At 32.0% G+C, this 55,159-nt stretch carries 50 protein-coding genes (1 of these 50 cut by a window edge); 29 read left to right on the top strand and 21 right to left on the bottom strand.

Features of this window, described 5'->3' with window-relative positions:
- Nucleotides 1-391: NADH-ubiquinone oxidoreductase-F iron-sulfur binding region domain-containing protein (locus QZ357_RS02690; protein WP_290771506.1), on the top strand; the 391-nt coding region annotated here is incomplete at its 5' end.
- 19 nt (nucleotides 392-410) lie between these two features.
- Nucleotides 411-2,156 carry an NADH-dependent [FeFe] hydrogenase, group A6 gene (locus QZ357_RS02685; protein ID WP_290771504.1) on the top strand — a complete coding sequence of 582 codons (1,746 nt, stop codon included), beginning with the start codon at nucleotides 411-413 and terminating at the stop codon, nucleotides 2,154-2,156.
- A 21-nt stretch (nucleotides 2,157-2,177) separates the two neighbouring features.
- On the opposite strand, the gene QZ357_RS02680 is transcribed toward QZ357_RS02685, so the two are convergent.
- Complete coding sequence (locus tag QZ357_RS02680; RefSeq protein ID WP_290771502.1) at nucleotides 2,178-2,693, bottom strand: DUF4358 domain-containing protein; 516 nt, start codon at nucleotides 2,691-2,693, stop codon at nucleotides 2,178-2,180.
- Nucleotides 2,694-2,988: 295 nt separating this feature from the next.
- On the opposite strand from QZ357_RS02680, the gene QZ357_RS02675 reads away from it, so the two are divergent.
- The 8 genes from QZ357_RS02675 (at nucleotide 2,989) to QZ357_RS02640 (ending at nucleotide 11,780) form a co-directional block, all read left to right on the top strand.
- Entirely contained in the window at nucleotides 2,989-4,131 is a 1,143-nt protein-coding gene (locus tag QZ357_RS02675) for a hypothetical protein (RefSeq protein ID WP_290771500.1), read from the top strand.
- Between the two features lie 85 nt (nucleotides 4,132-4,216).
- Entirely contained in the window at nucleotides 4,217-4,876 is a 660-nt protein-coding gene (locus QZ357_RS02670) for a hypothetical protein (RefSeq protein ID WP_290771498.1), read from the top strand.
- Nucleotides 4,877-5,095: 219 nt separating this feature from the next.
- Nucleotides 5,096-5,956: a diadenylate cyclase CdaA gene (gene cdaA / locus QZ357_RS02665; protein WP_290771496.1), complete on the top strand. Its 861-nt coding sequence runs from the start codon at nucleotides 5,096-5,098 to the stop codon at nucleotides 5,954-5,956.
- Nucleotides 5,943-7,163: a CdaR family protein gene (locus QZ357_RS02660; RefSeq protein WP_290771494.1), complete on the top strand. Its 1,221-nt coding sequence runs from the start codon at nucleotides 5,943-5,945 to the stop codon at nucleotides 7,161-7,163. The genes cdaA and QZ357_RS02660 overlap by 14 nt, the downstream gene beginning before the upstream one ends.
- Before the next feature lie 4 nt (nucleotides 7,164-7,167).
- Nucleotides 7,168-8,742 carry an NAD(P)/FAD-dependent oxidoreductase gene (locus tag QZ357_RS02655; protein WP_290771492.1) on the top strand — a complete coding sequence of 525 codons (1,575 nt, stop codon included), beginning with the start codon at nucleotides 7,168-7,170 and terminating at the stop codon, nucleotides 8,740-8,742.
- Between the two features lie 17 nt (nucleotides 8,743-8,759).
- On the top strand, nucleotides 8,760-10,109 hold the full coding sequence (glmM, locus tag QZ357_RS02650; protein WP_290771490.1) for a phosphoglucosamine mutase: 1,350 nt from the start codon (nucleotides 8,760-8,762) through the stop codon (nucleotides 10,107-10,109).
- Nucleotides 10,110-10,847: an SDR family oxidoreductase gene (locus QZ357_RS02645; RefSeq protein ID WP_290771488.1), complete on the top strand. Its 738-nt coding sequence runs from the start codon at nucleotides 10,110-10,112 to the stop codon at nucleotides 10,845-10,847.
- A gap of 69 nt (nucleotides 10,848-10,916) precedes the next feature.
- Complete coding sequence (locus QZ357_RS02640; RefSeq protein WP_290771486.1) at nucleotides 10,917-11,780, top strand: DegV family protein; 864 nt, start codon at nucleotides 10,917-10,919, stop codon at nucleotides 11,778-11,780.
- A gap of 76 nt (nucleotides 11,781-11,856) precedes the next feature.
- Here QZ357_RS02640 and yyaC read toward each other — a convergent pair whose 3' ends face one another.
- The 4 genes from yyaC to QZ357_RS02620 form a co-directional block, all read right to left on the bottom strand.
- Nucleotides 11,857-12,411 (bottom strand): spore protease YyaC, encoded by a 555-nt coding sequence (gene yyaC / locus QZ357_RS02635; protein WP_290771483.1) that lies wholly within the window; start codon nucleotides 12,409-12,411, stop codon nucleotides 11,857-11,859.
- Nucleotides 12,412-12,504: 93 nt separating this feature from the next.
- Nucleotides 12,505-13,209, bottom strand: coding sequence for an ATP-binding protein (locus QZ357_RS02630; RefSeq protein ID WP_290771481.1), 705 nt, complete (start codon nucleotides 13,207-13,209; stop codon nucleotides 12,505-12,507).
- Between the two features lie 18 nt (nucleotides 13,210-13,227).
- Nucleotides 13,228-14,070: an N-acetylmuramoyl-L-alanine amidase gene (locus tag QZ357_RS02625; protein WP_290771479.1), complete on the bottom strand. Its 843-nt coding sequence runs from the start codon at nucleotides 14,068-14,070 to the stop codon at nucleotides 13,228-13,230.
- A 56-nt stretch (nucleotides 14,071-14,126) separates the two neighbouring features.
- Nucleotides 14,127-15,488 carry a hypothetical protein gene (locus QZ357_RS02620; protein ID WP_290771477.1) on the bottom strand — a complete coding sequence of 454 codons (1,362 nt, stop codon included), beginning with the start codon at nucleotides 15,486-15,488 and terminating at the stop codon, nucleotides 14,127-14,129.
- A gap of 182 nt (nucleotides 15,489-15,670) precedes the next feature.
- On the opposite strand from QZ357_RS02620, the gene serS reads away from it, so the two are divergent.
- Genes serS through QZ357_RS02605 form a run of 3 tightly spaced genes read left to right on the top strand, consistent with a single transcriptional unit; the run spans nucleotide 15,671 to nucleotide 18,823 of the window.
- Complete coding sequence (gene serS, locus QZ357_RS02615; protein WP_290771475.1) at nucleotides 15,671-16,936, top strand: serine--tRNA ligase; 1,266 nt, start codon at nucleotides 15,671-15,673, stop codon at nucleotides 16,934-16,936.
- A gap of 9 nt (nucleotides 16,937-16,945) precedes the next feature.
- On the top strand, nucleotides 16,946-17,890 hold the full coding sequence (locus QZ357_RS02610; protein WP_290771473.1) for a hypothetical protein: 945 nt from the start codon (nucleotides 16,946-16,948) through the stop codon (nucleotides 17,888-17,890).
- Nucleotides 17,891-17,947: 57 nt separating this feature from the next.
- Complete coding sequence (locus tag QZ357_RS02605) at nucleotides 17,948-18,823, top strand: S66 peptidase family protein (protein WP_290771471.1); 876 nt, start codon at nucleotides 17,948-17,950, stop codon at nucleotides 18,821-18,823.
- An 81-nt stretch (nucleotides 18,824-18,904) separates the two neighbouring features.
- Here QZ357_RS02605 and pgsA read toward each other — a convergent pair whose 3' ends face one another.
- Genes pgsA through QZ357_RS02590 form a run of 3 tightly spaced genes read right to left on the bottom strand, consistent with a single transcriptional unit; the run spans nucleotide 18,905 to nucleotide 23,603 of the window.
- Entirely contained in the window at nucleotides 18,905-19,444 is a 540-nt protein-coding gene (gene pgsA, locus QZ357_RS02600) for a CDP-diacylglycerol--glycerol-3-phosphate 3-phosphatidyltransferase (protein ID WP_290771469.1), read from the bottom strand.
- Nucleotides 19,444-20,778: a 30S ribosomal protein S12 methylthiotransferase RimO gene (gene rimO, locus QZ357_RS02595; RefSeq protein ID WP_290771467.1), complete on the bottom strand. Its 1,335-nt coding sequence runs from the start codon at nucleotides 20,776-20,778 to the stop codon at nucleotides 19,444-19,446. Before rimO ends, pgsA begins: the two co-directional genes overlap by 1 nt.
- A 17-nt stretch (nucleotides 20,779-20,795) precedes the next feature.
- Nucleotides 20,796-23,603, bottom strand: a complete 2,808-nt coding sequence (locus tag QZ357_RS02590; RefSeq protein ID WP_290771465.1) for a DNA translocase FtsK — start codon at nucleotides 23,601-23,603, stop codon at nucleotides 20,796-20,798.
- Nucleotides 23,604-23,821: 218 nt separating this feature from the next.
- On the opposite strand from QZ357_RS02590, the gene QZ357_RS02585 reads away from it, so the two are divergent.
- The 3 genes from QZ357_RS02585 (at nucleotide 23,822) to QZ357_RS02575 (ending at nucleotide 25,351) form a co-directional block, all read left to right on the top strand.
- On the top strand, nucleotides 23,822-24,265 hold the full coding sequence (locus QZ357_RS02585; protein ID WP_290771463.1) for a cell wall hydrolase: 444 nt from the start codon (nucleotides 23,822-23,824) through the stop codon (nucleotides 24,263-24,265).
- Between the two features lie 16 nt (nucleotides 24,266-24,281).
- Complete coding sequence (locus tag QZ357_RS02580) at nucleotides 24,282-24,665, top strand: hypothetical protein (protein WP_290771461.1); 384 nt, start codon at nucleotides 24,282-24,284, stop codon at nucleotides 24,663-24,665.
- A 179-nt stretch (nucleotides 24,666-24,844) separates the two neighbouring features.
- Nucleotides 24,845-25,351 (top strand): CarD family transcriptional regulator, encoded by a 507-nt coding sequence (locus QZ357_RS02575; protein WP_290771459.1) that lies wholly within the window; start codon nucleotides 24,845-24,847, stop codon nucleotides 25,349-25,351.
- A gap of 73 nt (nucleotides 25,352-25,424) precedes the next feature.
- Here QZ357_RS02575 and QZ357_RS02570 read toward each other — a convergent pair whose 3' ends face one another.
- The 3 genes from QZ357_RS02570 to QZ357_RS02560 form a co-directional block, all read right to left on the bottom strand.
- The gene (locus QZ357_RS02570; protein WP_290771458.1) at nucleotides 25,425-25,595 is read right to left on the bottom strand and encodes a 4Fe-4S binding protein; all 171 of its coding nucleotides are present in this window, start codon (nucleotides 25,593-25,595) and stop codon (nucleotides 25,425-25,427) included.
- Between the two features lie 195 nt (nucleotides 25,596-25,790).
- Nucleotides 25,791-26,138 carry a hypothetical protein gene (locus QZ357_RS02565; RefSeq protein WP_290771456.1) on the bottom strand — a complete coding sequence of 116 codons (348 nt, stop codon included), beginning with the start codon at nucleotides 26,136-26,138 and terminating at the stop codon, nucleotides 25,791-25,793.
- A gap of 77 nt (nucleotides 26,139-26,215) precedes the next feature.
- Nucleotides 26,216-26,833 (bottom strand): manganese efflux pump, encoded by a 618-nt coding sequence (locus QZ357_RS02560; protein ID WP_290771454.1) that lies wholly within the window; start codon nucleotides 26,831-26,833, stop codon nucleotides 26,216-26,218.
- A 146-nt stretch (nucleotides 26,834-26,979) separates the two neighbouring features.
- Between QZ357_RS02560 and QZ357_RS02555 the strand changes: the two genes are divergently transcribed.
- Nucleotides 26,980-28,458, top strand: coding sequence for a phosphomannomutase/phosphoglucomutase (locus QZ357_RS02555; RefSeq protein WP_290771452.1), 1,479 nt, complete (start codon nucleotides 26,980-26,982; stop codon nucleotides 28,456-28,458).
- A 91-nt stretch (nucleotides 28,459-28,549) separates the two neighbouring features.
- On the top strand, nucleotides 28,550-31,387 hold the full coding sequence (locus tag QZ357_RS02550; RefSeq protein ID WP_290771449.1) for a UPF0182 family protein: 2,838 nt from the start codon (nucleotides 28,550-28,552) through the stop codon (nucleotides 31,385-31,387).
- A 63-nt stretch (nucleotides 31,388-31,450) separates the two neighbouring features.
- On the opposite strand, the gene QZ357_RS02545 is transcribed toward QZ357_RS02550, so the two are convergent.
- The 3 genes from QZ357_RS02545 to QZ357_RS02535 form a co-directional block, all read right to left on the bottom strand.
- Nucleotides 31,451-33,073: a hypothetical protein gene (locus tag QZ357_RS02545; RefSeq protein WP_290771447.1), complete on the bottom strand. Its 1,623-nt coding sequence runs from the start codon at nucleotides 33,071-33,073 to the stop codon at nucleotides 31,451-31,453.
- 131 nt (nucleotides 33,074-33,204) lie between these two features.
- On the bottom strand, nucleotides 33,205-35,214 hold the full coding sequence (feoB, locus tag QZ357_RS02540; RefSeq protein WP_290771445.1) for a ferrous iron transport protein B: 2,010 nt from the start codon (nucleotides 35,212-35,214) through the stop codon (nucleotides 33,205-33,207).
- Nucleotides 35,207-35,440, bottom strand: a complete 234-nt coding sequence (locus QZ357_RS02535) for a ferrous iron transport protein A (RefSeq protein ID WP_290771443.1) — start codon at nucleotides 35,438-35,440, stop codon at nucleotides 35,207-35,209. Before QZ357_RS02535 ends, feoB begins: the two co-directional genes overlap by 8 nt.
- A 204-nt stretch (nucleotides 35,441-35,644) precedes the next feature.
- On the opposite strand from QZ357_RS02535, the gene QZ357_RS02530 reads away from it, so the two are divergent.
- Nucleotides 35,645-36,874 carry a DNA polymerase IV gene (locus tag QZ357_RS02530; protein WP_290771441.1) on the top strand — a complete coding sequence of 410 codons (1,230 nt, stop codon included), beginning with the start codon at nucleotides 35,645-35,647 and terminating at the stop codon, nucleotides 36,872-36,874.
- A gap of 64 nt (nucleotides 36,875-36,938) precedes the next feature.
- On the opposite strand, the gene QZ357_RS02525 is transcribed toward QZ357_RS02530, so the two are convergent.
- Nucleotides 36,939-37,520 carry a DUF5662 family protein gene (locus tag QZ357_RS02525; RefSeq protein WP_290771439.1) on the bottom strand — a complete coding sequence of 194 codons (582 nt, stop codon included), beginning with the start codon at nucleotides 37,518-37,520 and terminating at the stop codon, nucleotides 36,939-36,941.
- A 250-nt stretch (nucleotides 37,521-37,770) separates the two neighbouring features.
- On the opposite strand from QZ357_RS02525, the gene QZ357_RS02520 reads away from it, so the two are divergent.
- Complete coding sequence (locus tag QZ357_RS02520) at nucleotides 37,771-38,034, top strand: DUF6809 family protein (RefSeq protein WP_290771437.1); 264 nt, start codon at nucleotides 37,771-37,773, stop codon at nucleotides 38,032-38,034.
- A gap of 20 nt (nucleotides 38,035-38,054) precedes the next feature.
- Here the strand turns inward: QZ357_RS02520 and QZ357_RS02515 are convergent, their stop codons facing one another.
- Nucleotides 38,055-38,411 (bottom strand): arsenate reductase family protein, encoded by a 357-nt coding sequence (locus QZ357_RS02515; protein ID WP_290771435.1) that lies wholly within the window; start codon nucleotides 38,409-38,411, stop codon nucleotides 38,055-38,057.
- A gap of 409 nt (nucleotides 38,412-38,820) precedes the next feature.
- Between QZ357_RS02515 and QZ357_RS02510 the strand changes: the two genes are divergently transcribed.
- The 5 genes from QZ357_RS02510 (at nucleotide 38,821) to QZ357_RS02490 (ending at nucleotide 45,570) form a co-directional block, all read left to right on the top strand.
- Nucleotides 38,821-41,274 carry a DUF5979 domain-containing protein gene (locus QZ357_RS02510; protein ID WP_290771433.1) on the top strand — a complete coding sequence of 818 codons (2,454 nt, stop codon included), beginning with the start codon at nucleotides 38,821-38,823 and terminating at the stop codon, nucleotides 41,272-41,274.
- 104 nt (nucleotides 41,275-41,378) lie between these two features.
- Complete coding sequence (locus QZ357_RS02505; protein WP_290771431.1) at nucleotides 41,379-43,163, top strand: TIGR03960 family B12-binding radical SAM protein; 1,785 nt, start codon at nucleotides 41,379-41,381, stop codon at nucleotides 43,161-43,163.
- On the top strand, nucleotides 43,153-43,824 hold the full coding sequence (locus QZ357_RS02500; RefSeq protein WP_290771428.1) for a TIGR03936 family radical SAM-associated protein: 672 nt from the start codon (nucleotides 43,153-43,155) through the stop codon (nucleotides 43,822-43,824). The genes QZ357_RS02505 and QZ357_RS02500 overlap by 11 nt, the downstream gene beginning before the upstream one ends.
- A gap of 69 nt (nucleotides 43,825-43,893) precedes the next feature.
- Nucleotides 43,894-44,457, top strand: coding sequence for an elongation factor P (gene efp / locus QZ357_RS02495; RefSeq protein ID WP_290771426.1), 564 nt, complete (start codon nucleotides 43,894-43,896; stop codon nucleotides 44,455-44,457).
- 147 nt (nucleotides 44,458-44,604) lie between these two features.
- On the top strand, nucleotides 44,605-45,570 hold the full coding sequence (locus QZ357_RS02490; protein WP_290771424.1) for an NAD(P)H-dependent glycerol-3-phosphate dehydrogenase: 966 nt from the start codon (nucleotides 44,605-44,607) through the stop codon (nucleotides 45,568-45,570).
- 34 nt (nucleotides 45,571-45,604) lie between these two features.
- Here the strand turns inward: QZ357_RS02490 and QZ357_RS02485 are convergent, their stop codons facing one another.
- The 5 genes from QZ357_RS02485 to hisS all read right to left on the bottom strand — a co-directional run bounded on the left by QZ357_RS02485 (nucleotide 45,605) and on the right by hisS (nucleotide 51,672).
- Nucleotides 45,605-47,521: an aconitate hydratase gene (locus QZ357_RS02485; RefSeq protein WP_290771422.1), complete on the bottom strand. Its 1,917-nt coding sequence runs from the start codon at nucleotides 47,519-47,521 to the stop codon at nucleotides 45,605-45,607.
- 123 nt (nucleotides 47,522-47,644) lie between these two features.
- The gene (locus QZ357_RS02480; RefSeq protein ID WP_290771420.1) at nucleotides 47,645-48,184 is read right to left on the bottom strand and encodes a DapH/DapD/GlmU-related protein; all 540 of its coding nucleotides are present in this window, start codon (nucleotides 48,182-48,184) and stop codon (nucleotides 47,645-47,647) included.
- A 206-nt stretch (nucleotides 48,185-48,390) separates the two neighbouring features.
- On the bottom strand, nucleotides 48,391-48,609 hold the full coding sequence (locus tag QZ357_RS02475) for a DUF896 domain-containing protein (RefSeq protein WP_290771418.1): 219 nt from the start codon (nucleotides 48,607-48,609) through the stop codon (nucleotides 48,391-48,393).
- The gene (gene aspS / locus QZ357_RS02470) at nucleotides 48,609-50,396 is read right to left on the bottom strand and encodes an aspartate--tRNA ligase (RefSeq protein ID WP_290771416.1); all 1,788 of its coding nucleotides are present in this window, start codon (nucleotides 50,394-50,396) and stop codon (nucleotides 48,609-48,611) included. The genes QZ357_RS02475 and aspS overlap by 1 nt, the downstream gene beginning before the upstream one ends.
- Nucleotide 50,397: 1 nt before the next feature.
- Complete coding sequence (hisS, locus tag QZ357_RS02465) at nucleotides 50,398-51,672, bottom strand: histidine--tRNA ligase (protein WP_290771414.1); 1,275 nt, start codon at nucleotides 51,670-51,672, stop codon at nucleotides 50,398-50,400.
- A 577-nt stretch (nucleotides 51,673-52,249) separates the two neighbouring features.
- On the opposite strand from hisS, the gene thiC reads away from it, so the two are divergent.
- From thiC to QZ357_RS02445, 4 genes are all read left to right on the top strand, one after another.
- On the top strand, nucleotides 52,250-53,557 hold the full coding sequence (gene thiC / locus QZ357_RS02460; protein ID WP_290771412.1) for a phosphomethylpyrimidine synthase ThiC: 1,308 nt from the start codon (nucleotides 52,250-52,252) through the stop codon (nucleotides 53,555-53,557).
- Nucleotides 53,558-53,900: 343 nt separating this feature from the next.
- The gene (locus tag QZ357_RS02455) at nucleotides 53,901-54,116 is read left to right on the top strand and encodes a helix-turn-helix transcriptional regulator (protein ID WP_290771410.1); all 216 of its coding nucleotides are present in this window, start codon (nucleotides 53,901-53,903) and stop codon (nucleotides 54,114-54,116) included.
- Between the two features lie 149 nt (nucleotides 54,117-54,265).
- Nucleotides 54,266-54,517: a hypothetical protein gene (locus QZ357_RS02450; RefSeq protein WP_290771408.1), complete on the top strand. Its 252-nt coding sequence runs from the start codon at nucleotides 54,266-54,268 to the stop codon at nucleotides 54,515-54,517.
- 11 nt (nucleotides 54,518-54,528) lie between these two features.
- A protein-coding gene (locus tag QZ357_RS02445; RefSeq protein ID WP_290771406.1) for a glutamate-cysteine ligase family protein crosses the window boundary here: on the top strand, nucleotides 54,529-55,159 show its 5' portion. 623 nt of this gene lie beyond the right edge of the window; only the first 631 of its 1,254 coding nucleotides appear in the window; its start codon is at nucleotides 54,529-54,531; its stop codon lies beyond the right edge, outside the window.

Genomic DNA, 55,159 nt, shown 5'->3' with positions numbered 1-55,159 from the left:
AGGAGCTCCTTATGGTGAATATTTACCAGATTCTGAAGTTTCTAAACCTGTAAACTTTATGGCTTTAATGATGAATGGAATAATAAGGGGTACTGCTCTTGTTGTTGTTATCGATGAAACAACTGATATGGCAAAAGAAATATCAGATTACTTACAATTTTTATTAATTCAATCTTGCGGTAAATGTTTCCCTTGTAAGGTTGGGGTAAAAAGAATGGATGAAATGGTTAAGAAAATCGTTTCTGATATTTCAGAAAAAGATGATTACAGCAAAGTAAAAGCGATTGCAAAAAACATGAGTATCGGAACTCTTTGCCCTATAGGTCAAAAAGGTGCTGCTCCTATTTTAAGTGCACTTGAAAATTTCAGTTCTGATTTTATAAAAGAGTAGTCAAGGAGTAAATGAAAAGATGGTAAATTTAAAGATAAATAATATTGATGTTAGCGTTGAAGAAAAAACAACGGTTCTTGAAGCTGCAAGACAAATCGGAATTAATATTCCTACATTATGTTTCTTAGAACATAACAAAATTGGTGCTTGTAGAATGTGTGTAGTTGAAATTAAAGGTTCTGATGTTTTAAGAAGTGCTTGTAATTTCCCTGTAAAAGAAGGAATGGAAGTATTTACAAACTCTCCTAAAGTAAGAGAATCAAGAAAAAATACAATGGAACTTACACTTTCTGACCATAACAGAGATTGTACGACTTGTATAAGAAGCGGAAACTGTGAGCTTCAAACCCTTGCAAATGATTTGGGAGTAAGCACGGTTCCTTTTAGTGGAGATTTCTCATCAGATGCATACGATGATAAATCTGTTTCAATAGTAAGGGATGAATCTAAATGTATTTTCTGTAAAAGATGTATAAATACTTGTGATAAAATTCAAGGTATCGGTGCTTTGATCGGTAAAGATAACGGATTTGATTCAAAGGCAAGACCTGTTAAAGGTGATTATTTAGCCGATACAAATTGTATTAACTGTGGACAATGTGTTATTAACTGTCCGGTAGGTGCCTTAACAGAAAAAGTAAATGTTGATGAAGTATGGGAAGCTCTTTGTGATGAAAACAAACACGTTGTTGTTCAACCTGCTCCTGCAGTAAGAGCTGCTCTTGGAGAAGAGTTCGGATATGAAATTGGCACAGATGTAACAGGTAAAATGGTTGCTGCTTTAAGAAGACTTGGATTTGATAAAGTTTTTGATACAGATTTTGGTGCTGATATGACTATTATGGAAGAAGCACATGAACTTGTGGATAGAGTTTCTAACGGCGGTACTCTTCCTATGATTACAAGCTGTTGTCCTGCTTGGGTTAAACTTTGTGAACAAGAATATCCAGAACTTATTCCAAACCTTTCTTCATGTAAATCACCTCAAGCTATGGCAGGTGCTTTAATAAAAACTCATTATGCTGAAACTAATAATATTAATCCTGATGATATTTATGTTGTAAGCGTTATGCCTTGTGTTGCAAAGAAATTTGAAGTAGGAAGAGAGCAATTAATGGAAGGTGACAACTACGACAGCGACGTTTGTATCACAACAAGAGAGCTTGCAAGAATGATTAAAGAAGCTGGTATTGACTTTAAAAATCTTGAAGATGAAGAATTTGATCCTATTTACGGAGAAAGTTCTGGAGCCGGAGTAATTTTTGGAGCTACTGGCGGTGTTATGGAAGCTGCTGCAAGAACTGCTGTTGAAGCTATAACGGGAGAAGTTTGTGATGATGTGGATTATGAAGAAGTAAGAGGACTTGAAGGACTTAAGGAAGCATCTATCAAAGCAGGTGATAAAGAAATAAAGGTTGCCGTTGTTCACGGTGGTGCAAACATAAGAAAGCTTATGGATAAAGTTAAAAAAGGTGAAGCTGATTATGATTTTATCGAGTGTATGGCTTGTCTTGGTGGTTGTGTAAACGGTGGTGGACAACCAATCGTAAACAGTCAGCTTATTAATGCAGGGTTATCTCTTGCAAAAGAAAGAGCAAAAGTATTATATAATCAAGATAAGAACGTTAGACCTACAAGAAAATCTCACGATAATCCAGCGGTTAAAAAAGTTTATGAAGAATTTTTGGGTAAACCAAATTCTCATAAAGCTCATGAGGTTTTACATACTACATATGTAGACAGGAGCAATGATATATTAAAATAGAAAGAGTCCTTTTGGACTCTTTTATTTTTTTATTTCTTTTTCTTCAAATAAAGATGTAATTGTATCTATAACTTTATTGTTGTCATATGAAATAACATAAACCATGTACGTATTATTTTCATAGAAACTTCGGTTTACTACCAAGTTATATTCTTTTTGATTTTGTTTTTTCCATATTTTTTCATATTCTAGCATATAGTTATCTAACTGTTTTTTTACGAGTTCTTTTTTATCGGCTTTAACCTTTGCCATGATAAGTAAATTACTTTTAGAATAAAGTGCGGATTGTTTTATTATCAGTTCATCAAAATCGTTTTTATCCAATTTATATATTTTTGATATTTCTTTATCGCTGGCAGAGGTCATATTGTAGAATATAGGGATGTTTTTGTCATTTTTTTCATAAGTAAGCCTTTCTACCTCCTTTAGGGCTTTTGTAAGATTTAATGTCGATTCATATGCTTTTTTTTCATTGCATCCGAATAGGATAAGAACTGATAAAAAAGTCAAAATTATTATTGTGAATTTTTTGTTCATTATAACTCCTTATTTATTGTTGTTTTATAATTTAAAATTTTAATTATATATAATTTATATTCGGACAAATTACATATAGTAGTAATATTATACAGTATTTTGATAAATTTTAAATTCATTTTATTTTCTGCATTTTGAGCATTTTTTCCTCTGCAGACATATTTTTGACATTTTATTTATGAGGATTGCTTTAATATATAGTACCTGAAGGAAAAGCTAAATTATTGGATGTAATATTTTCATAATTTTATATTTGAAAGAATATAAATAAATTATAAATAAGTGGGAGGGGAATATGATAGAAATATTAAATGAAGAATTCTTGAATTTGGAAGATAATAAGGCAAGTTTGAATTTTGATTTGAGAGAACAAAGCGATAGTTTGAATATGAATTTAAAACTGAATAATATGCCTGCAGGTGAGTATGCCGTAATTTTTATAACGAATAACCGAGAATATACATCTGCTATTTTCCAGGTTGAAAGTATAAATAGAGTTGAGAAAAGAATACAAATAGAAAAAAACAAAGTGAAAGAATTTGATAGAATAGAAATCGTTGATATATATTCAGGAGATATTTTATTTGGATATGACTATGAAGATGCAGTTGAAGAAGAAATGGAAGTTCCTACTCTTGTAAAAGATAAAAACATTTTAAAAGAAGATATTGAGATAATAAAAGAAGAAGAATTTGAAGATAATAATATAGAAAATGATATTCCGTTAATAAAAAATAATGAAGCAGAGGAAATGGCTTTTGATGTCGATGAATTATTTGATGAGGAAACTAATAAAAAAGAAGATGAAGATAAGTTAAAGAAAAAAGATGACTTGAAAGTGCTGGAAAATCTTTTTGATATTTTTTCTCCTAAAAACAAAAACAGTACAGAAAATGACTTTGATGATTTTGAATCTGCATTGGATGAGGAGCTTAAAAATTATAACGATAATAATTTATCTGATAAATCGGAGTATGAGTTTATAGAGAAAAAAGAAGAAAAAACAGTAGAAAAACCTAAAAAGATTATTAATGCCAATGATGTTTTAATCGAAGATATCATGGAAGAATTTTCTGTTGAAAATTTTTTAAGTTTAGACGGTGAGCATAAATTCTATTATGTGGATGAAAATGATTCCAGGTTGGATGATATTAATATAATATATAATGGTTTTGTTATGCCGCTCATTTATCCATTTATGGGATATAAAAATTTAGAATTGGAAAATGCTGTTTTACCGAATTGGATATTCGGTAAACTTGTCAGCGAAAATGAGCTTAAATATTACGTATACGGAATTTTAGGCAGTAATAAAGATGATACTCAGCCTTTTCTCGGTTCTACCGGATTTATTTATTATGAGCCAAGCGCATATGACGGTTATGGATATTGGCTTATGTATATAAGCGTCAAAACTGGAAAAATATGTCTTTTATAAATAGCAAATAATACTTTTTAATCAAGTTATTACCAGCATATTAAAATCCTTCTTTTTAAATAATAATATAGAAAGGAGGAATTATATGAATAAAAAATTTATGACTATAATGCTTTCATCGATTCTTATGTTTACAGTTTTTACAGGTTGCGGAAATAATACAGACAATACTGTAAAAAGTCAAATGGATAATGCCTCAAATGATGTTAAAAACGGTGTTGAAAACATAGGAGACGATGTTAAAAACGGTGCCGAAGATTTGGGTAATGACGTAAAAAACGGGGCAAATGATTTGGCAAATGACATCGACGGTAATGCTAAAGGAAGCAAGGATAATGTACTAAACAAAGATTATTCTTTGATACCTTATCAATTTGATTACAGCGGAAATTACAGACAATATACAAATAATAATTCCGGATATTACAGCTCATCTGAATCATACAAGAATAAGCAGGAAGGAACTGCCGTTTATGACTCAGTAAAGAAAATTTCCGGTATAGAAGATGTTAAAATTGCGATAATCGGAGAGAAAGCTTACTGTGCAGTAAAAACAAAAACAAGTGCAAACAGTTTGTCTTCAGAGAAAAAAGCAAGAATAAACAACTTAATCAAAGCTAAATATCTACAAGTAAAAAATGTGTATTTTTCTGATAAAGTTAAAGGATATACATCTTTGGCAAATTCCATAGAAAACGGACTCAGAAATGTAACAGATGATGTTTTACACTTATTTGGATTATAATTTTAAAGGCACCTTATCAAAGGTGCTTTTTTATTTTATATTAATATTTAATTAAATTTAAACAATTACTGTAAAATAATGTATAATAATATATAGTTGAATATAAATTAATATAAATCTTAATTTATTTATTTAAAATAAATTTGATTGTCAATAATTTATTTGTATTCGGTTTTATTTAGTTATTTATGAATTTGAATTTAAGGTAAGGTAAATTGAATGTCTCAGATAACATCTTTTTTTAATCAAGTTTTTCAATCATTTAATATATTGTCTGCAGTAGATATTCTTATAATGACTTTAATTATATATGGAATAATACGACTTATAAAAGGGACTCAGGCAGAACAGGTTGCCAAAGGAATAATTATTATTCTTGTTATTACTCAGGTAAGTGATTGGATTGGACTTGTTACGGTTAATTTTGTATTTAAAAATATAATTACAGTAGGTTTTCTTGCGCTTCTTATAATGTTTCAACCAGAGCTTAGGAAAATGTTAGAGACTATCGGTAAAACAAATGTACGTCATATAAAAGATATATTTATGGAAAAGGATCTTGATTCTCCGAGTGTTGCTGTAGATCAGATTGTTGAAAGTGTGAGTGATTTGTCAAAGACAAAAACGGGGTTGTTGATAGTTATTGAACGTCAGGTTCCCCTTGATGATGTTGTGGAAACGGGTGTAAAACTTGACAGTTTGCTCAGCAGTGAGCTTATAAATAATATATTTCAATATGCCACCCCATTACATGACGGTGCGGTAATCATTAACAGTGAAACCCTCAGAATAAGAGCTGCTGCGTGTCTTTTACCTCTTTCTCAAAACAAGAATCTTTCTACCAGTATCGGTACCAGACACCGTGCGGGAATAGGTATAAGCGAACATTCCGATTGTGTTTCATTGATGGTTTCCGAAGAAACAGGAGTTATTTCTTATGCTATTAACGGTAAGTTATCCAGATTTGTAGGAGAGAGAGGTATTCGCAGAATTTTGACGGAAATATTGATTGAAGAGCCTTCTCATAAGAGTACAAAGTCAAAAGTATTAAGGAGAAAACATAGCAATGGAAAAAAATAACAGTAAGGTTATGACATTATTAATTTCGTTTTTACTTTCTGTTCTCTTATGGGGATATGCTATAAGTGACAGTGACAATATGACATACAGCAGAATAGAAAACATACCGATTTCTGCATCTAATACAGGTATTTTGGATCAAAATGATTTTATTGTTTCTCTTTCGAAGGATAAAATAGACAGTATGAAAGTTTACGGTAAAGGTTCTTTGGTTAAGAGTCTTAATAATCAAAATATACATGCAAGCGTTGATTTAAAGGATATATCTGCCGAAGGTACTTATACATTAAATATAAATATCAAAGGTATTCCCAGTGACGTTACAATAGTGGATCAAGAGCCTAATGTTATAAAAGTAAAAGTTGAAAAGAAAGGAAGCAAAGATATAAGTGTTCCGGTAATAAAACCTATAGGAAATGTAAAGGGTGGTTACAGTGTATTGTCTTTATCTCCGGAAACTAAAAACGTTCATATAAGCGGACCTTCCAGCAGTGTGGAAAAAGTAAGTGCCATTGTGGGAAATGTTGATGTAGAAAATAAAAACGAAGATTTTACTTCCGATATTTCTTTGTATGCAGTAGATGAAAATAACAAAAAAATAAGTGATGTTGACTTATTTCCTTCTAGTACAAATGTCTCTGTCTTAATAGGCAGAATAAAGGAAGTTAAAGTAAATGTTATCAGCAAAGGTAAGGTTGCCGAGGGATATAAATTAACGGATATATCTGCAAACAAAGAAACTGTAATTATTTCTGGTGTGGAAGAAAAACTGGAAAATATAGATATTGTAAATACTGAGTCGATTGATTTGAGTGACAGAAAATCATCATTTGACAAAAATGTTTCCCTTGATTTGCCTCAAGGAGTTCATGTGGTCGATGCCAAAGACAGTATTGATGTGAGTGTGAAAATAGATAAACTTAACGAGAAGACCATATATATAACATCTTTTACTTTTGATAATCTTGCAGAAGGATTGAAAGCTGAGGTTATTGATGATAAAGTTAGCGTTCTTTTATCCGGAGATAACAGTCTTCTCAATAAAATATCTGAAAAAAATTTGTCGGGTTCTTTAGATTTGTCCGGATTAAATGAAGGAACACATTCTGTTGCTATTAAAATAAGTACACAGGGAATTCCTGAGGGTGTAAATATAAGAAGTGTAAGTCAAAATAATATTACTGTAAAAATAACAAGAGGGAAATAATATTGTGAGAAAATACTTAATAGAAAATATAAAAATAAATATAGATAATTTGATTTCCAGTGGTGAAAGAGAAGTAATTATAAATAAATTACATTTGACAGAACAAAAAGTAAAGGATTTTAAAATACTGAGGAAATCTTTGGATGCAAGAAAGAGAAATACAGAAGGTGTTTTTTATGTGTATTCTGTTATTCTTTCTTATCCGGTAAAGCCAGGTACAAAAGGTTGTAAGGTAAGTATATATAAAGACCGTAATGTTCATCCGATAAACTTAAATAAAAAGAAGAAATTATCTCCTATAATTGTGGGCAGCGGTCCAAGTGGATTGTTTTGTGCATTGTATTTGGCTAAGATGGGATACGCTCCGATAGTTTTTGAGCGTGGCGAAGACATTAGAAACAGGGTAAAGACCGTAAAAAAATTTTTTGATAATGGTATTTTAAATTCAAATTCAAATGTACAATTTGGTCTTGGAGGAGCCGGAACATTTTCAGACGGGAAAATAAATTCCAGAATAAAGAATCCGCTTAAAACAGAAGTTTTGGAAACTTTTGTTAAATGCGGTGCTCCGAGAGATATAATGTATTTAAATAAACCTCATTTAGGTACGGATAAATTAAGGGTTATCGTAGAAGATCTAAAAGCCTTAATTGAATATTACGGGGGCAGATTTTATTTTAATTCAGTTGTTACAGATTTAATAATTAAAGATAATGCCGTAAAGGGTGTAATCGTAAACGATGATAAAGAATATATTTCTGATTGTGTTGTTTTGGCCGTTGGAAACGGAGCAAGAGATACTTTTAATATACTAGGTAAGAACAATGTAAATATGACAAACAAATCATTTGCTTTAGGTTTTAGGGTAGAACATTTACGTGAAGAAATAGACAGATGTTGCTACGGTAAGTTTGCAGGACATAAGGTATTGGGTGCTGCGGATTATAATCTTACATATCATGATGATTTATATAAAAAGGGTGTTTACTCATTTTGTAATTGTCCCGGAGGAGTTGTCGTTGCAGGTGCAAGCGGAGAAGGACAGGTTGTTACCAACGGCATGAGTTTTAGAAGCAGAAATATGACAAACACTAATTCTGCCATAGTGGTTAATGTTAACGAAAGCGATTATGGAAGTGACTTGTTTGCGGGAATCAGATTTCAGGAAGCTCTTGAACATCGTGCATTTGAGATGGGTGGAGGAAACTATAATGCTCCATATATGAGCATAAGAGATTTCCTTGGTATAAAAGGTAAAACAAATGTGACGCCGAGTTATTTACCAGGGGTAAAAGAGTGTGATATGAATGAACTTTTGCCGGAAAATTTGACTTCGTCCATAAAGAGTTCTTTTGAATATTTTAATAAGTTTTTTGATACATTTTATAATGGCGTTATTACCGGTGTTGAAAGCAGGACATCTTCTCCTGTGAGAATATTGAGAAATAAGTTGACTCTGGAAAGTGAAAATATAAAAGGCCTCTATCCTGTAGGTGAAGGTGCAGGCTATGCCGGGGGTATACTTTCAAGTGCTGTTGACGGTATAAAAGCTGCGATAGTAATAAATGATAATAATTAAAAAGGGAGATTAGAAAAATGGGAAGATTATTTGGTACTGACGGAGTAAGGGGAATAGCAAACACACAACTTACTTCTAAATTGGCACATAAAATAGGTTATGCCGCTACTATGAAATTGACTAAAGATAACGGAAGTTCACCTACTTTTGTTGTGGGAATGGATACTAGGATTTCAAAAGATATGATTTACTCAGGGCTTGTAAGCGGAATAATGTCTGCGGGCGGAAATGTTTTGAATGCGGGTATAATACCGACTCCGGCTGTTTCAGTTTTGGTAAAAGAGTTTAATGCCGACAGCGGTATCGTTATTTCTGCATCACATAATCCTTATGAGTATAATGGAATTAAATTTTTCAGTAAAACCGGGCATAAGCTCCCTGATGAAGTTGAAAATGAGATTGAAAGATATATATTTGATAAGGTAAGAGACAGAGATATCGTTGCGGATAAAATAGGAATTGAGACTAAGATAGCCAATCCCGGTGAAATATATATAAAATATTTATTGAGCAAACTCAATATATCATCACTTGAGGGGCTTAATATCGTGTTGGATATGGCAAACGGTGCTACATATAAGGTAGGAGTTGAAATATTTAAGAAATTAGGCGCCAATGTTATGGTTATTGCAAATGATCCAAACGGTATAAATATTAACAATAAATGTGGTTCAACCCATGTTAAAAATTTATCCAGAAAAGTTTTGGAAAAAAATGCTGATTTCGGTATTGCTTTTGATGGAGATGGTGACAGAGTAATAATGGTTGATCACAGCGGTAAGGAATTTGACGGAGATAAGATTATGTATCTTTTAAGTTGTTACTTGCAAGAAAAAGGAGAACTTTGCAACGATACGTTGGTTCTCACTGTAATGAGCAACTTAGGAGTAAAAAAAGCTTTGAAAGCAAAAGGAATAAGTGTAAGTGAAACCTCTGTCGGAGACAGATATGTTGTTGAGAGAATGATTGATGAAGGCTTTAACCTTGGTGGAGAACAATCTGGACATGTGATTATTGCTGATATAAATTCTACGGGAGACGGTATAGCAACGGCGCTTCTTGTTTGTAAAGCCGTAAAAGAAAAAGGTCGAAATATCAATGAACTGACAAAAGATCTTGTAATATATCCTCAGGTTCTTGTGAATGCTACTGTAAATAATGACAAAAAGAATGATTATGATAAAGATGAAGTTATAGTAAAAGCAATTGAAGAAATAAATAAAAAGTATGCAGGGAACGGTAGAGTATTAATTAGAACCAGCGGAACAGAGCCATTGGTAAGGGTTATGATTGAGGGAGAAAATCAGGAAGAAATAAGAAAAGACGCAGATAAACTTGCAAAATTAATAGAAGAAAGATTGATATAGATGGCTGTTAAGAATGTGGTTATTACTGGTGCAAGCGGTGATATAGGGATTAAGTTGGCAGAAACTTTTTATAATGCAGGGCATAATTTAATTCTTTTGTATAATAAAAATAAAGATTCAATTAATAAATTTATCAAAAAGAATAAAGATGACAATCATAAAATAATATCTTTGCAGTGTGATTTTTCTATAGACAGTGATGTTATTGATGCCTGCAAAAAAATAAAAAGTCAATTTAATCATATAGATGTAATTATAAATAATGCCGGGATTGGGCTTGTTAAATTTTTTGATGAGACGAACATTAAAGAATGGGACTATGTCTTTAGTGTTAATGTTAAAAGTGCGTTTATCATTACAAAAGAGCTTATAGGTGATATGATAAACCGAAAAAGCGGTAATATAATTAATATAGCTTCTATGTGGGGGCTTAGCGGTGCGAGTATGGAAGTATGTTATTCTGCATCGAAAGCTGCATTGATAGGCATGAGCAAAGCCCTTGCAAAAGAGGTAGGTCCAAGCAATATAAATGTTAATGTAATTGCACCCGGTGTTATAGAGACTAAGATGAATCTTCATCTATCAGATGAAGATATGATGGCTTTAAAAGAGGAGACGCCCATAAACAGAATCGGAAAACCTGAAGATGTTGCAAATGCGGCATTATTTCTAGCGAGTGAAGATGCTTCGTTTATCACGGGGGAAATAATAAAAGTTGATGGGGGATTTATATCTTAATAAGTTGCATTTTTATTTTATTGTAGTATACTTGTAGTAATATCCAAAATACGGGGGCTTTAAACAGTAATGAAAGTAAATATTTTAACCGATTCTACTGCTGATTTAACAAAAGAATTAATAAATGAACATGATATCAAAGTTTATCCTTTGAATATATATTTTGGTGAAGAAGAATATATTGATGGTGTAACGATTAATCATAGAGAATTTTTTGATAAGCTTGCCGTATGCAAGGAGCTTCCGACGACAAGTCAGATTGCGGTAGGAAAATTAAAAGAATTATTTATAAAATATACAGATAATAATGAAGAAGTTGTTGTGATAACCCTATCTTCAAAGTTAAGTGGTTCTTTTAACTCTGCTGTACTTGTACGAGAAAGTTTGGAAGAAGAAAGAAAAAAACGTGTGCATTTAATAGACTCTATGAGTGTAACTTTAGGATTATGCAATATTGTGCTTGAAGCCTGCAAGTTAAGAGATAAAGGTTTAAATGCATCGGAAATCGAAACTGAAATAAATCGTATTAAAAATAAGAGTACTTTAATTGCTTTAATCGAAGATTATAAATATCTTGTTATGGGCGGTCGATTGTCAAAAGCCACGGCTTTTATGGGAAGTACACTAAATATAATGCCTGTTGTCGAAATTACAGGCGGAGAGGTTGTTCCAATAAAAAAAGTACGTGGAAAAAAGAAAGGATATCAATTTATTATAGATAAAGCCAGGGAGTACGGAATAGATACTTCCAAAGCGTTTTTTATGGGGCATATTGATGATAAAGAGGCCTATGAATCTTTCAGTAAATATATGTTTGATAATTTTGAAGAACTTAAAGATATAGATATTTCTCCTGTTAAGAATATAGGTGCTGTTGTCGGTACGCATGCGGGACCTCATTGTGTGGGTATTGCATTTTTCAAAAAGAATTAATTTTGTAATATTAAAAATTATTGAGATTTTAAGAATAATGATTTTCTTAAAATCTTTTTTTTATTAATTTCAACCTTTATTGCAATATTGCGCCGGTTGCTGTATAAGGAGAATTGCCCATGGCAATAAAAATTGAGTTTGCAACGACTTTTGCCATTTCATATATATTATTTAACCGTAATGTCGTAAGTGCATTTATAGCATCTTTTTCGTTGTTGCTTACTATTAGAGTTAGTGATATATCGCCTGCCATAGGTAATATTTTCCCAAGGGCGCTTCCGGGATATATACCGCCTTTCATTAAAATAATATCTCCTATGTTTCCTTTTTTAGATATCATTGAATCTATTATGAATATGGGTTTATTCGGATATTTGATTTTTATTTCTTCTAACGTTTCTTTTATGTTTAAAGCATGAATAGGTTCTTTTATTGTTCCGTATATTGGGTTTTTTATGTAATTGTAACTTTTAAGTAAGCTTCCTACGAGGGGAGCAAATGCATCTCCTATACATTTATCTGTTCCTATCATCAAAAGTATGCACTCTTTATTTATTTTATTTTTGATTTCTTTCGATAACTCAATTGTTATATTGTCATTCAAATAATTTAATATTGTTTGATCTTCCAATTTGTCTCTCCGTAAAAAAATATATCCTAATTATAAAAATCAGGATATAAACAAATTGTAGATTTTTGTATAAAGCCATTATATTTTATTAGTTTATTTCATATTGTCCAAATTATTCTTTATAGCGGTAAACATTCTTTCATCTGCCTTAGGGAAATTATTTTTTAAATACTTTACAAGTTCTTTCATATCTTCTCTTTTTGTAAAGCCGTCGGCAGGACAACCGCTTTTTATTATGGGAATATTTTCTGTCTTTACTGCATGTATTATATCTTTTTCTTTTGCGTATAATAATGGACGTATTGTGTATACTCCTGTTCTGTCAAGATAGGTTACGGGCTTAAATGTATGTATTCTTCCTTCATATATAAGGCTTAATAAAAAAGATTCTATGAAATCGTCTCTGTGATGTCCTAATGCTATTTTGTTGCTTCCAAGAGACAGTGCTGTTTCGTTTAATACTGCTCTTTTCATTTTTGAACATAAAGAACACGGGTTTTTTTCTTTTCTTTCTTCAAATACTATTTTTGCTATATCCGTTTTGATTATTTTGAGGGGAACGTCAATTTCATCACAAAACTGTTTAAGGACCTGAAAGTTTGAATTACTAAATCCAACGTCAACACATATGGCAGTCAGTGAAAATTTAACCGGTGAAAAATACATGAAGGTTCTTAATGCCTTTAGAAGAAGCATACTGTCTTTCCCTCCTGATACCGCAACGCATATGTTTTCATTTTCCCTTATCATATCAAAATCTTTTACTGCTTTTCTTATACATCCTAGTGTCTTTCTCATAACTTTATATTTTAAATTTTAAAAAAATTTATTTACTCCTTTTACGATTGCTTTTACTAATTCTTTTTGATTTTCTTCTTTTTTTACTTCTTCGATTTCGTTCTTGTTTGAAATAAATCCGCATTCTATCAGTACACTTGGGCAATTTGCCATTTTTAAGACTCTGAAGTTATTGTCTTTAACCGCATTTTTTTTGTCGGCAAGTAAAGGGGCTATATAGTTTAGTCTGCTCATTTCATTATTTAAGATTTCGGCGAATTCCAAACTTTTTTTTGCTTCATGGCATAGCGTTTTATCTTTTACCGTAACATTGCTTCTTCCTCTTGATGTTTTTATTTGTTTACCATCTGTGTAATAAACCGTTGTTATCCCCCCGCTTAGTTTTTCTTTTATAAATGGATATATTTTTCCGCTTTCTTCTACGTAAATGTCTTTGTTATCCAGGTTTGCTTTGTATGAAGAATAATATATGGTATAGCCGTTTTTATCGTTGACGGTTCCCGTTGAGTCATGATGTATGCTGATGAATAAATCCGGATTTGTTTTATTTGTTATTTTTGTTCTTTTAGTTAATGTAAATTCTTTTTCTTCTTTTTCTGGTTCTCTTGTAAATTTTACCTTATAGCCTTCTTTTTTTAAAGCTTCAGCCAATTTTAAAGTTACTTGATCATTAAGTTCATATTCTTTTGTTTTGTTCTTGTCTTTCCCGATGGCACCTTTATCCATCGATAATTTTCCTCCATGTCCCGGATCCAGAAGGATAGTATAGCGTCCTTTGTCTTTAATTCCTATTATAATAAATGTTATTAGTATCAAGAATATTAGGAGTAGTAACTTTTTTTTGTTTTGTGTAGTATTCATATTTATATTTTATCTTTTAATACCCCCATAAAATGTTATATTTTGTGGGGGTATTACTATAATTTTTCTATTAATTCTGCAATTTTATCAAAATCATCTTCGGAGAACATCAAATCTACAGGGCTTTGCTTTTCTTTTTTTGTTTCATTTTTTGCATTAGTTTGTTTTGTCTTTTCTTTCTTTTTATTTTGTTCCGTTGTGATATTTTTTTTCTTGTCACGAAGGTTTTCTGTGATTTCCGGTTTTTCTTTTTTTGTTGTTTCCTTTTGTTGATTTTCTTGTTTCTCTTTTAAAAGAATCTTCATAAATTCTTCTTTTTCTCTTTGCTCCACTGCTTCTTTGCTTTCGTTTAGAAGTGGACTTGAAACAATAGCTTCTGATAATTTTTTATTTGAATTTTGTTTTTTTATTGGAGGTGTTTCTTTTGTTGTTTTGTTTTTCTTGTATGGATTTGTTCTTTTTCTTTTTTGTCCTATTTTTTTGTTTGTTTCTTCAAGCAGTTCCACATCGCTTAAATGTTTTATTTTCCTTGGTTCTTCTTCTGCTTTTGATTCTATTTCTCTTTTGGTCAAATCATACATCTTTAACATAAGGTTGTATTCTTGCATGTCGACTACTTTTGAACGTTCGTTTAACGATGTATGTATTGTTTTGATGTTGTCGAGTACACCGTTTAAAATTTCTTCTTGTTTTATTCTTTGTATTCTAAGCTTTTCTTGTTTTCTTATTTCTGCTTCTAGTTTTAGTTTTTCTGCCTTTTCTTTTTCAAGTGTCTCCAGCTCTTTTTGTATATTCAATTCTTTTAAAGATAATGTATGTTCAAAATTTTTAAGTTCCAGTTCCTTTTGTTTTAAACGGTTCTCTTTTTCTTCCAATCGTTTTAATGCTTGCCTTGCCTGTTCCTCTTTTTCTTCTTCTTGATGTTTTATTTTTTCCAATTCTTTTTTCATTCTGGTTAATTTGATTTCTTCTTTGTAATCAATCGGATCGTCGAATACTTGAGGGAGTGTAGTCTGTACTTCGGGTTCGGATTTTTCTTCTTCATGCTCTTCGCTGCTCAACATAAAAGATCTTGATATGCTTTCAACGATAATATCCACTGTAAGGGCAATGAGTTGAAGATAGGTTGAAACTCCTATTTTTAAAATAAATCTGAGAAGAACGTATATTATTGCATTTGCAAAAATGACACTTGAGATTTCAAATATCATTCCTCTTGTTTCTTCTTTGTAAAGTCCTGCAATAAAATATATGCCTATTTTAATAAGAATAAGCAAAGGTATGACTTTTATGAATGATGGGTCTATTGCTAAATTGTTCGCATTGAATATTTTATTTGACAATATATATGTAAATGCCATAAAAAATACATCAATAAGAACCAAAGATAATATTTTTACTATTTTATTTCTACTCAATATAATCACCCTAATAATTTTTCATTTAATTATAACATAAAGTCCTTAAATACCAAAATGTTAATTATATCTATTAAAGGTATAAAAATGTCCTTTTTCCAGATTATAAAAGGTATACAGTTGAAATTACAAAAAAAAAATATTATAATAAAATATAAATTTGTGATTTGTTAGGAGATATTATGTTAGATATAAAAAGAATAAGAAGTAATACCGAGGAAGTGAATGAGCTTTTAAGCAGAAGAGGGGATTACAGTGTTGATGAGATAGTAAAATTAGATTTGCAAAGACGAGAATACTTATCAAAAGCAGAGGAAGGAAAAGCAAAGCAGAATAAGGTTTCAAAGCAGATTCCGATTATGAAAAAGGAAGGTAAAGATGTCAGCGAACTTTTGAGTGAGATGAAAGAACTTTCCCTTGAAGTAAAAGAATTTAATGCTAAAGTCAGCGAAATAGAAGAAAAGATCAATGAAATTATTCTTTCGATTCCAAATACTCCGAATAAAGATGTAACGATAGGAAAAGACGAAAACGATAATAAGGAGCTGATAAAGGTAGGCAGTGTAAGAGATTTTGATTTTGAGCCGAAAGCCCACTGGGATTTGGGTGTTGATCTTGGGCTTTTAGATTTTGAAAGAGCCGTTAAGATTTCCGGAGCAAGATTTTCTATGTTTACCGGACTTGGGGCAAAGCTTGAAAGAGCTTTGATTTCATTTATGTTGGATACACACACTGTGGATAGCAATTATATTGAGATTTCACCTCCTTTTATGGTTAACAGAACTTCTATGACCGGAACAGGACAGCTTCCTAAGTTTGAAGAGGATGCATTTAATATTAAAAATAATGACTATTTCTTGATTCCTACAGCAGAAGTTCCCGTAACCAATATTCACAGAGGTGAGATATTGAATGAAGATGATTTGCCTAAATATTTTACTGCATATACTCCTTGTTTCAGAGCAGAAGCAGGCAGTGCTGGAAGGGATACAAGAGGGTTAATCAGAAATCATCAGTTTGATAAAGTTGAGCTTGTGAAACTTTCTAAGCCGGAAAATTCATATGAAGAGCTTGAAGATTTAACTATGGAAGCAAGAAAAATTTTGGATTTACTTGAAATTCCATACAGAGTGATAGAATTATGTACCGGAGATTTAGGATTCTCTGCCGCAAAAACCTATGATATAGAAGTGTGGCTTCCAAGCTATAACAGATATGTTGAGATTTCGTCTTGTTCGAATTTTGAAGATTATCAAGCGAGAAGAGCTAATATAAGATACAGAGATAAAAACGGTAAAGTAAACTTTGTGCATACTTTGAACGGTTCTGCCCTGGCTGTGGGAAGAACTTTTGCAGCCGTTCTTGAAAATTATCAAAATGAAGATGGAAGCGTAACAGTTCCTAAAGTTCTCAGAAACTATCTTGGAGGGTTGGAAATAATCAAATAGGTATCGGTTATGAAAAAAAGAAAAAGAATAATTGGAAAACATAAAAGCAATATTGACAGTTTGTTTGATGAAGCATCACAAGATAAAACCGACTTAAGAGAGGATAATATAGATTACTCAAATGATATGTTGTTAGAAGAAGACTCTGAGAGCACAATAAAAGAGAATGGAAATACTATAAAAGATGATAATAATCAAAACTTTGTTGAAGATATAAATGATGAAGAAGGGTTTATATTTGAGGACGAATCTCCTGTTACATTGAAAGAAGCTCTTCAGTTTAAAATAACAAAAAAGACTATTGGAATATTTATAGGTATAATACTTTCGGCGTTTATTCTCGGTTTTGGATTATATAAAATTTTTCCGGGAGGAAAGGTTTTTAACGGTATTGTAAAGTTAGATGATACAATATCAAATAATAAGGTAGAATGTGTTGTTGAGGATATAGTGGTAACGGATAATCTATCAACATCATTAAAGGCAGATGATGGAAAAGTTTTTGTTTGTATATATTATAAATATAAAAATATTTCGAATACCGAGCTTAAATGGGAGGATTTGCCGTATTTAAGTCTTGGAGTATATGATACGGATGAGACTGGTAAGACTCCTGTTAAAACTTTTGATAACAGCAGTATTGACAATGATGCCTTAAGAGAATACTCCTATATAATGGGTCTTGATTTAAGAGGGAATTTAGATCCGTTGGAAGTATCTGAGAGTAGATATGACGTTGATGTATTCGAAATAGACCGTTCATTATTTACAACTGATAAAATATATTTAACTTTTGATATATTTGATAAGGCTATAAAAGTAGAAGAAGGGCTCAGTACTCTTCCAGATTTGAATGAAACCATCAAAGAAAATCAAGATGAAATAAAGAAAGAGCAAGAAGAGATGGGTATTCAAGAAATAGAAGACAATTCGTCTGAAGTAAATAATCAGTAAATTATAAAAGCAGTAAATCCTTTGATTTATTGCTTTTGCTTTATGGAGGGTATAAATATGTTTAAGAAAAATGATAAAGTGGGTATTGTCGCTTTATCGAATCCTTTAAAAGAAGATGATAAGTATGCGCTTAAAAAACTTATTTTATTGCTTGAAAATATGGGGTTAATACCTGTAGTAGCCGAATACATTTTTGAAAATGAAAATAAATACTTTATAGGAAAAGAAAAAGCCGAAAATTTACTTAAGTTATACAGAGATAAAAATATTAAGGGGATTTTTGATGTGTCGGGAGGTAATATCTCCAATGAAGTTTTGAACTATCTCGATTATGATATTATAAGCAAACATTACAAACCTTTCTTTGGTTACAGTGATTTAACCGTTGTAATTAATTCAATTTATACTATGTGCAAAAAATGCGGATATTTATATCAAGTGAGAAATTTGGTTTCTTCATATAAAGAAATACAATATAACAACTTTTTTAATTCTTTTTTTATGGGAGATCGGGATATCTTTGATTTTAAGTATGAATTCATAAAAGGAAATGAGCTTGTAGGTGAGGTGATAGGGGGTAATATAAGATGTTTTCTTAAGCTTGCAGGTACAAAGTTTATGCCGGATTTTAAAAATAAAGTCTTGTTTTTGGAAAGTCGAAGCGGAGGAGTTGACTTAATGATGACATTTTTTAATCAACTTTTACAAATGGGAGTATTTGGCGATATAAAGGGATTAATACTTGGCAGGTTTTCAAGTATGGAAAGGGAAGACTTACGTCCTTCGATTAATGAAATAGTTTTGCAAGTGGCACAGGATTATGATTTCCCTATAATTAAAACATCCGATATAGGACACAATCAAGATTCCAAATGTATCATAATAGGCAAAAAGTATGTATTTAAAAATAATCGTGTTCAAATTTTTTCTTAAAAAATACATATTGTTGTACATTGAGTTAAAATATAAATAGTAAAAAAAAGTACTCATATGAGTACTTTTTATTTTATTTAACTATTCTTTAACGTTAAAAAGATTTTTGTTTAATATAAGATAATTTGCACCGGAAACAATGGTTAACACTAACGCAATATACATTAAAACCAGTGAAATATTGTAAATCATCGGAGTTAATGCGCAAAAATGCATAAGTACCAATGCTACCATTTGCGTTGTGGTTTTCAGTTTCCCTATTTTATCGGCTGCTATAACAATTCCTGCCGAAGCGGCAAGTACTCTGAGTCCAGTTACAATAAATTCTCTTGCAAGAATAACAATTACCACCCAAGATGGAATGAAGTTTATTTCCACAAAACAAATCATAGCAGACATAACTAATAATTTATCTGCAAGAGGATCTACGAATTTTCCAAAGTCCGTTACCATATTACATCTTCTGGCTATTTGTCCGTCAACAAAATCAGAAATAGATGCTATAATAAATATTATACCTGCAATTATATAATTATTGGGTATTTGGGTTAATACCATTATTATTACATATATGGGTATCATAAAAACTCTGAATAAGGTTATTTTATTGGCTAAGTTCATTACTTTGTCCTTCCTATTAAATCATATTCCATTGAATCTTCTATTACTATATCATAAAAATTGCCTATTTCTAAGTATTTATCTGAATAAATATATACTTCTCCGTCTATTTCCGGACAATCCATATAACTTCTTCCTATATATACTTTATCTTCACCTTCCACTTTTTCTTCTACGAGTACTTCCAATGTCTTGTCGATATAGCTTTCCATCAGTTCTTCTGATACGGCTTCCTGAGCCTGCATAAGCTCTGTATATCTTTTTTCTTTTGTGTCTTCATCTATTTGAGGTTTTATTTTGTATGCGGGAGTTCCTTCTTCTCTGGAATATTTGAAAAATCCTACTCTGTCTAATTGGTATAGTTCTATGAATTCCAATAATTCTTTATGTTGCAATTCTGTCTCTGAAGGGAATCCGGTAATAAATGTAGAACGTATTTTTATGTCTTTTATTTTGCTTCTTAATTTTCGGATTAAGTTTAGAATATCTTCTTTGGAAGTCTTTCGCCCCATCTTTTTTAATATATCGTTATTTATGTGTTGAAGAGGCATATCTATATATTTAACGACTTTATCAATTTTTGCGATTTTGTCGATAAGTTCATCGGAAATTGTTTCCGGGTATATATATAATACTCTTATCCATTTTATGCCTTCTATTTTATTGAGTTCTTCAAGAAGTTTTGGGAGTTCTCTTTTTCCGTATAAGTCGATTCCGTATTCGCCTACATCCTGTGCAATAAGTATTATTTCTTTAACCCCTCTGTGAGCAAGCCTTTTTGCTTCGCTCATTATATCTTCCAACTTTCTGCTCCTTTGTTTACCTCTTATGCTAGGTATGACACAATATGTACAATGCTTGTCGCACCCTTCACTGACTTTTATGTAAGCATAATGAGACGGAGTGGTTAACGTTCTGTCTGTTTCAAATATAGGACAATCAATGTTGTCGGTTTTTACTATTGTTTCTTTTGATTGTTTTTCTTCCATATTTTTTATGATTTTATCCATATTATAAAATTCACCGGTTCCTATAAATGCATCCACTTCCGGAATTTCTTTTATAAGTTCGTCAGCATAACGCTGCGCCAAGCATCCCGTTACAATTATTTTTACTTCATCTCTGTCTTTTTTTACAAGGGTCGCTTCTAAAATTGCATTGATACTTTCTTCCATTGCATCATGGATAAATGTACAGGTATTTATAATAATAAAATCACTTATGGTTGCATCGTCTACAATTGTATATCCTTGTTGTTTAAGTATATACATGATATTTTCGCTGTCCACTGTGTTTTTGGGACATCCTAAAGTTAAAATAAATACATTCTTCATGTTTTTCTCCATTTGATTTAATATATTTCATCTTCTATATCAAGAGTTCCTTCGGGGTATACTTCATCGCTTTCAACCACACTGTTGCTGAAGAAATCTTCTCTTTTCTTGAGGACTTTTCTTGGTTTGCTTCCTTCTTGCGCAGAAACAATTCCTTTTTGCTCTAGTTCATCCACAATTCTCCCCGCTCTGGCATATCCTATTCTAAGTCTTCTTTGAAGCATTGAAGTTGAGATTTCTCCAAGTTCAAAAGCTATATTAAGGGCATCGTTGAATTTATCATCAATAAAGTCATCTTTGTCTATATTCTCTTTTGCCGAAGGCATATTTTCTTCAACAGAAACCGTTTCTATTCCTTTTATTGCATCTTCGTCGTAATTAGGATGTTGTGTTTCTTTAATGAATTTAACTACACTCTCAACCTCTTCATCGCTTATGAATGCACATTGAGCTCGCATAGGTGCATTGCTTCCCACAGGAGCATATAACATATCTCCTCTTCCCAGAAGCTTTTCTGCTCCTGCCATATCCAATATTGTTCTTGAGTCTATTTGAGATGATACGGCGAATGATATACGGGAAGGTATATTTGCTTTTATAAGACCTGTGATTACGTCGACAGAAGGTCGTTGTGTTGCCAAAACTAAATGTATTCCGGCAGCTCTTGCAAGCTGAGCAAGTCTGCAAATTGCGGATTCGACCTGAGAAGCGCATGTCATCATTAAATCCGCAAGTTCGTCTATAATGATAACCCATTGTGCCATTTTTTCTCCGCCGGTTTCTTCCATTTTTTTGTTGTATCCTTTTATATCCCTTACTCTGTTTTGCGCAAATAGGTCATATCTTATTTTCATCTGTTTTTCTGCCCATTTCAAAGCTCCCGCTGCGTGGTTTGGATCTGTTTCCACGGGTACTAACAAGTGAGGGATACCTTCGTATATATTTAGTTCTACCATTTTTGGGTCTATCAAAATAAGTCGGACTTCATTTGGATCCGCATGGAACAAAATGGAATTTATTATCGCATTTATACATACACTCTTTCCGGATCCTGTCGCACCTGCAATAAGCAAGTGAGGAAGTTTTGCAATATCCATTATAACCATGTCGCCTGTTACGTTTTTACCAAGAGCAATGGATAATTTTGATTTTGAGTTTTTAAATTTTTTATCTTCGACTATTTCTCTAAAACCTACTACTGAAACTTCTTTGTTTGGAACTTCTATTCCGATGGCGCTTTTCCCTGGGATAGGTGCTTCCATTCTTATTCCGTTTGCGGCAAGGGCCATTGCAAGATTATCTTGTAGCCCAACGACTTTGCTGACTTTTATTCCCGGCTCTAGTTCCATCTCGTATCTTGTGACGGTAGGTCCTATACTTACTTCCGTAACGCGAGCTCCGATTTTAAAATTAGATAGCGTTTCTTCCAATATCTTTGTATTTTCAAGAACTCTTTCTTTTTCTCCCTTATTATTTCGTCCCTTTGCGGCTTTTAATAAATCTGCTTTTGGAAAGATATAAGGTATTGTTTCTTTTTCTTCAACTAATTTTTTATTTTCGCTTATGGTTTTTGTAGCGATATTGTTATTCATTGCTTCTTTGATTTTATTTAGCTGTTCTTTTTGTTCCTTATTTGCTTTGTCAATATCACTTACATCTATTTTTTCAATATGGGGCTCATCCAGATCCCTAATGTAATCCTTTGTAGCGGGCTTTGGTTCTATAAATTTTTTTGTTCGCTCTATTTCTCTGTTGTTTATGTCCTGGCTTTCTCTTGTTTCTTGTATTATTGCATCAATACCCTGTTCTTCTCTTACTCTACTTTTTATTTTTTCTTTGTTTGGTTTTTCATTTGTGTTTTTTAATGGATAAATTTCAGTATTATTACTTACTTCGTTTAATTCGCCCTGTTCGTCTTTATAATAAGTTTTGATTATGGGTTCACTTTTATTGTCTTTGTGGCTATTGATGCTTTCCCCAGTTTGATTTTTTGTTTCTTTATATTCTTTTTCCCATTTGTTTAATACTTTCTCTTTGTCTTTTTGTGTGTTTAAAGAGTTTTTGTCATATGGGTTTTTCGGTAGTTTATTTTTAAATGTCGGGAAAAAGCCTTGTTTTACAGGTTGTTTGTTGGCTTGCTCTCTTATTTGCTCTTCTCTTTTTTGTATTCTTTCTGTTAATTTTTGTTCTCTTATTTCTTGTTTTATTTCTTTTTCTTTAAGTCTTATTGCTTTTCTGCTTTCTTTGTATGTTGCTATATTGTCTTTGAATATCAAAATTAAACATACTATTATTGTCGCGGTTATGAATATATAACCGCCTACCTGAGAAAGGAGAGTTGTGTATATTCCTCCTAGCCATATGCCTATTATACCGCCTTTGGTTACGACATTCAAAACGGAAACAAAAAGTTGATTACTGAATGCTCCGTATTTAAGCAGCTCTCCTCCGACGTTGAATGCAGCCATGATATTAAATATAATAATAATTACGCAAATAAGCGTTATTGTTTCTGTAAATGGTTTTAATCTTGAGATAATATAAAACCCAAAAGCTAAAAAAGAAAGTCCTATAAGGGCAGTTCCGACGCTGCCGAATAGAAACATAGAAATCTTGTGCAAATTATTTCCGAAGACTCCGCTGTCTTTTGACCAAATGGAATACAGCATGAATATTCCGAAAAATAAAATAACGACGCCTATGATTTCATTTTGAATAATTCTTTTTTTGAATAATTCCTGTTCCAGTTGCTTTTTTGTTGTTCTTGTTGTTTGTTTTCTCTTTGATGTATTTTTATTCTTTTTATTTGTTTTTTTGTTAACCAAATTTATACCTCATATATGTAAAGTTCATAATATTTTAATAAAAAGTCTTATATTATATTTTATCATAAAATAATTTTATTTCATAGCTAAAAAGGTGTTGGGATTGAATAAAGCTCATTTATCTTATGTTGTTTTTGATATTTAATAATTACAATATTTTGAATATACTTTAGTTTTTTGAATATAAATTTATTATAAAATATTTTTTGGAGGATGTAATGGCATATTCTGAAAGAGAACTTTTGGCAAGACTTATAGAATGTGAGGCAGGCGGAGAAGGGGATGTTGGTATGGCCGCTGTGGCAAGTGTAGTTATGAACAGAGTATACACACCCTACGGTGAATATGCAAGAGTTTCTGATGGCGGAAGTATAAGAAATATAATATATCAAAAAAATCAGTTTACATGTGCCATGGAAACTGTAGGCGGCAAATATAATCCTCAGAATATATACAACATGAATCCTACCAATATACATTATGCAATTGCTGATTGGGCAATGGGAGGCGGCAGGCTTTACAGCTTAGGTTATGCTTTGTGGTTTTACAATCCGTTTTCCAGAGAATGCAGACAGAATTTTCCGAGTGAAGTCGGCAGCTTTATAACAAAAATCGGAGGGCATTGTTTTTATAATCCTACAGAAAAATATTTAGATACATAAAGAAAAGGGGAGGCATATGGAAAGAGAAGATAATTTAAACAATATATTAAACGGAGGTGGGCTTAATAATAATATAGATACTCAGATGAATAATATTTCAAATGAGAACAGCGGAAACGGAGGCGATATACCTTCGATATATACTGTAGGCACAACCCCGGATGTACTAAACAGAATAAAAGGTGAATACTGTATTTGTGAATTTGTAGTGGGAAGTGATACCCTAGTTACAAAAGAAGGAATTATGTATAATGTCGGGTTAAGTTATTTTACTTTATTCAATCCTTCGAATAATGAGTATATCGTATGTGATATATATGCCGTTAAATTTATAACTGTTCCGAGAGCAAACAGTCCAAACGGATATACGCCACCGAACAATTCAAGGAGAAGAAGATAATAAGCTCATATTTTGAGCTTATTTTTGTTATAAATATTAAAAATTTTATTACATAAAATATATTTAAATGCTATAATTAATAATATAAGCAGTTTAATCAAGGCATAAAGTATTGATTAAACTGTTTTTTTATCCTTAAATTTTAATTTGCCAATATAAATTAAGAAAGAGGCTGCGTTATGTACCAATTAAATGAAGTTATTTTATATGACACTGAGGGGCTTTGTAAGATAACAGAAATTGCGAGCAGAAATTTTGGCGGAGGGGATACGGATTTTTACATATTGACACCTATAAATAAAAAAGGAATGACTATATATGTTCCCGTAAACAACAAAAAGCAGACAGATAGGATGTGCAGGGTTTTATGTCCGGAAGAAATATATGAATTAATAGAAAATGTACCGGAAGAAAAATGGATAGAAGATAAAAACGAGAGAAAAATTCGGTATAAAAAAATTATACATTCCGGAAACAGGAAAGATATAATAAAATTATTTAAAACGTTGTACATTCACAGAGAAGAACAGGCTAGAAAGGGAAGGCATCTTCATCTTGTCGATGAGCAAGTATTTAAAAATGCAGAAAAAATTTTATATGAAGAATTTTCTCATGTGCTTCATATCTCCAAGGAGGATGTAGGTCCATTTATTTTAAAACATATTAAAGTTAAGGAAAAATTATAGTATTTCCCGGGAAATGTTGTGTAAATAAAAAAGAAGGCTTCAAGCCTTCTTTTTATGTACGAATAATTGAATCTTATTCAGGTTGAGCTGCTCCTGTTGGGCAAGCACCTGCACAAGCTCCACAATCAATACATGTAGCTGCATCGATTACGTATTTTCCATCGCCTTCAGAGATTGCTCCTACTGGACATTCACCAGCGCAAGCGCCACAAGCGATACATTCATCAGTAATTACATGTGCCATGTCTTAATACCTCCATATTATTTCTTTGTTTGTATTAATATAACATTTTTAATGTTTTAATGCAATAGGAAACTCTTTAAAAAAACGGTATTAAAATTTTCGGTATGGGAAATCTTTTTATATAAAGGGTTTAAGTTAAAATAAAAATTTTATATATTGTTTTATAATTAAAGGAGAGCAAAAGCTCTCCTTTAATTATCTTTTTACGTTGTCAAAAAAATAGATTAATTTTCCTCTTGGGGTGTTTATTATTCTGCAGTTACATTTTTCTTTGCATTTACATTTACAGTTACAATTGCAGTTAGAGGTCCCTCTTGAATTTATGTTTGCCAAATCTGTGCCTCTTTCCCCTTGGCAAGAACAAGATTTTCTTTCTTGCTGTCTGCATTTGCAGTTGTTTCTCTCGCATCCACAAGATCTTTCTCTTTGTTCTCCTGTCATTGATGTTTCGTGCATACATCCGCAAGAATTATATCTAGGTTCGTTATTTAACCCCATATTTTCATTATTACATCCACAAGATGTTCTGTTTGAGTAATTCATTATATATTCTACCACCTTTTTTACTATATTACTGTTTTCGGTATATAATATGATATTTTTGTATTATTGTTACTTTTTTACATTATTTTGCTAAAAGCCAGAATGATAAGCAATATGCCGCTTAGCCAACTTAAGTTTGCTTTTGCCACATCTCCAAGTCTGTGCCCTGTTTTAAATCCGACAAAAACCAGAGATATACAAATCAAAAAAGTTAATACAAATATAATATAGACATTAGTAAAGGGAAAAGATAATCCCGCACACAATGAATCTAAAGATCCCAAAGATGCAATAAGCATAGCTTCTTTTATATCCAAGTCTTTTGAGTCGTTAATATCGGCTTTTGTTTCATCAAGAAAAACATCAATAAAAATATTGTATCCCTCTATTTTAACATTTATATTTTTGTTTAATACTTGCATTCTTTTAAGATAATTTTTTATTGCTGTTGAAAATATGTTATAGCTTCCTATTATGATCAATATAAAAAAGCTTAACATATTAAATAGATGAATCGGAATTATATCAGACAGTATATTTGATAAAAGTATTGATATGCTTATGGACAGGGCACTTCCCAGAGCTATTATTACTGCTCCCGGGATTTTAACCTTGATTTTATTTGCACCAAAAGTTGAACTTACCAGAAATGTATCCACGCTAAGTGCAACTATTAAAAGTATTATTTTAATCAATTTTATTCCTCCCCATACTTAGTCATATTTATAATATTAAGAATATTGTTTATATGTGCTTGTATAATTAAAATACATATAAAATGTATAAAAATGAGAGGATTTATGGTATATTAACAGTAACATGAATTTATCGGGAGGAAAAAATGGATTTAAGGAAATTACAAAACGGCTCTGATGTCAGAGGAATTGCTTTGGACGGAGTTAAAGGTGAAGAAGTAAATTTAACAAATGAAGCAAGTTACAAAATAGCAAAAGCTTTCTCTGTTTGGTTAAAAAAGAAATTAGGTAAAGAAAATATAAAAATAACAATTGGAAGAGATTCAAGAATTTCCGGACCTGATCTTGCACATAGTGTAATGAGAGGTTTGAGCAGTGAGGAAGGGATTGAAGTTTTATATTTTAATTTATGTACTACTCCTGCTATGTTTATGAGTTGTATAAACAAGGAAATAAACGCTGACGGAGCAATAATGATAACAGCCAGTCATTTGCCTTTTAACAGAAACGGGCTTAAGTTTTTTACTAAAGATGGCGGTGCGGAAAAAGAAGATATAAAAGATATACTTGAGATAGCTAATGAAATGTCTTATGAAAAAAATGAAGCGGTTTATAATGAACTTGATTTTTTAAGTATTTATGCTGCTGAATTAGTGGATAAAATAAAAGAGCGTACAGGAGAAGAAAAACCTTTCCTTAATAAAAAAATTATTGTTGATGCCGGTAATGGTTCTGGAGGTTTCTTTGCAAGTAAAGTTCTTGAAGTTTTGGGTGCGGATACTTCTGGAAGTGTGTTCTTGGAACCTGACGGAAGCTTTCCGAATCATGTTCCAAATCCTGAACTTAAAGATGTAATGGATGAATTTTCAAAGACTGTTGTTAGAGAAAATGCAGACCTAGGTATCATATTCGATACTGATGTAGACAGAGCTGCCGCAGTGGATAAAAGCGGAGAGGAAATAAGCAGAAATAAGCTTGTTGCGTTGATGGCAGATATTTGTCTTGAGGAAGCAAAGGGAAGCTACATTGTTACGGACAGCGTAACCAGCAGCGGACTTAAAGAATTCATAGAAGAAAAAGGCGGAGTACATCATAGATTTAAAAGAGGTTACAAGAATGTTATAAATGAGGGGATAAGGCTCAACAAAGAAGGTAAAGAGTGTCTTCTTGCAATAGAAACCAGCGGACACTGTGCACTTAAAGAAAATTATTTCCTTGATGACGGTGCTTACATGGTTGTAAAAATACTTGTGAAGTTCAATGAACTAAGCAAAGAAAACAAAACCTTTGACGATTTAATCGGTTCTTTAAAAGAACCTAAAGAAGAAGCTGAGCTAAGAGCAACTTTTCTTGTCGAGGACTTTAAGGAGTATGGAGCAAATTTACTTGAAGATTTTAAAGTTTATGTTAAAGAAAAGATGGTCGGCGCAAGTTTTGAAGAACCTAATTTTGAAGGTGTAAGAGTAAATGTTGATAGAGACGGAATAAAAGGCTGGGTGCTTTTAAGATTATCTTTGCATGATCCTGTGCTTCCTATTAATATCGAATCTGAAAATGATGGTGGGGTAGAAAATATTAAGAAAGAAATATTGAGTTTCTTGGAAAATTATAAAGTTAAATTTTAAATGATAATTAAAGTTGCATCAATAATTTTGTTTTGTTGGTGCAACTTTAATATAATAAAAATATATTTTATTTGAAATTACAGAGGAGAATATGAAATTTAAGAATATTATTGACGGAGAATTTGAAGAGGTAAACGAAAGTACCTCTTATGGGGAACGTAAGAAGTCAAAAGATAAACATAACAAAAAACCAAAGAGAAAAAGTATAAAAGGGCGTACGGCATTATTTACCGTTTTGGGGATTATAGCTTTAGTTTTGTTATTTCTTTATATAATTAACGATTACTATATTGAATATTTGTGGTTTAATGAAGTAGGTTACTTAGATATATTTTTTAAAGAAATAAAGTCAAAGATTATACTTGGTGTTCCGTTTTTTATCGTTATGTTTTTTATATCGATGTTTTACTTTAATTTTCTGTTTAAAGCAATTAAAGAGGGATATAGCAAAGATAATGGGTATGGAAAGAAAATAAAATGGGTTTTAGCTGTTTTTTATTCATTGGTGACAAGTATAACTTTTATATCAACACTTTGGTATGAATTTTTGGAGTTTAAAAATTTTGTTTCGTTCGGGCAGGCGGATAGTTTGTTTGGGAAAGATATATCATTTTATATTTTTAAACTTCCTTTTTTGATGGATTTGTGTAAATTACTGTTTTCTGCCGCTTTATTGTTATTCGTTATAACCATGATTATTTTTGCAATATTAAAGGTTATGAATCGTAGGGATATCGGTATAGATAAACAAAGGGGAGTAACAAGAGAAGAAAAAATAGGATTCTTTATGAAAATATGGGAATTCTTTAAAGTTCCTGTTAGTATATTTTTATTTATATTATTTTTACTCGGCGGTTTTTACAGTTACCTTTCTATGTTTAATGTACTTTATTCATCTTCGGGAGTTGTGTACGGAGCAACATACAGTGATGTTTTATTAACCGTGAATATGTATAAATTCTTTTGTGGATTTATGATTTTTGCTGCTGTTTTATCTTTAATATGTGGGCTTAAAAGTAAACTCAAACCTATAGTAATATGTATATGTATTATTCCTGTTGTTTATTTGTCGGTCGGGGGGATAAAAGTTCTTGTTGAAAATTATATTGTCGTTCCTAATGAATATGCAAAAGAACAAAAGTATATAGAAAATAACATATCCATGACGAGAAAAGCTTACAATATTGATGATGTTGAAGTTAAAAGTTTTAAAGCCGACAATAATTTAACTGCTAAAGATATTGAAAATAATTCTGTTACCATAGGAAATATTCCTATAAATGATTTTATGCCTACTTTGGATGTATATAATTCCCTACAGGGATTTAGATCGTATTATACATTCAAAGATGTGGATGTAGACAGATATAAGTTGGATGAAGTGGCAACTCAGGTATTCATTTCGGTAAGAGAGATGGAACCTTCAAATAAAGAAAATGCGAGAAGTTGGGTTAACAAACATCAAAAGTATACTCACGGATATGGGACTGTTATTTCTCCCGTAAATGAAATAAATGAATCAGGTCAACCAGTGTTGATACAAAAAGATATTCCTGCAAACAGTGTTTATAATAATCTTAAATTGAAAGAACCGAGGATTTATTATGGGGAAGAAAGCGATGATTATATCGTTGTAAACTGTAAAAGTAAAGAATTTGATTATCCTGAAGGGGAGAATAATGTTGAGAATAAATATACCGGAAGCGGTGGAATAAAGCTCAACTTATATAACAGGATTGCGTTTTCTATTGATAATATGAGCAGCCGTTTGTTATTTTCATCGGATATAACTTCTGAAAGCAAAATTCTTATGAGAAGGCAAATCAGTGAAAGGGTTAGAACTATTGCTCCTTTTTTGACTTATGACAAGGATCCGTATATTGTAAATTCGGGGGGTAGGTTATATTGGATTATGGATGCATTTACAAAAACTGATAAATATCCATATTCTGCACCTTCGAAATTCGAAGATGGAACTACGTTTAATTATATACGTAACTCTATAAAAGTTGTTATAGATGCGTATAACGGTACAGTAAATTTTTATCAAGTGGATAAGAATGATCCTATAGCTTCAACTTACGCGAAAATATATCCTGACTTTATTAAGCCTATAGAGCAAATGGATAAGACGTTGAGAGAACATCTAAGATATTCGGAAGTTCTTTTCAATATTCAAAATGAAATGTATGAAACTTACCATATGACCAATTCTCAGGTTTTTTATAATAAAGAAGATCAGTGGCAGGTTGCAAAACAGTTTTACGGTACATCAAAAGAGGCTGTGGACGTTAACAGTTCGTATTTGATGATGAAGCTTCCTGACAGAGATAAAGAAGAATTTATGATTATCTCTCCGTTTACTCCAAAAAATAAAAATAATATGGTGGCATGGATGGCAGGGATATGTGACGGTGAAGATTACGGGAAATTAAAAGTGTATCAATTCCCTAAGCAAAAATTGGTTTATGGTCCTATGCAGATAGAGCAGAGAATTGATCAGGATACACAGATTGCGCCTCAGCTTAATTTACTTTCTCAAGTAAGCAGTGAAGTGTCAAGAGGTAATATGTTAACAATACCGATAGAAGACAGTATACTTTATGTTGAGCCTATATACGTAAAATCAAGCACTGAACAGATGGCTCTTCCGGAGGTAAAAAAAGTGGTTGTTGCGTATGGTAATAAAATAGTTATGAGAGATTCTTTAAGTGAAGCCATAAATGCAATTTTTAATTTAGGTCAAGGCAGTGATATATCCGAAAGTAATAAGTCCGAAAGTACTACCAATGCTAAAGAATCTTTGGAAGAAAAAGCAAGAGATTTACTTGCCAAGGCAAAAAGTGCTCAAGCAAAAGGCGATACTAAAGCTTACAATTCTTATATGACTGAATTGGAAAAAGTATTGAATTCTCTAAGTAATAATTAAATTTTAATTATGATGTTTATAAAAAAAAGACTTGTTTAAAACAAGTCTTTTTTATATGTTATTTTAGAAGAATAGAACAGTTTGAGCTAATATAAGTCCGTTTAAAATCAATGACTGTATTAGCGCATTCAGTCTTGTGGGGGAATCCACTGCTTTTAAAAGCTTACCTACTGCAAGTACAAATATGATTATACATCCAAGTCCTAGGAAATCCACAGCCAAAGCAAATTGTCCCATGAATAAAAGTACCAAAGCAATTATTAATATAACGAGGAAGTTGAATGATGACATTATAAATCTTTGTAATTGATTTGCTATCATAACATCCTTTTCTCTTTCTTCCACATAAAATATAAAGTAACATAGGATTGTTGAGAATATAATCCAAAATGTTTTCATTGAGAATATGTTAAAAACTATATTGCTTCCTGATATCGAAAGGAGATACAGCATTATAATAACCAATCCTCCTATGAATAATCCGCCTTTTATATTTTTCTTAGGGTCTTTATAGAATATTTTACTTCCGAGGTCGCAAGCAAAGTCTGTTTTGTAATAAAGGTAAAATACGACAATTCCGTAACAAGACAAAAGTGATATTTTTACCAAAGAAAAATACGGAATCGGCATTATCGGGCTGAATAAAAAGTATATTGCAACCGGAAGAAGAAATACCATTATGTATGCGGGTATTATTGCCAGTAATTTTGAAATTACAAATTCTTTGTTGAATGGTATACTTCCTTTTTCTTTATAATAATCTTTTGCGAATGTTTTATATGATAAGATTATTATTACAAGAGCCAGAATGCTAAGCATCCAGGTTGCCGATGTTTTTAGGGGTAGAAGTTTATTAGGGGTATATTCGTATCCGTCTCTTGCCGCAATATAGCTTACAGTTTCGTTTATTATTTTACTATTCATTATTTCATTAATCGGCAGTACGTTTTTAGCTATTGTCAAGGTGACATCATTTTCGTTTGTAGCCCCCGTATATCCTTGTTCTAGCCTTGCTTTTAAAGCTTCGTTTTCTTTAACACTGGATTTATTGTTTAAATTGGATGTTATTAGATGTATGTTTTCTCCCGGATTTGAAGCATTCAAATCTTTCATAAAAGATACGTTTTCTTCTTTTACAAAATTTATTACATCTAAATCTATTTTTGATAATATATTGGTGTCTGTCGATATAAGTGTTAAGTCTTTTGGATTGAAAAATCTCTTTGTTGCGGTTTGCAGTGCTGTTCTTGCACTTGCTCCGTTTGCAACTATATGTATATTTTCTTCATTTAATTTTGCCATTTGGGAGAATGCAACAACACCTGTGTAGTATTGTTCTGCCAAATATTCGTTTTGTTTATATCCAAATTCAATACTTCCCTTGGTATAGCCCTGACTTGGAAGATCAAATACATAAACATGGTATCCTAATTTTGCAAACTCTTCTACCATAAACCAAGTATCTTTTGCGTTTTGATTTAGGTCGTTTATGATAAAAACTCCCATATCTTTTGTCCCTTTGTGATATCTGGCTGATATTTTTAGTTCATCAAGGTTGTAATATTCAACTTTATCCATCTTGTAATATGTATTTGTTGCGTATACCGAGGCTAAGCATCCTGTAATAAATACTCCTATGAGTATAATTAAAAGTAAATTTAGTTTTGATTTGATTTTTAATTTCATATTTAATCCTCTTAGGTAAGGTGTTTTTTTATTTTTCAGCTAAATATTATACCATAAACTTCCCTTTTTAACAACTGCAAGAGATAATGGGTATACTCAAAAAAGCACTCCGGAAAAGAGTACTTTTTTATTTAGAATATTAACTTAGCTATATTGTAGACTATAAATGCGAGTATATATGCAATTCCCGTTTGATATAATGCCGTAAGGGCTGCGCCTTTAAACGTTCCTATTTCTCTTTTTGTAGCTGCGAAGGCTGCCGCGCATGGCATATATAATAATGTGAACGTAAGAAATGACATTGCAGCAGGAAGAGACATCATTGAAGAGAGTACTCCCGGAAGTGTTGTGAGCGTCGTTCCTGTCAATATTGCCAAAGTGCTGACAACAACTTCTTTTGCGCTGAGCCCCGCAATTAAGGCCGTAACAAATTTCCAGTCTCCGAATCCCAACGGTTTGAATATTACTGCTAAAGTATTACCCACATGTGCAAGCATGCTTTCAGAAGGTGATGCTACCATATTAAGTCTAAAGTTAAAGTTTTCCAGTAACCATATAAGTACGCTTGCGACAAATATGATTGTAAAAGCTTTTGTTACAAAATCCTTTGCTTTGTCGTAGCTGAGTCTTGTCAATGATTTTATTGAAGGTAATCTGTAAGGAGGCAACTCCATAACAAACGGCATGGACTCTCCTTTGTATATTGTGTTTTTAAGTAAATATCCCGATATAATTGCACTTGCTATTCCCAGTAAGTATAGACATATCATTACCAAAGGAAGATTGTCTTTGAAAAAAGCAGCAGCAAAAACTGTATATATAGGTAGCTTTGCACTGCAGGACATGAAAGGAGTAAGCAATACTGTCATTTTTCTGTCTCGGGAAGAAGTTAGTGTTCTGGTTGCCATTATTCCCGGCACCGAACATCCGAATCCTATAAGCATGGGAACAAAACTCTTTCCGCTAAGCCCGATTTTTCTAAGGGGCTTGTCCATTATGAAAGCTATTCTTGCCATATATCCACTGTCTTCGAGAAGGGATAAGAAGAAGAATAGTGTTACGATTATCGGAAGGAATGACAATACGGTTGAGACTCCGTTATATATTCCGTCCGTTATCAGGGAGTGGATAGTAGGGTTTATTTGTGCAGCATTAAGAGCTATGTCCAATCCTATTCTCAATTGCTCGAGGAGCATTTCAAAAATGTTGCTTAAAAAAGCGCCTATTACTCCGAATGTTAAATAAAATATTGAACCCATAATCAAAATAAATATCGGTAGGGCAAAATATTTGTTTGTAAGTATATTATCTATTTTTACGCTTTGTATATGTTCTTTTGTATGATTTACTTTATGTACGCACTTTTTACAAAGTTGCTCTATATAGTCATATCGCATTTCCGCTATGGCAGCTTCTCTGTCGAGACCTACATCGTTTTCCATTTCATCGACTATATGTTTTATTATATCTTTATCTGCCGGACTCAGTTCAAGTTTATCTTCCAGAAGTTCATCGCCTTCAACTATTTTTGACACACAAAACCTTACCGGAAGTTGTTTTTCTTCTGCATTTGCTTCAATAATATGAGATATTGCATGTATTGCTTTATGTATATATCCGCTGCAAAAGTCTATTTTCCCTCTATAACTGTGTTCTTCTATCAAATCGGTTGCTACCGCTATAAGTTCTTCCGTTCCTTGCTGTTTTGCTGCTTGAATAGGTATGCAGTCCACATGTAAAGTTGATGCTATTTTATCGATATCTATACTGTTGCCGCAGGCAATTACTTCGTCCATCATGCTTAATGCTATTACCATGGGTATATTTAATTCCAACAACTGAAGTGTAAGGTATAGATTTCTTTCTATATTGGTAGCGTCGATTATATTTATTATTAAATCGGGTTTTTCTTCCATAAGGAAATTTCTTGTGACAATTTCTTCGCTTGTATATGGAGAAAGGGAATATATACCCGGTAAATCTATAAGATTAATATTTTCGTGACCTTTTATTACTCCCTCTTTCTTGTCTACCGTTACTCCCGGAAAATTCCCGACGTGAGCATTGCTTCCTGTGAGAGCATTGAAAAGAGTGGTCTTCCCGCAGTTTTGATTTCCGATTAAAGCAAAGGTTTTACTCATTCTCTATTACCTCTACTTCTATTTTTTTTGCATCTTCTTTTCTGAGGGTAAGTTCAAACCCTCTGAGATTTATTTCAATAGGATCACCAAGGGGAGCTACTTTTCTCATTAAAACTACTGTTTTGGGAATTAGTCCTATATCAAGCAGACGCCTTCTTATTTCTTTGCTTCCGCCCGTACTTTTTATAATTGCTTTTTGTCCTATTTGCAATTTATCCAACGTCATTTTTTATCCTCGCTTTGTTTGTTAGCTTTTGCTATTGTACAATTATACATTGTTTTTTTACTTTAAGTCAATAATATTGTCCAATATTAACTTTTGTTAATGTTAATATTACGAAAAATACAAAACGGATTATTTTATGAACAAATGTTTGATTTGATTAGTGTGTTGTGTTATATTTATATTATAAGAAAGGAAAAACAAAAAATGGAGAGAATTGTATTTCATATAGATGTTAATTCTGCTTTTTTGTCTTGGCAGGCTGCTTATAATAAACATATGGGATATAATGTAAAAGACTTGAGAAGTATTCCTGCTGTTGTCGGAGGAGATGAAAAAAACAGAAGAGGGGTTGTGTTGGCTAAATCCGAAATTGCAAAGAAGTACGGTGTAAGGACGGGTATGAGTTTATTTGAGGCAAGAAAACTATGTCCTGTATTGGTTTCGGTAAAACCTGATTTTAAAATATACAGAATGTATTCCGATAAATTATTTAATTTGTTGAGTGAGTATTCGGATACAATAGAACGTTATTCCATTGACGAATGTTTTCTCGATTATACGGGTAGTTTGAAGTTGTTCGGTAGTCCTGAAAAAGTTGCTTATGAAATAAAGGAGAGGGTGAAAAGGGAATTGGGATTTAGTGTAAATATAGGTATTTCCACCAATAAGCTTTTGGCGAAGATGGCAGGTGATTTAATGAAACCGGATAAAGTCATTACATTGTATCCCAAAGAAATTGAGGAAAAAATGTTTCCGCTGAATATAAGCGAGCTATTTATGGTTGGAAGAAAAACAAAAGAAAAATTAAATAATTTAGGAATATATACTATAGGAGATTTAAATCGTTGTTCTCTCGATTTTCTTATTGCTCACTTTAAAAAAGCTCAGGGGATTATGCTTTATAATTATTCTCATGGGATAGACGAAAGCGAAGTGAGCATGAAAAATGAAATTAAATCAATAGGTAACAGTACGACCTTGGGCAAAGATGTTACCAATATAAATGAAGTAAAAAGAATTTTGCTTTCTTTGAGTGACAGTGTCGGAACAAGACTAAGGAAGAATAATTACAAAGGCAATGTTATAAATGTCAGTATAAAAAACAGTTCTTTTTATTTATATTCGCACAGAAAGACTTTATCGTACTTTACGAGCTCAACAAATACGATATATGAAGAATCCGTTAAATTGTTTTTAGAATTTTGGAATAAAGATCCTATACGCCTTTTGGGAATAAGTGTAAGCGGGTTTGATAACGCAGGTATCAACCAGCTTTCTCTTCTAGACAGAAAAGAAGAGAATGAAAAAATGGCAAGAGTTGAGAGAGTTATGGATAACATAAGGTTAAGTTACGGTAAAGATATTATAAAAAGAGGTGTTCCCGAAGAGAGAACACAAAAAAACGTTATGAACAAATTGGATTATTTTAAATAATCTGATTATAAAGGATATTTTTACAAGCATAAATCAGTATTTCTGTTGTAAAAATAAAAAGTTTCTAATGCAAAATCAGTTCTCCGTTTTCAAAGTGATAATCACCGTCTTTATTTTTAAGCAATGTGTTTTTAATATATTTTAATAAATAATCCTCACCTTTATCTTTCAGCATAGTAAGCAAGTATTCGGTGAGTTCTTCGCTGTCTTTGTCGATTACATAAAAATCTTTTCCGTTTACAAAGTAATCTAAAGGACTTTTAAGAGTGTAGTTATCTTTTAAATAATTTTTTGAAGCGCTCATTCTATCTATAACCATTTCGGCAACATATTTTTTAGGCATTTTGACGCCTGCCAGTCCTTCGTGCGGATTTGTTTTATAGTCAATCCAGTACTCGAAATGATGCTTGTTTCGTCCTTTATGATGAAGCCAGCCTTTTGAGTGCCCTGTTATTTCTTTTTCTTTGCTGATAGGACTTCTTTCTCCTCCTTGATAATATTTCACTCCGGAAAAAAACTCTATGGGAGTATACTTTGATAAATCGTGAAGTAGCCCTTGTTTGTAGAGTCCTGCTTTAAAACATGATTTTATAACCATTAGTTTATGTTTGTTTATTGTATTTAAATGTCCAAAAAAATTATTCATTATAAAAGCTCCTATTTCCCTTATTTGCTATTATACCACTATTTATATAGTATAGCAGAAAGAAATGTATAAATTTTATTTAAAATATTACTTTTTATATATTATGGGCAAATGTAATTTGCGTGATTAAAAAGTGACTTGTTTATGCTGTTTTATTGATTAAGTACTAACCGTTAAATATAATAGGATTAAAGTAAAGTTATTTTAGTTTGAAGGTCGACCTTAGAAAATTTTTAACGGGGGGTTTATAATGAATAATCTGTTAATCGATTTATATGAAGGCAATATTAATCCGAGTGAATATATTGATACGATTATTGATGAATATGAAGTTGAGCTTAGGGAAAAAACAATTTTAGAAGAAAAGTTTTGTTCTAAGCTGGATGAAAATATGCAAAATGAATTTTATAATATTTTAGAAAGATGGATAAAAGTTTATCCTATGGAACTTAGGAATTCATTTATAGAGGGATATAAGCTTGGATGCAGGATGACAAATGAAATTTACAAATAAAAAAGGAGATTTCTCCTTTTTTATTTTATTTTATCTTGCCATTCTTTTTCTTTAAATCCCGTAAGAATAATATTATTTTTAATTATAATAGGTCTTTTTACCAACATTCCGTCAGATGCCAAAACTTCAATCATTTCTTCTTCACTCATATTTTGCAATTTATCTTTTAAGTTAAGTTCTCTGTATTTCATTCCGCTTGTATTAAAAAATCTTTTTATCGGAAGTCCGCTGTTTTCTATCCATTCTTTTAATTCTTCTTTTGTTGGGTTTTCCTCGATTATATGTCTTTCGTCAAATTCTATATTATACTCTTCTAGCCATTTTTTTGCTTTTTTGCAAGTTGAACATTTAGGGTATTCTAAAAATAAATATTTCATTTGATTCCTCCTTTTTTATATTATAACAAATTTGTAAAGATATTGTTATAATACTGCTTTATTTTACTTAAAATTCTTAAACAAGATTTTTATTGATATATTAAAATTCTTTTTTATAGTGAGATAAAAGTATACTTTTTAATGCAATAAAAAATATTAAATCAAAATAAGAAAAATGAAATGAAAAAATACATTTTATAAATTATTGCCACATAAGATTTTCTTATTTGAAATATTTTGCATTTTATACAAAAAGTATACTTTTTGTAACAAGGAATTTTTTCTATTTTTATTTCACAATACATGTATTTATGTATTATTTCCCAATAAAAATTATGATATATCCTATTTTTTTCATTATAGCATAAGTGTCAAAAAAAGTATGATTTATTTAAATTAAGGAGGATATATGATGCTTTTTAAATGTAAAAAAATATTTGTCTTATTTGTGTTTATTTCTGTATTTTTTATTTGTGGAAATGTATATGCTTCGAATGTTCAATCTGATTATGAAGCTACAAGCGTAAAAGAAATAGAAGACATTATAAATAATTCTACTGAAGATAAAGTGAATATAAAAATAAAATCCGATATTATGGTAGCGGAAACAATAAATATTCCATCAGGCAAAGATGTTAGCTTTACCGGTGGCGGGACTTTAGTAAGAGATAACTCCTTTAATACAGACTATGACGGATTAATCGTAATAGAAAAAGGCGGAAAGTTGACCGTTGACGGTGTTTCTGTTAACGGTAATAATATAGAGGTACATTGTAATGAAAATGGAAGCCTTATTGACTGTGAAGGTAAGTTCTTGTTAAAAAGCGGTAAGTTTTATAATGATAATCATTATGGATATTGGAGCAGTACGATAAATGTTATTGGATCTGAGTCTGAATTTATTATGGAAGGAGGTTCCCTGGAAAATAATATTGTTGCAAATAAGAAAGGCGGAGGAGGCCAAGCTCAAGATTGTGGGATTGTCGGTGTATATAAAGGAGGAACTTTTAAGCTTAAATCAGGAAGCATAAAGAATAATGTATTGGATATAAACGGTACTATAGCTACTTCTGTTGTATATGTTACTCCTGAATTTTACGGCTATGAAAGTAATGATTCATATTTTTATATGACCGGTGGGGAAATAATAGATAACAAAGCTAACTATGGCGGAGTATTTATCGGGGTTTTTAGTCAGCCGAAATATACAAATGAAGCTTATTTTACAATGGATGACGGTCTTATTGCCAATAATGAAGCTTTGCGTAATTATAACAGTGGTGGATACGGTGGCGGTGTTATGGTAAATTTAAGCGGTAATTTCACTTTGAATAAAGGTACAATAAAAGGGAATAAGGCCAGAATAGGCGGAGGTATTGCCGTAAATGACGGTTTTGTGACTCACGGAGCAATGGATGCAGGGTTTGATCATAATGATTGGATCAATAAATATCATTGTCCCGGAGCCTTTACAATGAATGGCGGAACAATAGAAGATAATGAAGCAAAGGATTATGCAACAGGAGATGAAGGTTGTGGCGGCGGAGTATATGTTGCTTCAAACAAAGTTGTTTTAAACGGCGGAAAGATTCAAAACAATAAAGCCGAAAGACAAGGGGGCGGTGTATACGTAGGCTGTGTTCCTTATGTTCTCCAGATGAATGATGTTGTCATAACAGAAAATAATGCAGACATTGGGGGAGGGTTATGGTTCTGTCCTACGGGCACCGTAGAGATATCTGTTAAAAACGGAGGAGCTGTATTTGATAATAATGCATCAACTTCCGGTGATGATTTTATGGCTGAAAATAAAAATGATGATGAACAGAAAAAATATTATGCTTACCTTTCAAGCAGGATGCTTGGAGGAGGTAAAACAGTGTGGTATGAAGATAAGGAAGATGCAAGGTATGCCGATACCGATAATCCTATAGAGATGTCGGAAACAAATGTAAATATACCTGTAAAAGAAAATATATATCTTCATGCCGATACATCAGCAGGCGCAAAAGAAATTGCGAATAAGGAAAAAAGATTGGTTATTCAAAATAATGAATCAGTCAAAGGTGGCGGGGTTGGTTCCAACGGTGCAATAAAAATAGGTCAAAGGGATAATGATGAGTTGGAACTTAGAGTAGAAAAGGCTTTTTCTGCCGATTTTCCCGAAAATTTAAAGCCTGAAAGTATAAAAGTATATTTGACTATTGATGGTATTAAAACGGACTATATAGAGCTAAAAAAAGAGAACGGATATAAAGGGAAATTTACGCATTTGCCGAACAGAGAAGATGTGTTAAAAAAATATTATATTGTTGAAGAATTTTCAGATATTTCCAAACCTGTTTATAGCGATGCTGTACTTAGCGGGAATGTAATTAAAATAAAATTAACAAATTATTTTAATAAAAGAAAAAACACCGGAGAGCTTAAAATTTCTAAAACAGTTAGCGGTAAGAATATTGACAAAGATAAAGAATTTACATTCAGAGTTTGGTTTAAAGATACCGATAGTGAGTATAAATACGAAGGTTCAAGGAAAGGAACAGTTAAAAACGGCGGAACGATTAAGTTAAAACATTCACAGAGCGTGATAATAAAAGGACTTCCTGTCGGTACATCATATAAAGTCGAGGAAGAAAAATCTGAAGGATATAGAGTGAAAAGCCGCGGAGAGATAGGTACAATTTCAAAAGAGATGTCTATTGCCAGTTTTGAAAATATAAAAAACAGTGGTATATATGAGTTATTGACACCGGATACATCCGATGATTCCTCTTTATTTAGAAATGGCGGTATATTGATTTTATCTGCACTGGGTTTATATATTTCATTTATGCAGTTGCTTCCTAAAAGAAAAAGATAAAGAATACCACCCTTAAGGGTGGTGTTTTTTATATTCATATTGGATTTTGAAAAAATCACAAAAAAATGTTATAATAAGGCACTAAAAAAATAAGAGGAAATACTATGAATAATTTAAAAGAATATTTATTTGAAAATATACTTCCGAATGTAGAAAAACCATCAAGATATATAGGGGATGAGTTTAACAGTGAGGTTCCAAAAGAAAATCCTGCTGTAAGATTTGCCTTTTGTTTTCCGGATATATATGAGATAGGAATGTCGCATCTCGGAATGAAAATACTTTATGAAGTACTGAATAATGAAGATGATGTAATGTGTGAGAGGGTTTTTGCTCCAAATATGGATATGGTGGAGGAAATGAGGAAACACAACTTTCCTTTGTTTACTTTAGAGAGTTTTTCAAAAGTATCCGACTGTGATTTTGTAGGTTTTACCATTCAATTTGAGATGTGCCTTACTACAATACTTCTTATGCTTGATCTTTCAGGTATACCGTTTTTAGCAAAAGAACGCAGCGAGGAAGATCCTTTGGTTGTATGCGGAGGTCCTTGTACATGCAATCCGGAACCCTTTGCTGATTTTTTTGATTTGATAATGCTGGGAGAAGGTGAAGAAGTGTTGCCGCACTTAATGGATTTATATAAAAATTCTAAGTCTAAGAATGAATTTTTAATTAAAGCCAGCAATGTCGAAGGTGTGTACATACCGAATATTGAGGAAGTAAAACAAGATTATGTTGAAAAGTCTATAATTAAAAATATGAACGAAGTATATGCCATTAAAAAGCCTATAGTTCCATATACTCCTCCGGTTCACGACAGAATATCTTTGGAAGTAATGCGCGGATGTTTCAGAGGATGCAGGTTTTGCCAGGCGGGTATGATATATAGACCTGTAAGACAAAAATCTTTGCCTACTTTGATTGAGCAGGCTGATGCTCTTATAAATAATACGGGATATGAGGAAATGTCTCTTTCGAGTCTCAGCACTACCGATCATTTTCATTGTATGGATTTAGTAAAATATTTGGTTAATAACTATAAAGATAAACGGGTTAATATTTCTTTGCCGTCGCTTAGGATGGATGAATTTTCTCTTGAATTATCAAAAGAAGTCGGCTCCATGAAAAAAGGTTCTTTAACTTTTGCACCTGAAGCGGGAAGTCAAAGAATGAGAAATATAATAAATAAAAACTTAACTGAAGAAGAAATACTATCAACAATAAAAAGAGTGTTTGAAACAGGATATTCAAAAATAAAACTGTATTTTATGATTGGACTTCCTTATGAAACGGATGAAGATATAAAAGGTATAGCAGAACTTGCTCAAAAGATAATTGACATATATTACTCCATTGACAAGAAAAAACGTCCTAAGCCTTTTAAGCTGACCGTCAGTACATCTTGTTTCGTTCCGAAACCTTTTACGGCGTTTCAGTGGTTTCCTCAAAATACAATGGAAGAGTTTCACAGGAAACAACAGTATTTAAAATCAGTAATGCCAAAAGCAGTTACTTATAACTATCATGACAGTAAGCTTTCCATGTTAGAAGCAGTTCTTGCAAAGGGTGAAAGATTTTTGTCAAAAGCAATTATCAAAGCATACGAGAACGGGTGTGTTTTTGATTCTTGGTTTGATCATTTTAATTATGAAGGATGGGTAGACGCAATCAGAAGTATAGGACTAGAACCTCAGGAGTATGCATCAAGAGAAATAGGCTATGAAGATGAGCTTCCTTGGGACAAGTTTGATTATCATATTGACAAAGAATTTTTGATTAGAGAAAACGAAAAGGCAAAAAGAGAAGTTACAACTCCTCCTTGCCATAAACAGTGTTCGGCTTGCGGTATAAGTAAAGCCTATGGGAGGTGTGAATTTGAAGTATAGACTTAAATATATAAAGACAGATAATCTTGTTTTTATATCTCACTTAGATATTTTAAAAGTTATACAGCGTGCATTCAGAAGAGCAAATGTTGATTTGGAGCATTCCAAAGGATTTAATCCTCATCCTAAGGTACATTTTGCACCTCCTCTGCCTTTGTTTACATCCTCAATGGGTGAATATATGGATGTTGAAACAAAAGAAGACTTTAAGCCGGAAGAACTTTTAAAAAGGTTAAATAAAGTTTTGCCAAAAAACTTATGTTTGATTGACGCTAAAAAGCTTGAAGACGGTGCAAAAAGTCTTGGAAAGTCTTTGGATTGTGCCTTATATAGGATTACATTCGACAATTTGTATTGTGAGGATGTTTTTGTTCTTGCAAAAAGAGTTCAAGACTTTATAAATGAGTCGTTAGAACTGAGTATAACGAAAACAAATAAGAAGGGACGGGAGGTTACAAAGAATATAAAGCCGTCTATCTTTGATTTTAAATGCGAGGTTTATGATAATAAACTTATTATAAATACTGCTTTATCTCTTAGAACAGACGAGATACTCTCTCCCGGGAATCTTATTACAGTTTTAAAAGAACAATTTGAAGAATTAAGAAAAACAGATAATATAAAGTTGGAAAAAAAAGATACATTACTATTTTCAAACTAAATTATGTATGATATAATAAATTAAATATGTGAAAAATAAAAGTTTGCAAAATAATTGGAGGTATATATTATGATTTCAGCAGGCGATTTTAGAAACGGTGTTACATTTGAAATGGATGGTGCCGTATATACAATAGTACAATTTCAACATGTAAAACCTGGAAAGGGAAGCGCTTTTGTAAGAACAAAAATAAAAAATATTAAAACCGGTTCAACGGTAGAAAAAACATTTTCACCAAATGAAAAATTCCCTAAAGCAGAATTGACAACAAAAGAAATGCAATATTTATATAATGACGGTGAGCTTTATTATTTTATGGATGGTGAAACATTTGACCAAATTCCATTAAATCATGATCAAGTAGAAGATGCGATTATCTATTTAAAAGAAAATGACAACGCTACAATAAGATTTCATGCGGGAGAAGCTTTCAGCGTAGAACCTCCATTATTTGTTGAATTGGAAATAACTCAAACAGAACCTGGATTTAAAGGTGATACTGCACAGGGCGCTACAAAACCTGCTACTGTGGAAACTGGTGCACAAGTAAATGTTCCTTTGTTTGTTGAAGAAGGCGATGTAATAAGAATCGATACTAGAACAGGGGAATATATGGAAAGAGTTAACAAATAAATTTTTAAGGCCGCTAATTGCGGTCTTTTTTATTTTAAGTAAAATAAGTTACTCATTTTTAAGTTTTCTATATATTAAATATTTATTGAATAATGAATATTTAATATGTACAATATTTTATATAAAATAAATAAAAAGAGGTAAATTATGAAAGTAGGGATACTCGGGTGCGGACGATGGGGAACTTTCCTTGGTTGGTACAGTGATAAAATAGGTCATGACGTAACCATATGGGGAAGAGAAGGCTCTAAGAATTTAAGAGAACTGATAAATACAAGAAAAAACAAATATTTATATTTAAGTGAGAGAGTAAATCTCACATATGATTTAAAGAAAGTAGTTGAAGAAAATGATATTATAATAATTTCGATTTCATCACAACAACTAAGAAGTCTACTAAACAGTATAAAAGAATTTAATTATAAAGATAAAATTTTTATTCTTTGTATGAAAGGAATAGAGATATCGACCGGAGCGAGACTTTCTCAGGTTGCAAAAGAGGTTCTTGGAAATAATGCGAAAATTGCCGTATGGGTTGGTCCGGGGCATGTTCAAAGCTTTGTAAAAGGAGTTCCAAACTGTATGGTTATAGACAGTATCAGTGAAGAAGTAACAAATGAAATCGTAAAAGAATTTTCAAGTGAACTCATAAGACTATACATAGGCGACGACTTGATTGGAGATGAAATAGGTGCGGCTGCAAAAAATGTAATTGGTATTGCAGCAGGAATGCTTGACGCTGTCGGGTATGCTTCTCTTAAGGGTGCTTTGATGGCAAGAGGGGCAAGAGAGGTCTCACGGCTTATAAAAGCTATGGGAGGAAGAGAAATAACAGCTTACGGACTTTGTCATCTTGGAGATTATGAAGCAACATTATTCAGTGAATTCTCCAACAACAGAAAATACGGAGAAAACTTCGTTAGAGGAACTAATGATGAAAATTATCTTGCAGAAGGAGTTACAACCGCTGAAGCATTAATAAAATTAAGTAAAGACTACGATATAGATATGCCTATAACATCAGGGGTAAATGCAGTACTAAAGGGTGAAATAAACCCTCATAAAATGTTAAAAGATATGTTTCTTAGAAGCGTAAAAAAAGAATTTTATTAAAAAGACCGTAAATTACGGTCTTTTTATTTGTAAATTATTTGGTTTTTAAATAATTTATAAGGCCTCCGTTTTTAAGTAACATTCTTTCTCTATCCGATACGGTAAGTCTTAATTTATATTCTTTGTTCTTTGTTTCGTTTTTAATTACAACTTCATCTGTATCAAGTTGTTTTAATACATCTTTTGCACTTAAAACATCATCAATGTCTATAGTATCATAATCGGCTTCATCTATAAATGTTAACGGAACAATCCCATTGTTAATCAAGTTGTTCTTATGAATTCTTGCGAATGATTTTGCAAGAACTGCTTTTACTCCGAGATATAATGGAGCAAGTGCTGCGTGCTCCCTGCTTGAGCCTTGACCATAGTTATCTCCAGCAACAATTATCGAACCTTTTTCTTCCGCTTTTGCTTTTGAGGCAAAGTTTTCGTCAACAGGTTTTAAGCAGAATTCACTTAAATATTCTATATTTGATCTGAAAGGAAGTAGCTTTGCATTTGAAGGCATAATATCATCTGTCGTAATATTATCTCCAAGTTTTGTAACCGCTTTTAATTCAAATTCATCATATATAACGCTTGCTTTGGGGAAAGGTTTTATGTTTGGACCTTTTACGCTGACTTTGTTTTTATCGGGTTTTGGCATAATAAACATATTATCGTTGATAATATATTCACTTGGCTCTTCAACGACAAAATCAATTTTTCCGTAAGGGTCTGCAATTTCACCTTTTATTGCAGAATAAGCAGCAACTTCAGGAGATACAAGATATACATTTGCATCTACAGTCCCACTTCTGCCTTTAAAGTTTCTGTTAAATGTTCTAAGAGATACCCCGCCAGAGTTAGGGCTTTGTCCCATACCAATACAAGGACCGCAACCACATTCAAGTATTCTTGCACCTGCATTTATTAAATCAGAAAGTCCGCCGTCTCTTGAAAGCATATCAAGAACTTGTCTTGAACCGGGAGCAATTGTTAGCGAAACATTATCCGCAATTTTTTTTCCTTTAAGGATTTTTGCTGCTGTCATTAAATCTTCATATGAAGAATTTGTACAACTTCCGATTGAAACTTGAGTTATCTTTGTACCTTCAAGTTCTTTTACATTTTTTACATTATCAGGCGAATGGGGACAAGCCGCAAGAGGTTTTAGTTCACTTAAATTAATTTCAAGATTTTCATCATATTCGCATCCTTCATCTGCACACAAAGGTTTGTAATCTTCTTCTCTGTGCTGAGCTTTAAAGAATTTCAAAGTTACTTCGTCAGAAGGGAAAATAGAAGTTGTTGCGCCGAGTTCGGCACCCATATTTGTAATAGACCCTCTTTGTGATACTGTTAAAGATTTTACTCCTTCTCCGTAATATTCTATTACCTTTCCAACTCCGCCTTTAACTGATAATCTTCTTAAAACTTCAAGAATGACATCTTTTGCACTGACGCCTTTATCCAGCTTTCCTGTGAGTTTTACCCCTACAACTTTAGGCATTGTAAGATAATATTCACTTCCTGCCATTGCAGCAGCAATATCAAGTCCTCCGGCACCTATTGCTATCATTCCAACTCCGCCGCAGGTTGGGGTGTGTGAGTCTGATCCAAGAAGTGTTTCTCCAGGCATAGAAAATCTTTCAAGGTTTAATCTGTGGCAAATTCCGTTTCCTGGACGTGAATAGATAACACCTATTTTATCCGTTACAGTTTGAATATATATATGGTCATCCATATTTTCGGGACCTGTTTGAAGCATATTGTGGTCTATATATGCGACAGAACGTTTCGTTTTTACTTTTTCATCGCTTATTGCTTCATATTGCAAATATGCCATTGTTCCTGTAGAGTCTTGTGTTAATGTATTGTCAATTTTTATTGCAATACCCTCTCCCGGAATCATCTTACCGCTAACAAGGTGGTTTTCCAGGATTTTATATGTAAGAGTTTTTTTCATATATTTATCTCCTTAAAATTTCATTTAAATTATATTATCAAAAAAATTTAGAATTTTCAATAAATATAAGAATATATAACGATGAAAACGTATATTTATGCAGTTTTTTTATTATTTAAAATATTAGAATTTATTTTTATCTAATTTTTTTATTGGTTTTGCGGGATTTCCCGCAACTATTGTATTAGCTTCAACATCACGGGTTACAACGCTGCCTGCTCCTATTATTGCATTTTCTCCTATGGTAACGCCAGGGAGTATTATCGAATTTGCTCCTATCCACGCATTCTTTTTTATATATACATCTTTTATTGTCAATATTTCTCGTTCGTAGAAGTCATGGTTGTTCGTTATGATAGATGTTCCCATTGCAATTCTTACGTTATCTTCTATATAAACATTGCCGGCTGACATACATTTAAAGTATGCATTTATTGATACATTGTTTCCAATATGAATATTTTTTGCGATATTTACATACATCGGAGTCAATATATAGCAATCTCTTCCCATTCCTCCGATAAAAAGTTCTTTTAGTAGCATATTGTATTCATCAGAAAAGGGGCGGGTGTGGTTTAGTTTAAACAGAATTTCATTTGTTCTTTGTATTTCCTTTTCTCTATCTTCACTTTTGATTCTTAAATCAAGTCTTTTTTCTTCCATTTTGTACTCCTTTTGCTCAAATTTAGGATTGATTAAAGAAGTAATAACATATTTTTTTATTAAAATCAATAATATTTACACTTTAAGTTTTGTGATATATAAAATTTTTATCGTCGATTAGTGGAATAAAGATTGCGGTTTTATTCTATAAAAATTGTCTTAAATAAGAAGCAAAACAATAAAAAAGAGCTTTATATAAAGCCCTTTTATTGTTTCTTTTTTTTATTGAATTCTTTTATGGATACCTTGCTTCCGTCTTCTCTTTCAACAACAATGTTATCTACGGTATTTTTAAAATTTCTTCTTATATTTCCAAGATATATTTTATAAAGTTCTTGTTGTTCTTTTAATTCTTCTTCTGTAAGACCGACGGTTTTCTTCTTTTTTGCAAGTTCGTTTATTCTATCAATTTGTTTTTTATCCATTATTCTTCCTCATCTACAACTTCAATGCCAAGTTCTTCAAGTTGTTCTTCACTTACGATACTTGGAGCGTCTGACATTAAGCAAGAGTGGTTTTGTGTTTTAGGGAATGCTATAACGTCTCTTATGTTTTCTGTTCCAACTAAAAGCATAATCATTCTGTCTAAACCAAATGCCAAGCCACCATGTGGAGGTGTTCCGTATTTTAATGCTTTTAATAAGAATCCGAATTTGTTTTCAGCTTCTTCATCAGAGAAACCAAGAACATTGAATACTCTTTGCTGAATATCACCTGAATGTATTCTAATACTTCCTCCTCCCATTTCAACGCCGTTTACTACAAGGTCGTAAGCTTTTGCTCTTACATTTGCAGGATCGCTTTCGAGTTTATCAAGGTCTTCGTCCATTGGCGCAGTGAAAGGATGATGCATTGCTTTAAATCTTTTTTCGTTTTCGTCATATTCAAACATTGGGAAGTTTGTGACCCATAGGAAGTTAAAGCCTTCGTCCATTTTAACATCTGCTTTTTTAGCAATGTGAAGTCTTAAGTTTCCAAGAGAATCGTAAACAACTTTGTTTTTATCCGCAACGATAAATACGATATCTCCGTTTTCTGCTTTAGCTTTTTCTAAAATACCATTTGTTTCTTCTTCGCTTAAGAATTTTGTAATTTGAGATTTGATTGAGCCGTCTTCATTTACTGCAATCCAAGCAAGACCTTTTGCACCATATGTTTTAACATAATCAACCAATGCGTCTATATCTCTTCTTGAGAAGAAGTTTGCAAGACCTTTTGCATTTATTGCTCTTACGCTTCCGCCGTTTTTAATAGGACCTGCAAATACGTTAAATTTACAGTCTTTTAAAATATTGCTTAAATCAAAAAGCTCCATTCCAAATCTTGTATCAGGTTTATCAGAACCAAACCTGTCCATTGCTTCTTGATATTCCATTCTCATGATAGGCGCTTCAATATCATAATCAATTACTTCTTTGAATACTTTTTGAACAAGTCTTTCGTTTACGTCGATTACATCATCAACTTCAACAAAGCTCATTTCAAGGTCTATTTGTGTAAATTCAGGTTGTCTGTCTTGTCTTAAATCTTCATCTCTGAAACATTTTACTATTTGATAGTATCTGTCCATTCCTGCAACCATTAAAATTTGTTTAAATAATTGAGGTGATTGTGGAAGACCAAAAAATTTACCTTTTCTGACTCTGCTTGGAACAAGGAAGTCTCTTGCACCTTCCGGTGTGGGTTTCCCAAGGAAAGGAGTCTCAATTTCCAAGAATCCTTCACTATCTAAGAAGTTTCTTACAATAGAGCATGTCTTTGCTCTTGTAATAAGATTATTTTTAATGCCTTCTTTTCTAAGGTCTAAGAATCTATATTCAAGTCTTGTTGCCTCGTTTGCATTATCTGTTTCATCGATATAAATAGGTGGTGTATTTGCTGTATCAAGAACTTCCATTGTATCAAGTTTAAGTTCAAGTTCACCTGTTTCAATATTTGGGTTGAAGTTTTCTTCATCTCTTAAAACAACTTCGCCTGTTACTTTAAGTACATATTCGTTTCTGATGTGTTCTGCTTTTTCAAATACTTCTTTGTTGATTTCGCTGTTTGCGACAAGCTGCATAATACCGCTTCTGTCTCTTAAGTGTATAAAGATTACTCCTCCAAGGTCTCTTCTTCTTTGTACCCATCCTGTAAGAGTGACAGTTTTGCCTAAATCTTCTTTTGTTATTTCTGCACACATACATGTTCTGTAACTTGTTTTTCTCTTCATTTTATTCTCCTATTTTTCCTTTTATATATTCACATAAATTTTCTATATTAACTTCTTCTTGTTCTTTCGAGCTCATATCTCTTAAAGTATAAACCCCTTTTTGAAGCTCATCTTCACCTAAAATTGCAGTATATTTTGTATTAACTTTATTTGCATATTTCATTTGAGCTTTTAAACTTCTGTCCATTACGTCAATACTGCATTTTATACCGCTGTTTGTAAGTTCTTTAAATGTTTTGAAAGCAACTTTTGAAGCTTCTTTTCCGACAGGAGCCAAATATATATCAATCTCATCATCTTCTACGTTATTTAAAAGCCCTTGCTCTTCCATAATAAGCATTAATCTTTCAAGTCCAAGCCCAAAACCAACTCCAGGAGTATCAGCTCCGCCTATCATTTTAACAAGCCCGTTATATCTTCCGCCGCCGCAGACTGTTCCCTGAGAACCCAGATCAGTTGATACGAATTCAAAGGCTGTTTGTGTATAGTAGTCAAGACCTCTTACAATTTTAGGATCTACCACGAAATCTATATTTGCATTTGAAAGATAATCTTTTACGCTTTCAAAATGTTCGTTACAATCTTCACATAAGTAATTAACCATTAAAGGTGCATCTTTAAGAAGAATTTTACAGTGTTCGTTTTTACAGTCTAAAATCCTCATTGGATTTTTATTAAGCCTGTCTCTGCAATCTTCGCAAAGTTCTCTTTCAAAAGGTTTTACATATTCTTTTAGCTTTTCATAATATGAACTTCTGCATTTTGGACAACCCACACTGTTTACTCTAAGCTGTAAGCCTTTTATTTCAAGTTTTTCAAATAATGTACTTACAAGCATTATTACTTCCGCATCCATACTTGCTGAATATGATCCTATGGCTTCAATTCCGAATTGGTGGAATTGTCGTTGTCTTCCTTTTTGTGGTCTTTCACTTCTAAAACATGATGTAATATAATATAGTTTAGTAGGTGTAATTCCACTTGACATACCATGTTCAATATAAGCTCTTATTACTGAGCTTGTTCCTTCGGGCTTAAGAGCAAATACATCTTTACCTCTATGATTTAGAGTGTACATCTCTTTACTTACAATATCTGTACTTTCTCCTACCCCTCTGTCAAAAAGTGCATAATGTTCAAAATCAGGCACTCTGATTTGCTTATAGTTAAATGTTTTGCATATTTCTTTTATTTTACCCTCAACCATTTCCCATGCTTTTACTTCATCAGGTAAAAGGTCTCTTGTTCCTTTAGGTGCAAATATTTTACTTCCCATTTTATTTCCCTTTCTATATAAAATAAGCCCCTGACATAAAAATTATGTCAGGGACGAGAATGCATTTCCCGCGGTGCCACCCCAGTTGGTATAATACCCGCTTTTATTTGAAATCTTAAGCTTTTAAATGTAAGTTGTTTTTCAAATTAGCAGAGCATAAAAAATGTTTCCAGTCATGACATTTTCTCCCTGATATGATGTTAATTTTACTCTTCTTACAGCCTAATAATCAATTAGTATTATTATAGATTCAAAAGTCTTTAAAGTCAATAATAAAAGTACTTAAGTAATGTTATTATCTCAAGTTTGATATATAAAAATCCATTATTATTTATTTTTTTAATATTTTGTTAGTTAATTGACATGTAAATAATAAAATGTTATTATTAATAATATAAAAAAGAATAGAAAAGCAGGGGAGCTTACGCGTAGGCTGAGAAAAAATGCGAACGAATTTTGACCCTTTAACCTCGTATGGATAATGCCATGATATGTAAGCGATTTATGATTAAAGCAAAGCTTATCCCGAGGATAAGCTTTTTTATTTGTAAACTTACATAATAAAAGGAGAAATAATATGGGTTATTCAACACAGATGGATGCGGCAAGAAAAGGTATCATAACTAAAGAAATGGAAGTTGTAGCAAAAAAAGAGCATATGGATATTAATAACCTTGTAAAGCTCGTGGCAGAAGGTAAGGTTATTATTCCATGTAATAAAAAACATAAATGTATAGACCCAAACGGGGTGGGATCAATGCTTACAACAAAAATTAACGTAAACCTTGGAGTATCAAGAGACTTTAAAGATATGGATCTTGAAGTTGAAAAAGTAAATAATGCTGTAAAAATGGGTGCAGAATCAATAATGGATTTATCTTCTTATGGAGATACAAGAAAATTCAGAAGAAGACTTACAAGTGAATGCCCTGCAATGATTGGTACAGTTCCAATTTATGATGCGGTTGTATACTATCATAAACCTCTTATAAAAATCACGGCAAAAGAGTGGCTTGATATTGTAAGAATGCATGCAGAAGACGGTGTTGACTTTATGACAATACACTGCGGAATTAATAAAGAAACAATAACTAAATTTAAAAGAAACAAAAGACTTACAAATATCGTATCAAGAGGTGGTTCAATCATCTTTGCATGGATGGAAATGACAGGAGAAGAAAACCCATTCTATGAATATTATGATGAAGTTTTAGATATTTGTAGAGAATATGATGTAACTATGAGTCTTGGTGATGCTTGCCGTCCTGGTTCAATAGCAGACGGAACAGACGCAGCTCAAATCGAAGAACTTATTACTCTTGGAGAACTTACAAAAAGAGCATGGGAAAAAGATGTTCAAGTAATGATTGAAGGTCCCGGACATATGCCTCTAAACCAAATAGCAGCAAATATGGAAATACAAAAAACACTTTGTCACGGTGCACCTTTCTATGTACTTGGACCTATAGTAACAGACGTAGCTCCTGGATATGACCATATAACATCTGCTATAGGTGGTGCAATAGCAGCTACATACGGAGCAAGTTTCCTTTGCTATGTAACACCTGCGGAACATTTAAGGCTTCCTAATCTTGACGATGTGAAAGAAGGTATTATTGCGACAAAAATTGCGGCACATGCGGCTGATATTGCAAAAGGAATTCCTCATGCGGCTGATTGGGATAACGAAATGAGTACAGCAAGAAAGAAGCTTGACTGGGAAAAAATGTTTGAACTTTGTATGGATTCTGAAAAAGCAAGAAGATACAGAGAAGAATCAAAACCCGAAAAAGAGGATACTTGTTCAATGTGCGGTAACTTTTGTGCCGTTAAAAATACAAATAGAATTTTAGAAGGCGAAATAGTAAGTATATTTGACGAATAAATTTAATTTAATTTTAAGGGGAGTATATCCCCTTATTTTTTTGTTTTATAAAAATATGTTATATAGTTATTTTTATCTTTTCTTATAAAATTTATTTTTTCTTTTATTTTTCATAAAATAAAAGAAACCTTTATGATAAAAGGTTTCTTTTTTAGGGTTTCAAACTTAATTTTTCTTGTTATTCAACAATTAAGTTTCATTAGTTGCAAATAAATTATATCAGACAACTTATAATAAGTCAATTATCAATAAGTTATTTATAAATAATCTATTTATGAAGTACTTATATTTAAGTTGACTTTTGTATAAAATATATTACATATAATAAGCAGAGGAATTGAATATGAGAATTAAGTTAAATTTAAAATATTTATTAGAAAGAGAAAATAAAACAAAATATTGGTTGGTAAAACAATTAAACAGTAATTATGTTACCGTAAATAAATTAATGAATAACGAAACTACGAAAATATCTTTTGATATGATGGAAAGATTAATAAAAGTTTTTGGTTGTGATATGAATACGTTGTTTGTTGTTGAAGACGAAGATAAAGAATAAACAGTTCTATCAAAACACCTTTTATTTGGGTGTTTTTTTTATGCTTGATTTTATATGTTATTGTTTTATAAACATAACTTATAACTGTTACATTAAAAATTATTGGTAAAAGATTCTTTTTGAGTTATAATAAAACCGAGGTATTTACTATGAAAAAGAAAAAAGACAAAGATTTGGAATTTTTAATTGATGTAAAAAATGATGTTGAAGCCTGTGTTATTAGAGGACTTTTGGATTCTTGTAATATAAATTCTATTTTGAAATACGATACAGATATAGGCGGAGCGGAAGTTATAATAGGCAAGAGTACAATGCCTGTGAGTATATATGTTAATAAAAATGATTATATGAGGGCTTATGAGTTTATAAACAGTGAGTTTGAAGATTTGGAAAGCGATTAAAAGGTAAAGCTATGAATAATTATGATAAAAATTTAAATAATTTAATTAATTATTTTAAAAGTGGGATTAAAGAAGAAAAAGATAAGAGTTTGGGCGTTGAGTTGGAGCATTTTATAGTAAAGAAATCCGATTTGCAAAGTGTAGATTATTATGAAAAAAACGGTATAAAAGATATTTTAAGTCTTTTAAGCCCTTATTTTGACAGGAAGATATATAAAGACGGTAACCTTATAGGTTTATCAAAGGATAAATCCAACATTTCGTTGGAACCTGCCAGTCAGCTTGAAATAAGTATAGGACCTTTTCTTAAGATAGAAGATATACTTGAAGAATATAATTACTTTCTTTTAAAAATTAATCCGATTTTGGATAAGTTGGGATATAAAATCGTATATTCAGGATATCAACCAAAGTCAAAGATTGAAGACCTTAATCTTATACCAAAGAAACGATACGAATATATGTTGCACTATTTTTCAAAATCAGGTAATTATGGCAAAAATATGATGAAAGGTTCCGGTTCCACTCAAGTCAGCGTGGATTACTTCAGTGAAGAGGATTTTAAGAGAAAATTTAGGTTGGCGAATATATTATCGCCGTTAATATCCCTTATGACCGATAATACAGTTGTTTTTGAAGGTG

The sequence above is a fragment of the Anaerofustis sp. genome (assembly GCF_019420015.1).
Classification (GTDB): Bacteria; Bacillota; Clostridia; order Eubacteriales; family Anaerofustaceae; genus Anaerofustis.
This window is presented reverse-complemented; position numbering and strand designations above follow the sequence as displayed.

Coding starts and splice junctions, on each gene's coding strand:
- QZ357_RS02685 (WP_290771504.1), top strand. CDS start 411: ATGGTAAATTTAAAGATAAATAATATTGATGTTAGCGTTGAAGAAAAA.
- QZ357_RS02680 (WP_290771502.1), bottom strand. CDS start 2,693: ATGAACAAAAAATTCACAATAATAATTTTGACTTTTTTATCAGTTCTT.
- QZ357_RS02675 (WP_290771500.1), top strand. CDS start 2,989: ATGATAGAAATATTAAATGAAGAATTCTTGAATTTGGAAGATAATAAG.
- QZ357_RS02670 (WP_290771498.1), top strand. CDS start 4,217: ATGAATAAAAAATTTATGACTATAATGCTTTCATCGATTCTTATGTTT.
- cdaA (WP_290771496.1), top strand. CDS start 5,096: ATGTCTCAGATAACATCTTTTTTTAATCAAGTTTTTCAATCATTTAAT.
- QZ357_RS02660 (WP_290771494.1), top strand. CDS start 5,943: ATGGAAAAAAATAACAGTAAGGTTATGACATTATTAATTTCGTTTTTA.
- glmM (WP_290771490.1), top strand. CDS start 8,760: ATGGGAAGATTATTTGGTACTGACGGAGTAAGGGGAATAGCAAACACA.
- QZ357_RS02645 (WP_290771488.1), top strand. CDS start 10,110: ATGGCTGTTAAGAATGTGGTTATTACTGGTGCAAGCGGTGATATAGGG.
- QZ357_RS02640 (WP_290771486.1), top strand. CDS start 10,917: ATGAAAGTAAATATTTTAACCGATTCTACTGCTGATTTAACAAAAGAA.
- QZ357_RS02630 (WP_290771481.1), bottom strand. CDS start 13,209: ATGAGAAAGACACTAGGATGTATAAGAAAAGCAGTAAAAGATTTTGAT.
- QZ357_RS02625 (WP_290771479.1), bottom strand. CDS start 14,070: ATGAATACTACACAAAACAAAAAAAAGTTACTACTCCTAATATTCTTG.
- serS (WP_290771475.1), top strand. CDS start 15,671: ATGTTAGATATAAAAAGAATAAGAAGTAATACCGAGGAAGTGAATGAG.
- QZ357_RS02610 (WP_290771473.1), top strand. CDS start 16,946: ATGAAAAAAAGAAAAAGAATAATTGGAAAACATAAAAGCAATATTGAC.
- QZ357_RS02605 (WP_290771471.1), top strand. CDS start 17,948: ATGTTTAAGAAAAATGATAAAGTGGGTATTGTCGCTTTATCGAATCCT.
- pgsA (WP_290771469.1), bottom strand. CDS start 19,444: ATGAACTTAGCCAATAAAATAACCTTATTCAGAGTTTTTATGATACCC.
- rimO (WP_290771467.1), bottom strand. CDS start 20,778: ATGAAGAATGTATTTATTTTAACTTTAGGATGTCCCAAAAACACAGTG.
- QZ357_RS02585 (WP_290771463.1), top strand. CDS start 23,822: ATGGCATATTCTGAAAGAGAACTTTTGGCAAGACTTATAGAATGTGAG.
- QZ357_RS02580 (WP_290771461.1), top strand. CDS start 24,282: ATGGAAAGAGAAGATAATTTAAACAATATATTAAACGGAGGTGGGCTT.
- QZ357_RS02575 (WP_290771459.1), top strand. CDS start 24,845: ATGTACCAATTAAATGAAGTTATTTTATATGACACTGAGGGGCTTTGT.
- QZ357_RS02570 (WP_290771458.1), bottom strand. CDS start 25,595: ATGGCACATGTAATTACTGATGAATGTATCGCTTGTGGCGCTTGCGCT.
- QZ357_RS02565 (WP_290771456.1), bottom strand. CDS start 26,138: ATGAATTACTCAAACAGAACATCTTGTGGATGTAATAATGAAAATATG.
- QZ357_RS02555 (WP_290771452.1), top strand. CDS start 26,980: ATGGATTTAAGGAAATTACAAAACGGCTCTGATGTCAGAGGAATTGCT.
- QZ357_RS02550 (WP_290771449.1), top strand. CDS start 28,550: ATGAAATTTAAGAATATTATTGACGGAGAATTTGAAGAGGTAAACGAA.
- QZ357_RS02545 (WP_290771447.1), bottom strand. CDS start 33,073: ATGAAATTAAAAATCAAATCAAAACTAAATTTACTTTTAATTATACTC.
- feoB (WP_290771445.1), bottom strand. CDS start 35,214: ATGAGTAAAACCTTTGCTTTAATCGGAAATCAAAACTGCGGGAAGACC.
- QZ357_RS02535 (WP_290771443.1), bottom strand. CDS start 35,440: ATGACGTTGGATAAATTGCAAATAGGACAAAAAGCAATTATAAAAAGT.
- QZ357_RS02530 (WP_290771441.1), top strand. CDS start 35,645: ATGGAGAGAATTGTATTTCATATAGATGTTAATTCTGCTTTTTTGTCT.
- QZ357_RS02525 (WP_290771439.1), bottom strand. CDS start 37,520: ATGAATAATTTTTTTGGACATTTAAATACAATAAACAAACATAAACTA.
- QZ357_RS02520 (WP_290771437.1), top strand. CDS start 37,771: ATGAATAATCTGTTAATCGATTTATATGAAGGCAATATTAATCCGAGT.
- QZ357_RS02515 (WP_290771435.1), bottom strand. CDS start 38,411: ATGAAATATTTATTTTTAGAATACCCTAAATGTTCAACTTGCAAAAAA.
- QZ357_RS02510 (WP_290771433.1), top strand. CDS start 38,821: ATGATGCTTTTTAAATGTAAAAAAATATTTGTCTTATTTGTGTTTATT.
- QZ357_RS02505 (WP_290771431.1), top strand. CDS start 41,379: ATGAATAATTTAAAAGAATATTTATTTGAAAATATACTTCCGAATGTA.
- efp (WP_290771426.1), top strand. CDS start 43,894: ATGATTTCAGCAGGCGATTTTAGAAACGGTGTTACATTTGAAATGGAT.
- QZ357_RS02490 (WP_290771424.1), top strand. CDS start 44,605: ATGAAAGTAGGGATACTCGGGTGCGGACGATGGGGAACTTTCCTTGGT.
- QZ357_RS02485 (WP_290771422.1), bottom strand. CDS start 47,521: ATGAAAAAAACTCTTACATATAAAATCCTGGAAAACCACCTTGTTAGC.
- QZ357_RS02480 (WP_290771420.1), bottom strand. CDS start 48,184: ATGGAAGAAAAAAGACTTGATTTAAGAATCAAAAGTGAAGATAGAGAA.
- QZ357_RS02475 (WP_290771418.1), bottom strand. CDS start 48,609: ATGGATAAAAAACAAATTGATAGAATAAACGAACTTGCAAAAAAGAAG.
- aspS (WP_290771416.1), bottom strand. CDS start 50,396: ATGAAGAGAAAAACAAGTTACAGAACATGTATGTGTGCAGAAATAACA.
- hisS (WP_290771414.1), bottom strand. CDS start 51,672: ATGGGAAGTAAAATATTTGCACCTAAAGGAACAAGAGACCTTTTACCT.
- thiC (WP_290771412.1), top strand. CDS start 52,250: ATGGGTTATTCAACACAGATGGATGCGGCAAGAAAAGGTATCATAACT.
- QZ357_RS02455 (WP_290771410.1), top strand. CDS start 53,901: ATGAGAATTAAGTTAAATTTAAAATATTTATTAGAAAGAGAAAATAAA.
- QZ357_RS02450 (WP_290771408.1), top strand. CDS start 54,266: ATGAAAAAGAAAAAAGACAAAGATTTGGAATTTTTAATTGATGTAAAA.